The sequence below is a fragment of the Blautia sp. MSJ-36 genome (assembly GCF_018917985.1).
GTDB lineage: Bacteria > Bacillota > Clostridia > Lachnospirales > Lachnospiraceae > Blautia_A.
Genome location: NZ_JAHLPQ010000021.1, coordinates 1 through 54,582, shown reverse-complemented (window position 1 = coordinate 54,582; position 54,582 = coordinate 1). Strand labels below are relative to the sequence as shown.

At 44.6% G+C, this 54,582-nt stretch carries 45 protein-coding genes, 1 tRNA gene, 1 pseudogene and 1 other annotated feature; of the genes and pseudogenes, 41 read left to right on the top strand and 6 right to left on the bottom strand.

Features of this window, described 5'->3' with window-relative positions:
- Window positions 1-177 precede the first annotated feature (177 nt).
- A complete protein-coding gene (aroC, locus tag KQI39_RS13070) occupies window positions 178-1,272 on the bottom strand; it encodes a chorismate synthase (protein ID WP_216418898.1) in 1,095 nt (364 codons plus the stop codon).
- A 226-nt stretch (window positions 1,273-1,498) separates the two neighbouring features.
- Between aroC and KQI39_RS13065 the strand changes: the two genes are divergently transcribed.
- The 4 genes from KQI39_RS13065 to KQI39_RS13050 are packed head-to-tail and all read left to right on the top strand — an operon-like array spanning window position 1,499 to window position 6,169.
- Window positions 1,499-2,440 carry a magnesium transporter CorA family protein gene (locus KQI39_RS13065; RefSeq protein WP_021977694.1) on the top strand — a complete coding sequence of 314 codons (942 nt, stop codon included), beginning with the start codon at window positions 1,499-1,501 and terminating at the stop codon, window positions 2,438-2,440.
- A gap of 30 nt (window positions 2,441-2,470) precedes the next feature.
- Window positions 2,471-3,361, top strand: a complete 891-nt coding sequence (locus KQI39_RS13060; protein ID WP_216418896.1) for a hypothetical protein — start codon at window positions 2,471-2,473, stop codon at window positions 3,359-3,361.
- A 30-nt stretch (window positions 3,362-3,391) separates the two neighbouring features.
- Entirely contained in the window at window positions 3,392-4,828 is a 1,437-nt protein-coding gene (pyk, locus tag KQI39_RS13055; protein ID WP_216418894.1) for a pyruvate kinase, read from the top strand.
- Window positions 4,829-4,879: 51 nt separating this feature from the next.
- The gene (locus KQI39_RS13050; RefSeq protein WP_216418892.1) at window positions 4,880-6,169 is read left to right on the top strand and encodes a diaminopimelate decarboxylase; all 1,290 of its coding nucleotides are present in this window, start codon (window positions 4,880-4,882) and stop codon (window positions 6,167-6,169) included.
- A 118-nt stretch (window positions 6,170-6,287) separates the two neighbouring features.
- On the opposite strand, the gene KQI39_RS13045 is transcribed toward KQI39_RS13050, so the two are convergent.
- Together KQI39_RS13045 and KQI39_RS13040 are read right to left on the bottom strand one after the other, a co-directional pair.
- Window positions 6,288-7,664 carry an MATE family efflux transporter gene (locus tag KQI39_RS13045; protein WP_216418890.1) on the bottom strand — a complete coding sequence of 459 codons (1,377 nt, stop codon included), beginning with the start codon at window positions 7,662-7,664 and terminating at the stop codon, window positions 6,288-6,290.
- A gap of 77 nt (window positions 7,665-7,741) precedes the next feature.
- Window positions 7,742-7,823: transfer RNA gene (locus KQI39_RS13040), tRNA-Leu, on the bottom strand.
- A gap of 221 nt (window positions 7,824-8,044) precedes the next feature.
- On the opposite strand from KQI39_RS13040, the gene ftsH reads away from it, so the two are divergent.
- Window positions 8,045-9,922 carry an ATP-dependent zinc metalloprotease FtsH gene (gene ftsH, locus KQI39_RS13035; protein WP_119248039.1) on the top strand — a complete coding sequence of 626 codons (1,878 nt, stop codon included), beginning with the start codon at window positions 8,045-8,047 and terminating at the stop codon, window positions 9,920-9,922.
- A 60-nt stretch (window positions 9,923-9,982) separates the two neighbouring features.
- Here ftsH and KQI39_RS13030 read toward each other — a convergent pair whose 3' ends face one another.
- Complete coding sequence (locus KQI39_RS13030) at window positions 9,983-10,852, bottom strand: DegV family protein (protein WP_177289865.1); 870 nt, start codon at window positions 10,850-10,852, stop codon at window positions 9,983-9,985.
- A gap of 164 nt (window positions 10,853-11,016) precedes the next feature.
- On the opposite strand from KQI39_RS13030, the gene KQI39_RS13025 reads away from it, so the two are divergent.
- From KQI39_RS13025 to KQI39_RS12980, 10 genes are all read left to right on the top strand, one after another.
- On the top strand, window positions 11,017-11,364 hold the full coding sequence (locus KQI39_RS13025) for a zf-HC2 domain-containing protein (RefSeq protein WP_148447177.1): 348 nt from the start codon (window positions 11,017-11,019) through the stop codon (window positions 11,362-11,364).
- A gap of 2 nt (window positions 11,365-11,366) precedes the next feature.
- Window positions 11,367-14,006, top strand: coding sequence for a DNA polymerase I (gene polA, locus KQI39_RS13020; protein ID WP_216418888.1), 2,640 nt, complete (start codon window positions 11,367-11,369; stop codon window positions 14,004-14,006).
- Entirely contained in the window at window positions 14,007-14,606 is a 600-nt protein-coding gene (gene coaE, locus KQI39_RS13015; RefSeq protein ID WP_021977685.1) for a dephospho-CoA kinase, read from the top strand. It begins immediately after the preceding gene.
- A complete protein-coding gene (locus tag KQI39_RS13010) occupies window positions 14,593-15,390 on the top strand; it encodes an MBL fold metallo-hydrolase (protein WP_022427103.1) in 798 nt (265 codons plus the stop codon). Before coaE ends, KQI39_RS13010 begins: the two co-directional genes overlap by 14 nt.
- A gap of 13 nt (window positions 15,391-15,403) precedes the next feature.
- The gene (locus tag KQI39_RS13005) at window positions 15,404-15,676 is read left to right on the top strand and encodes an ACT domain-containing protein (RefSeq protein WP_021977683.1); all 273 of its coding nucleotides are present in this window, start codon (window positions 15,404-15,406) and stop codon (window positions 15,674-15,676) included.
- 92 nt (window positions 15,677-15,768) lie between these two features.
- Window positions 15,769-17,133, top strand: coding sequence for a PFL family protein (locus KQI39_RS13000; protein WP_148447171.1), 1,365 nt, complete (start codon window positions 15,769-15,771; stop codon window positions 17,131-17,133).
- Window positions 17,134-17,202: 69 nt separating this feature from the next.
- Window positions 17,203-17,453, top strand: a binding site (T-box leader).
- Between the two features lie 135 nt (window positions 17,454-17,588).
- The gene (locus KQI39_RS12995) at window positions 17,589-18,617 is read left to right on the top strand and encodes an ABC transporter substrate-binding protein (RefSeq protein WP_148447169.1); all 1,029 of its coding nucleotides are present in this window, start codon (window positions 17,589-17,591) and stop codon (window positions 18,615-18,617) included.
- Window positions 18,618-18,653: 36 nt separating this feature from the next.
- Window positions 18,654-19,565: an ABC transporter permease gene (locus KQI39_RS12990; RefSeq protein WP_148447253.1), complete on the top strand. Its 912-nt coding sequence runs from the start codon at window positions 18,654-18,656 to the stop codon at window positions 19,563-19,565.
- 3 nt (window positions 19,566-19,568) lie between these two features.
- Complete coding sequence (locus KQI39_RS12985) at window positions 19,569-20,357, top strand: ABC transporter ATP-binding protein (protein ID WP_148447167.1); 789 nt, start codon at window positions 19,569-19,571, stop codon at window positions 20,355-20,357.
- A gap of 201 nt (window positions 20,358-20,558) precedes the next feature.
- Window positions 20,559-21,734, top strand: coding sequence for a pyridoxal phosphate-dependent aminotransferase (locus KQI39_RS12980; protein WP_216418886.1), 1,176 nt, complete (start codon window positions 20,559-20,561; stop codon window positions 21,732-21,734).
- On the opposite strand, the gene KQI39_RS12975 is transcribed toward KQI39_RS12980, so the two are convergent.
- Window positions 21,724-23,001 (bottom strand): tRNA(Met) cytidine acetate ligase, encoded by a 1,278-nt coding sequence (locus KQI39_RS12975; protein ID WP_216418884.1) that lies wholly within the window; start codon window positions 22,999-23,001, stop codon window positions 21,724-21,726. The genes KQI39_RS12980 and KQI39_RS12975 overlap by 11 nt on opposite strands.
- 312 nt (window positions 23,002-23,313) lie before the next feature.
- Between KQI39_RS12975 and pta the strand changes: the two genes are divergently transcribed.
- The 7 genes from pta to KQI39_RS12940 all read left to right on the top strand — a co-directional run bounded on the left by pta (window position 23,314) and on the right by KQI39_RS12940 (window position 30,039).
- The gene (gene pta, locus KQI39_RS12970) at window positions 23,314-24,321 is read left to right on the top strand and encodes a phosphate acetyltransferase (RefSeq protein ID WP_148447162.1); all 1,008 of its coding nucleotides are present in this window, start codon (window positions 23,314-23,316) and stop codon (window positions 24,319-24,321) included.
- A gap of 26 nt (window positions 24,322-24,347) precedes the next feature.
- Entirely contained in the window at window positions 24,348-25,538 is a 1,191-nt protein-coding gene (locus KQI39_RS12965) for an acetate/propionate family kinase (protein WP_148447159.1), read from the top strand.
- Window positions 25,539-25,793: 255 nt separating this feature from the next.
- Entirely contained in the window at window positions 25,794-26,321 is a 528-nt protein-coding gene (locus tag KQI39_RS12960) for a YceD family protein (protein ID WP_092069907.1), read from the top strand.
- Window positions 26,322-26,324: 3 nt separating this feature from the next.
- Window positions 26,325-26,507, top strand: coding sequence for a 50S ribosomal protein L32 (rpmF, locus tag KQI39_RS12955; RefSeq protein WP_015525241.1), 183 nt, complete (start codon window positions 26,325-26,327; stop codon window positions 26,505-26,507).
- A gap of 95 nt (window positions 26,508-26,602) precedes the next feature.
- Window positions 26,603-27,970, top strand: a complete 1,368-nt coding sequence (locus KQI39_RS12950) for an MATE family efflux transporter (RefSeq protein ID WP_216418882.1) — start codon at window positions 26,603-26,605, stop codon at window positions 27,968-27,970.
- Between the two features lie 169 nt (window positions 27,971-28,139).
- A complete protein-coding gene (locus KQI39_RS12945) occupies window positions 28,140-28,316 on the top strand; it encodes a hypothetical protein (protein WP_181989056.1) in 177 nt (58 codons plus the stop codon).
- A 40-nt stretch (window positions 28,317-28,356) separates the two neighbouring features.
- On the top strand, window positions 28,357-30,039 hold the full coding sequence (locus tag KQI39_RS12940) for a sensor histidine kinase (protein ID WP_216418880.1): 1,683 nt from the start codon (window positions 28,357-28,359) through the stop codon (window positions 30,037-30,039).
- Here the strand turns inward: KQI39_RS12940 and KQI39_RS12935 are convergent.
- A complete protein-coding gene (locus KQI39_RS12935) occupies window positions 29,978-30,706 on the bottom strand; it encodes a LytR/AlgR family response regulator transcription factor (RefSeq protein WP_216418878.1) in 729 nt (242 codons plus the stop codon). The genes KQI39_RS12940 and KQI39_RS12935 overlap by 62 nt on opposite strands.
- A 516-nt stretch (window positions 30,707-31,222) precedes the next feature.
- Here KQI39_RS12935 and KQI39_RS12930 point away from each other — a divergent pair.
- The 19 genes and pseudogenes from KQI39_RS12930 to glmS form a co-directional block, all read left to right on the top strand.
- Window positions 31,223-33,055 carry an ABC-F family ATP-binding cassette domain-containing protein gene (locus KQI39_RS12930; RefSeq protein WP_216418876.1) on the top strand — a complete coding sequence of 611 codons (1,833 nt, stop codon included), beginning with the start codon at window positions 31,223-31,225 and terminating at the stop codon, window positions 33,053-33,055.
- A gap of 248 nt (window positions 33,056-33,303) precedes the next feature.
- Entirely contained in the window at window positions 33,304-34,350 is a 1,047-nt protein-coding gene (plsX, locus tag KQI39_RS12925) for a phosphate acyltransferase PlsX (RefSeq protein WP_216418874.1), read from the top strand.
- Between the two features lie 45 nt (window positions 34,351-34,395).
- Window positions 34,396-34,644 (top strand): acyl carrier protein, encoded by a 249-nt coding sequence (locus KQI39_RS12920; RefSeq protein WP_216418872.1) that lies wholly within the window; start codon window positions 34,396-34,398, stop codon window positions 34,642-34,644.
- A complete protein-coding gene (gene rnc, locus KQI39_RS12915; RefSeq protein ID WP_021977667.1) occupies window positions 34,634-35,314 on the top strand; it encodes a ribonuclease III in 681 nt (226 codons plus the stop codon). The genes KQI39_RS12920 and rnc overlap by 11 nt, the downstream gene beginning before the upstream one ends.
- 14 nt (window positions 35,315-35,328) lie before the next feature.
- Window positions 35,329-38,889: a chromosome segregation protein SMC gene (smc, locus tag KQI39_RS12910; protein WP_216418870.1), complete on the top strand. Its 3,561-nt coding sequence runs from the start codon at window positions 35,329-35,331 to the stop codon at window positions 38,887-38,889.
- An 18-nt stretch (window positions 38,890-38,907) separates the two neighbouring features.
- On the top strand, window positions 38,908-39,846 hold the full coding sequence (gene ftsY, locus KQI39_RS12905) for a signal recognition particle-docking protein FtsY (protein WP_118062468.1): 939 nt from the start codon (window positions 38,908-38,910) through the stop codon (window positions 39,844-39,846).
- A gap of 6 nt (window positions 39,847-39,852) precedes the next feature.
- Window positions 39,853-41,064: a threonine ammonia-lyase gene (gene ilvA, locus KQI39_RS12900; RefSeq protein ID WP_148447143.1), complete on the top strand. Its 1,212-nt coding sequence runs from the start codon at window positions 39,853-39,855 to the stop codon at window positions 41,062-41,064.
- A gap of 270 nt (window positions 41,065-41,334) precedes the next feature.
- Window positions 41,335-42,201, top strand: a complete 867-nt coding sequence (locus tag KQI39_RS12895; RefSeq protein WP_216418868.1) for a hypothetical protein — start codon at window positions 41,335-41,337, stop codon at window positions 42,199-42,201.
- Window positions 42,202-42,214: 13 nt separating this feature from the next.
- Complete coding sequence (locus tag KQI39_RS12890) at window positions 42,215-42,538, top strand: hypothetical protein (RefSeq protein ID WP_216418866.1); 324 nt, start codon at window positions 42,215-42,217, stop codon at window positions 42,536-42,538.
- A gap of 15 nt (window positions 42,539-42,553) precedes the next feature.
- On the top strand, window positions 42,554-43,087 hold the full coding sequence (locus KQI39_RS12885; protein ID WP_148447137.1) for a hypothetical protein: 534 nt from the start codon (window positions 42,554-42,556) through the stop codon (window positions 43,085-43,087).
- Between the two features lie 181 nt (window positions 43,088-43,268).
- Window positions 43,269-44,210 (top strand): M48 family metalloprotease, encoded by a 942-nt coding sequence (locus KQI39_RS12880; RefSeq protein WP_216418864.1) that lies wholly within the window; start codon window positions 43,269-43,271, stop codon window positions 44,208-44,210.
- A gap of 85 nt (window positions 44,211-44,295) precedes the next feature.
- Complete coding sequence (locus tag KQI39_RS12875; RefSeq protein WP_173771947.1) at window positions 44,296-45,993, top strand: AAA family ATPase; 1,698 nt, start codon at window positions 44,296-44,298, stop codon at window positions 45,991-45,993.
- A gap of 165 nt (window positions 45,994-46,158) precedes the next feature.
- Window positions 46,159-46,668 carry a hypothetical protein gene (locus tag KQI39_RS12870; RefSeq protein WP_216418862.1) on the top strand — a complete coding sequence of 170 codons (510 nt, stop codon included), beginning with the start codon at window positions 46,159-46,161 and terminating at the stop codon, window positions 46,666-46,668.
- On the top strand, window positions 46,566-47,000 hold the full coding sequence (locus KQI39_RS12865; protein WP_253293179.1) for a transposase: 435 nt from the start codon (window positions 46,566-46,568) through the stop codon (window positions 46,998-47,000). Before KQI39_RS12870 ends, KQI39_RS12865 begins: the two co-directional genes overlap by 103 nt.
- Before the next feature lie 185 nt (window positions 47,001-47,185).
- Window positions 47,186-49,510 (top strand): hypothetical protein, encoded by a 2,325-nt coding sequence (locus KQI39_RS12860; protein ID WP_216418861.1) that lies wholly within the window; start codon window positions 47,186-47,188, stop codon window positions 49,508-49,510.
- The gene (locus KQI39_RS12855) at window positions 49,429-49,986 is read left to right on the top strand and encodes a hypothetical protein (protein WP_216418859.1); all 558 of its coding nucleotides are present in this window, start codon (window positions 49,429-49,431) and stop codon (window positions 49,984-49,986) included. The genes KQI39_RS12860 and KQI39_RS12855 overlap by 82 nt, the downstream gene beginning before the upstream one ends.
- Window positions 49,987-50,190: 204 nt before the next feature.
- Window positions 50,191-51,645 (top strand): sugar transferase, encoded by a 1,455-nt coding sequence (locus tag KQI39_RS12850; protein ID WP_216418857.1) that lies wholly within the window; start codon window positions 50,191-50,193, stop codon window positions 51,643-51,645.
- Between the two features lie 54 nt (window positions 51,646-51,699).
- Window positions 51,700-52,950: a nucleotide sugar dehydrogenase gene (locus KQI39_RS12845; protein ID WP_216418855.1), complete on the top strand. Its 1,251-nt coding sequence runs from the start codon at window positions 51,700-51,702 to the stop codon at window positions 52,948-52,950.
- A gap of 54 nt (window positions 52,951-53,004) precedes the next feature.
- A pseudogene (gene glmS / locus KQI39_RS12840) lies at window positions 53,005-54,408 on the top strand (glutamine--fructose-6-phosphate transaminase (isomerizing)); the annotation flags it as partial.
- Between the last annotated feature and the right edge of the window lie 174 nt (window positions 54,409-54,582).

Genomic DNA, 54,582 nt, shown 5'->3' with positions numbered 1-54,582 from the left:
GAAGGGGCTGCTGTAAATGTGGTGCAGTTGGCAGACTGTCAGTGCGCCTTCCGGGCGCAAGCAGGGAATAGTCCCTTATAGGGACAGAGCAAGCCACCCGCTAAGCGGGTGGTCTTGACTGGAAAAGCATTTGGCATTACGGATGAATCCACGGATCTTTCAGGAATAAGGGCGGTTTTATCTGCGATAGAATTCGTGGATGCGGTCCATGCGTGCGCTCATATTGGCAAAAAGTGCATCGGTGATTGTGAGAGCTGCCATGGCTTCCACAACAACTACGGCACGTGGAACAATAACAGGATCATGGCGTCCTTTGATCTCAAGCTCCAGATTTTCGCCGGAGCTGGTTACGGTGGACTGGGGCTGGCTGATCGATGGTGTTGGTTTGATATGGGCACGGAGGATAATGTCACTGCCGTCACTCATACCGCCCATGATACCGCCTGCATGGTTGGAGGTCTTGGAAATGATGCCGTCTTTCTGGACAAAACCGTCGTTGTCTTCGGAACCGGTAAGGCGTGTTACACCAATGCCGTCGCCGATTTCAACGGCTTTTACAGCACCGATGGACATGATTGCGTGAGCAAGGGTGGCATCTAGTTTATCAAAAACTGTATCGCCAAGACCGGCAGGAACATTTTTGATCCGGCATTCAATAACACCGCCGGCACTGTCCTGGTTATTGAGACACTGTTCGAGATAGGCAGCTGCTTTTTCTGCTGCGTCGGCGTCTGGCATGCAGAGGGCATTGTTTCGGATTTCTTCTTCTGAGAAAGACTGGATTTCCACAGGGCCGATGGATTTTGCGTAAGTGGTAAAGGTAATGCCAAGTTCATTTAAGAGTTTGATGGCAATGGCACCGGCTGCCACACGGCCGGCGGTTTCCCTTCCGGAAGAACGTCCGCCTCCACGGTAATCGCGGAAACCGTATTTCTGGTCAAAAGTAAAGTCTGCATGACCGGGGCGGTAGGAGTATGCAATATTTCCGTAATCCCGGGAACGCTGGTCGGTATTGCGGATCAGAAGAGAAATTGGTGTGCCGGTAGTTTTTCCCTCAAAAACTCCGGAAAGGATCTCAACAAGATCTCCTTCCTTACGGGCAGTTGTGTAGCGGCTCTGACCTGGCTTTCTCCGGTCAAGAAAAACCTGGATATCTTCTTCACAGAGAGAGAGGCCTGCCGGGCAGCCGTCGAGAACCGCACCGATAGCTTTGCCATGAGATTCTCCCCAGGTGGTAACTACGAATTTTTTTCCGAATGATGACTGACTCATTTGTATAACTTCCTTTCGTTGGAATTCTGGAATCATTATATAGGAAGCCGGAAAAAATGTAAAGAACGTGGAAAGCAGAATGAATTTTCATGTAAAGATTCTGTGAAATTATTTAAAAGCTTTTTTAAAAAGAAAATGTATGAATTGACAAAGCTATTTTGACTATTTATAATAAAAAAGAATTTTGCCCTGGCAAAAGAAAAGCAAAAGAAGGGAAGTGGGAATCGTGGTAAGGATTTACAAGACAATAGACGGAGCCATCCACCAGATACAGGAACCGGAGGAAGGCTGCTGGATTGCGCTGACGAATCCGACGGCAACAGAGATTTTTGAATTTTCCGAGAAGTTTGATATAGAGGTTGACGATTTACGATCCCCTTTGGATGAGGAAGAACGGTCACGTATCGAAGTTGAGGATAATTATACACTGATCCTGGTTGACGTTCCTATGATCGAGGAACGTAATGACAAGGACTGGTATGGAACCATACCGCTTGGTATCATTGTGACAGGGTCTATGATCTTTACCATCTGTCTGGAGGACACACCGGTTCTGACCAGATTTATGGAAGGAAGAGTCCGGAGCTTTTTTACCTATATGAAGACCCGTTTTATTTTCCAGATCCTTTACAGAAATGCAAGTATGTACCTGCGTTATCTGCGTATCATCGACAAGAAAAGTGAGCAGGTGGAAGAAAAACTGCATCTTTCCACGAGAAATGAGGAGCTGATTGAGCTTCTGGAGTTGCAGAAATCTCTGACCTACTTTATCACATCCCTCCGGTCCAACGAGGTTGTGCTGGAGAAGCTTCTGAAGATAGACAGTATCAAAAAATATCCGGAAGATACGGATCTTCTGGAAGATGTCATCACTGAGAACAAACAGGCAATCGAAATGGCCAATGTGTACAGCGGAATTCTGAACGGAACCATGGATGCCTTTGCATCTATTATTTCCAATAATATGAATATTGTTATGAAAGTACTGGCAATTATTACCATTGTTATGAGTATCCCGACCATTGTGTTCAGTGCTTACGGAATGAACGTGGCTGGTTCCGGTATGCCGTTATCACAGAGTCCATGGGGCTTTCTGATCATTATCCTGTTTTCTGTGGCAATCAGTGTTGTGGCAGCGATCATTCTTTCCAAGAAGCGGTTTTTCTGATTTTCAAAAGTTTTCTGAAAGGAGATTTTAATGAAATTTATCGACAAACTGGAACGTAAGTTTGGAAGATTCGGAATACCCAATCTGACCGTTTACATCATCGGATGTTATGTGCTGGGATATTTTCTGGCCATGTTTGCTCCGGGAGTTTTGGATATGCTGAGTCTTGATATGTCCATGGTCATGAAAGGACAGATCTGGAGACTGGTGACATGGGTGATTTATCCGCCGTCCAGTGTGGGAGGAACCGGTAATCTTGTGATGTTCCTTCTCGCAATCTTTTTCTTCTATTATCCGATTGGTACTTCTCTGGAACGTACCTGGGGGACTTTCCGGTATACATTGTATATTTTTTCAGGACTTTTATTTACTGTGATCGCGGCAGTGCTTCTGTATGTATTTACAGGTGGCTATGTGATGATGAATGGGATTACCTATTCTCTTGGCGGTGGCATTTTTACCACATATTATATCAGTCTTTCCATTTTCCTTGCCTATGCAGTCACATATCCGGATCTTCAGCTGCTGCTTATGTTTGTGATCCCCATCAAGATGAAATGGATGGCATTTGTATATGGACTGTTTATTGCGTGGGATATCGTATCATATCTTAGAGTTGGACTTTGGGTAGGCGTTGTGCCGATTGTAGCATCACTTTTGAATTTTGTGATCTTTTATTTCAGTACGCGGGATATGAACCGTTACAATCCGAAGGAGATTCACAGGAGACAGCAGTTTAAGAAGGCCATGGCTCCGACCAGAACGGGCTATGGATCAGATGGAATTGCCAAGCATAAATGCGCGATCTGCGGACGTACCGAAAAGGATGATCCAAATCTGGAGTTCCGTTTCTGCTCAAAGTGCAAGGGAAATTATGAATATTGCCAGGATCATTTATTTACGCACAAACATGTACAGTAAAACGTAAAAAAAGAGGGAGGATATTCAATTATGAAAAGAACAAAGATCATCTGTACACTTGGACCTGCCAGCAACAACAGAGAAACTCTGAAGGCTCTTATGGAGAATGGAATGGATATTGCCAGATTCAACTTTTCTCACGGAGATCACGAAGAGCAGAAGGGTCGTGTGGACATGATCAAAGAGCTTCGTGAGGAGCTTGATATGCCTATTGCCATGCTCCTTGACACAAAGGGACCGGAGATCCGTACCAGACTTTTGAAGGACGGACAGAAGGTTAAGCTGGAAGCAGGAAAACAGTTTGTACTTGGAATTGGTGATTTTGAAGGTGATGACAAAAAAGTTGCCATCACATATGAGACACTTTATAAAGACGTGAAACCGGGAAACAAGATTCTTATTGATGATGGTCTGATCGAGCTGGAAGTTAAGGCGATCAAAGGAACCGATATCATCTGTGATATCTTAAACGGTGGTGAGCTGGGAGAGAAAAAAGGCGTAAATGTTCCTTATGTAAAAGTAAATCTTCCGGGTATCACAGAGCAGGATAAGAACGATATCCTTTTTGGTATCGAGCAGAAATTTGATTTCATTGCGGCATCTTTCGTCCGTTCCGCAGAGGTGATCCGTGAGATCCGTAAACTTCTGAATGATAACGGTGGAAAGGATATCGGTATTATTGCGAAGATTGAGAATGCAGAAGGTGTTGAGAACATTGATTCCATCATTGAAACATCGGATGGTATCATGGTTGCCAGAGGAGATCTTGGCGTGGAGATTCCTGCAAGCCAGGTGCCGCACATCCAGAAAGAGATCATCCGTAAATGTAATGAACATTATACACCGGTTATCACAGCAACACAGATGCTGGATTCCATGATCCGTAATCCCCGCCCGACACGTGCGGAGGTAGCGGACGTTGCCAATGCGATCTACGATGGAACCGATGCGATCATGCTTTCCGGTGAGACAGCAGCTGGTAAATATCCGGTTGATGCTCTTCAGATGATGGCGGAGATCGCAGAGATGACAGAACCGCATCTGGATTATAAGGTATTTATTGAACATCGTTCCATGGATGGAAGAGAGAAGATCTCCAGTGCAGTTGCACTTGCAACAGTCCGCACTGCGAAGAATCTGAAGGCAAATGCCATCGTGACACCGACCATGAGTGGAAATACAGCCAGACTGATTTCCAATTTCCGCCCGAAGGTTCCGATCTATGCCATTACACCGAACTCAACCATCCAGCACAAACTTCAGCTGATCTGGGGTGTAACACCTCTGAAAGGATATCAGAGAGATACCACGGACCATATCATGTCTCAGGCTATGAATGTTGTCCGCAGCCGTCATCTGATCCATAAAGGAGACCTTGTTGTATTTACAGCAGGAGACCCTGCGACCAACATGACAAACGGTCATGGTGCAGTGACAAATATGATGCACGTGATCGAGGCAGAATAAGACCGGGGGTTCTTAAGGAACAGCGGTCGGAAAACAGGAGATACAGTTATTATGAAAAAAGTACCATTTGTGACACTTGAGAAACTCAACGAGATTACCGAAAAATATCCGACACCCTTCCATCTTTATGATGAGAAGGGAATCCGTGAGAATGCAAAAGCCCTGAAAGAGGCTTTCGCCTGGAATAAAGGATTCAAGGAGTTTTTTGCGGTAAAAGCAACACCGAACCCGTATCTGATTAATATTCTTCAGGAGTATGGCTGCGGCTGTGACTGCTCCTCCGCCACAGAGCTTATGATGGCAAAAGCAGTGGGCTGCAAAAAAGGCGATATCATGTTCTCTTCCAACGATACACCGGAGAAAGAGTTCAAATATGCAGATGAGATCGGTGGAATCATCAACCTTGATGATATCACACATATTGAGAGCGTAGAGAGAGCTCTCGGAAGAATTCCGGAAGTGATCAGCTGCCGTTATAACCCAGGTGGAGTATTCAAGATCAGTAACGGTATCATGGATAATCCTGGAGATGCAAAATATGGAATGACTACCGAGCAGATCTTTGATGCATTCCGTATCCTGAAATCCAAAGGTGCCAAAGAATTCGGAATCCATGCATTCCTTGCCAGCAACACCGTAACCAACGACTACTATCCGATGCTTGCAAAAGTTATGTTTGAGCTTGCCGTGAAGCTTCAGAAAGAAACAGGTGCACACATTAAATTTATCAACCTTTCCGGTGGTATCGGAATTCCTTATAAACCGGATCAGGAGCCAAACGATATCCGTGTGATCGGTGAGGGTGTCCGCAAGGTTTATGAAGAAGTCCTTGTTCCGGAGGGAATGGGTGATGTTGCGATCTATACAGAGCTTGGCCGTTTCATGATGGGACCGTATGGCTGCCTTGTCACAAAAGCGATCCATGAGAAACATACACACAAGGAGTATATCGGTGTAGATGCCTGCGCAGTAAACCTGATGCGTCCGGCTATGTATGGTGCTTATCATCACATTACGGTTATGGGTAAGGAGAATGAGCCATGTGATCATAAATATGATGTGACAGGTTCCCTCTGTGAGAATAATGATAAATTTGCCATTGACCGTATGCTTCCGAAGATCGATAAAGGAGATCTTCTTGTGATCCATGATGCAGGTGCTCATGGTTTTGCAATGGGTTATAACTACAATGGTAAACTGAAATCTGCAGAGATCCTTCTTCATGAGGACGGCAGCTTTGAGATGATCCGCCGTGCCGAGACACCGAGAGATTATTTTGCAACATTTGACTGCTTCCCTGTTTTTAAGAAACTTCTTCAGGATGAAGACGAACTGAAATAAAATAGCAGAAAGATATAGAAATAGCCTTCCATGCATCTTGGTAATGATGCAGGAAGGCTGTTTTATATTTAAGCGTCTGGTAAGAACTGTAAGATCGCTGGCAGGGTCAAATGCAGGGTTACTGCGTTTTGCTGCCGGAGATTTCTGCCATGGCTTTTTTAAACTCAAAGAAAAACAGGATGGCAGTGAAGGTAACAGCCAGGATATCTGCAACCGGCTCAGCCATATAAACTGCATTTGTTTGATCAGCACGGAAAATATTGGGCAGGATATAGATCAGCGGGATGACCAGGACAAATTTCCGGACAATAGCCACAATGATGGAATCCTTGGCTCTGCCAAGGGAGATAAAGGTCATCTGGCAGGCAATCTGGATACCAAAGATAAACACAACTGCCATATAGATCCGGAGAGCTGTCTTTGTGAAAGCAAGTAATGTACTGTCCGAAGTAAACATTTCGGCAAAGATCTGCGGGAAGATCATAATGATCAGCCACAGGATCACGGAATAAGAAACACTTGTTTTTACAAGAAGCTTAAATGTAGAACGTACACGCTTTTCGTTACGTGCACCGTAGTTGTAACTGATAATAGGCTGTGCACCCTGACCAAGTCCCTGAAGAGGAAGCATGGCAAACTGCATGACGCTGGTGAGGATGGTCATGGCTCCTACGGCAACATCCCCGCCGTATTTTAAGAGTGAGGAGTTGTAGCAGACAGAGATAATGCTTTCACTGAGCTGCATGACAAAGAGAGAAGAGCCAAGAGCCATACAGGGCAGAATGATATCGGCTTTCAGTTTCATGGTGCTTTTCCGAAGCCTCAGGAAAGTTTTTTTTCCAAAAAGGAAAGAGAGAACCCAGATACAGGAAAATGACTGGGAGATTACGGTTGCCAGAGCAGCACCGCGGACCCCCATGTGGAACCCGAAAATAAAAACCGGATCCAGGATAATATTGGAAACTGCACCGATCAGTACGGAGAGCATTCCTGTTTTTGCGAAGCCCTGAGCTGTGATGAAATTATTCATTCCAAGGGTCAGCTGTACAAAGATGGTTCCTACTGCATAGATATTCATGTAGCCTACCGCATAGTCGATGGTGTTTGCGCTGGCGCCGAAGGCAAGGAGAAAACTGCGGTTTCCAAGAAGCAGGATGGCAGTCAGGATCAGGGAGAGGATGATCTGCATGGAAAAACAGTTCCCGAGGGTCTGTTCTGCTTTTTCTGTTTCGTTTTTTCCCATAAAGATGCTGGCTCTGGGAGCACCACCGTTTCCGACAAGAGCAGCAAAGGCAGATACGACCATAATAAGCGGCATACAGACACCTACACCGGTAAGGGCAAGAGCACCCTCTCCGGGAATATGACCAATATAGATACGATCGACGATATTGTAGAGCATATTGATGAGCTGTGCAGCAACTGTGGGAAGTGCAAGCTGCAGAAGCAGCTTTCCGACAGGCTTGGTTCCTAAAAAGCTTTTGTCTTTTTCCATTTTTTGTTCCTTTCGTGATTTTTTTGTATCATATAATAAAGACCTGACAGATCTCTCCGTCAGGTCTTTTATGCGAATGCCGCTGGCCGGACTCGAACCGGCACGGATTGCTCCGCTTGATTTTGAGTCAAGTGCGTCTGCCAATTCCGCCACAGCGGCATAACCGTTTATTATAATAGCACAGCACCAGTTGGTTTGCAAGGATTTTTTAAGAATAAAGGGATTATTTGGAAATATTTTCAATTCTAAAAAGTTTATGAAATCGGAGGCTGGCTCCTTGAAATTGACTGAAAAAAGTGGTAGAGTGTGCTACAAGGCTGTACCACCTGATATAGCACTGTGGATATAGCAATATACTATAAGATAACGGAGGAGACTGCATGAATCTGAATTCCAAGAAACCAGAGAAACGGCCGTTGTATGTATATTACATCATCGCGGTCGTAATTATTATTCTGCTGAATGTTTTTGCTCTTCCTGCCCTTTCTGAGAGAAGTGTAAAGGAAACCGATTACACCACCTTCCTGAAAGCCGTAGACAGAGGAAAAGTATATGAGGCAACCATTGATTCTGATTACATTTATTACACAATGAAAGTAGACGGGAATGATGTCTACTGTAAGACCGTATCGGTAGATGATCAGGATCTTGTATCCCATCTTTATGATGCAGGTGTAAGCATTGAGGGTACTGCACCTCAGAGGCAGTCCCTGCTTTTGTCCCTGATCCTGGGATATGTATTTCCGATTGCCATTTTTGTTCTACTGGGACGCTGGCTCAGCAAGAAGATGATGAGTTCCATGGGCAATGGTGGCCCTGGAGGCATGATGTCCTTTGGTAAAAGTAATGCCAAGGTTTATGTAAAGTCCTCCACAGGAATTAAATTTACAGACGTGGCAGGCGAGGATGAAGCCAAGGAGCTTCTGACGGAGATTGTGGATTTCCTCCATAACCCGGCGAAATACAAAGAGATCGGTGCTTCCATGCCAAAAGGTGCCCTGCTTGTGGGCCCTCCTGGAACCGGTAAAACTCTTCTTGCCAAGGCTGTTGCCGGCGAGGCAGAGGTTCCGTTTTTCTCCATTTCCGGTTCGGAATTTGTGGAGATGTTTGTTGGTATGGGTGCTGCCAAGGTTCGTGATCTTTTTAAACAGGCCAATGAGAAAGCACCATGTATTGTATTTATCGATGAGATTGATACCATCGGTAAGAAACGTGACGGCTCCGGAATGGGCGGCGGAAACGATGAGCGTGAGCAGACACTGAACCAGCTTTTGACGGAGATGGACGGTTTTGACGGCTCCAAGGGTGTTGTGATCCTGGCGGCTACCAACAGACCGGATTCCCTTGACCCGGCACTTCTTCGACCGGGACGTTTTGACAGAAGAATTCCGGTTGAGCTTCCGGATCTGCAGGGACGTGAGGAGATCCTGAAAGTCCATGCCAAGAAGATCAAGATCGCAGACAGTGTCCGTTTTGACGAGATCGCCAAGGCTGCAGTTGGTGCTTCCGGTGCGGAACTTGCCAACATTGTCAATGAGGCGGCTCTCCGTGCAGTCCGTGACGGACGGAAATTTGCCACACAGGCGGATTTTGAAGAGAGTATTGAGGTTGTTATTGCCGGATACCAGAAGAAGAACCGTGTGCTTTCCAACAAGGAGAAACTGATCGTTTCCTATCATGAGGTTGGGCATGCGCTGGTTGCTGCCAAGCAGACGGATTCGGCACCGGTTCATAAGATTACGATCATTCCACGTACTTCTGGTGCATTGGGTTATACTATGCAGGTAGATGAGCAGGAACATTTCCTGATGTCCAAGGAGGAACTGGAGAATAAGATCGCTACCTTTACAGGTGGCCGTGCAGCGGAAGAACTGATTTTCCATTCCATTACCACTGGTGCTTCCAATGATATTGAGCAGGCGACCAAGATTGCCAGAGCGATGATCAGCAGGTATGGTATGAGTGATGATTTTGATATGGTTGCCATGGAAAATGTAAGCAACCAGTATCTTGGAGGAGATGCCAGCCTGACTTGTTCTTTTGAGACGCAGACACTTCTGGATAAGAAGGTTGTGGAGCTTGTGAGACGGGAGCATGAGAAGGCTACGAAGATCCTGACGGATAATATCGGAAAGCTTCATGAGATTGCCAAGTATCTGTATGAGCATGAGACAATTACTGGTGAGGAGTTTATGAAGATTCTGAATGAAAAACCGGATGAGATTGAAGAAATTCAGGAAAATGAAACAAGGCAGTAAGAAGAAAGCGGGGCCCTGGGGCTCCGCTTTTGTTGTAAAAATATAAATTGTTCAGATTGTTTACCAGATTTCCGGATGTACCTTAGAACAGGTGAGAGCCAGGCTTCCCGGGCCGATGTGGCAGGAGACGCTTAATGACAGTGGAAAGATATTGACTTCACCGATGCCCGGGAAGCTGGTGAGGACTTCTTTTCGGAATTCCTCAGCTGCTTCCAGATTGTGGGAGTGGATGACATCCAGGTTGATCTTTTCTCCGAAGCGGTTTGCAATATCATCTTTGATGGCTTTGGTCATGGTGTTTTTGGCCTGGGTCATGGTGCGGGCTTTGGAGAAGGCGTCCAGTTTTTCGCCCTGAATCTGCAGAACCGGTTTCAGGCGAAGCATGGTTCCGATGGCTGCAGCTGCAGGGGTGATGCGTCCACCCTGTTTCAGGTATTTCAGGGTTGCCACGGTGATGTAGATGCTGGAGTCGAAACGGGTTTCTTCCAGCCAGGTTCCGATCTCATCGGCGGAGAGGCCGTTTTTGGCCTGCTGGATGGCTTCGATGGCAGAGTAGCGTAAAGTTCCGGAGATTCTCTGGTTGTTTACCACACGTACATGGCCGTCGTAATCTTCTGCAAGCATGTGGGCAGTCTGCATGGAACTGGAAAGGCCGCTGGACATGGGAATATGTACGATCTCGTCATAGTCTTTGAGAAGTTTGTCCCAGAGGGTAGTGACCGATTCCGGTGTGGGCTGTGAGGTGGAAACCCTGCAACTGGGATTCTGTTCGAGGTGCTGGAAGAACTGTGCCTGGTTCATGTCAATGTCTTCCAGATATTCTTTATCATCTATAAAAAATGGCATTGGAAGCATGTAGATGCCAAGTTCGTTTGCCTGGGCAGGTGACATGCCGCAGTTACTGTCTGTAACAATTGCGATAGATTTCATAATATGGATCCTCCCTGTTCGGATTTTTGACCCGGGCAGATGCTTTGTAAGGGAACTGCCCGGGATACTTCAAGTATACCACAGGAAACCGCCCTTGTCATTCACCGTTTAATTCGCTATAATGATAGCATTAACGTTACGAAGCAGCAAAGAGAGGGAAAAATATGAATTGTCGTATTGCAGAGGGAATGGTTAACAAGTATATCAATCATACGCTGCCGTTAAATGATCTGGAGGATTTTCTGGAACATATAGAGAACTGTTCCTCCTGCTACGATGAGCTTGCCACATATTTCATTGTGCATAAAGCCATGCAGCAGCTGGATGAGAAACAGGAGGATTCCGTTCTGGACTTTAAGGAACTTCTGGAGGAGGATATCCGGAAATCCAGGAGATATATCCGCAGAAGAAAAATCCGCAGAGCAATTGCGGCAGCAGCTTTCTGCGTTCTGATCGCAGCACTGGTGATCTTTCTCATTTTCGTGATTCTGGAACTGAAGGAGGGAATTTGATTTTGAGTGAAAAAATATTACTGATTGACGGACACAGCATTCTGAACCGGGCGTTTTATGGACTTCCGGATCTTACCAATGCAGAAGGACGCCATACAGGAGCGGTATATGGATTTCTGAACATTATGTTCAGGATCATGGAGGAAGAGAAACCGGAGTACCTTACCGTTGCTTTTGACCTGAGTGCACCGACGTTCCGACATAAGCGCTATGAAGCTTATAAAGGCACCCGGAAACCTATGCCGGAGGAGCTTCGGGAACAGGTTCCTCTGATCAAGGAGATGCTTTCTGCCATGGGGATCAACATGATGTTTATGGAAGGCTATGAGGCAGATGATCTTCTTGGAACGGTTGCCAGAAGAAGTGAAGCGAAGGGCATGGATGTGACTATTCTTTCCGGAGACCGGGATCTTCTTCAGCTTGCCACAGATAAGGTACTGATCCGGCTGCCGAAGACTGTCCGGGGGAAGACCACCATTGAGGATTATCATACCGCGGAAGTGATTGAGAAATATCAGGTAACGCCGCCACAGATCATAGAACTGAAAGCTCTGATGGGGGACAGTTCCGATAATATCCCGGGAATTCCGGGCGTTGGAGAAAAAACCGCAACCAAGATGATCGTGCAGTTCGGTTCCATTGAGAATGCCCATGAACATCTGGAAGAAGTAAAGCCCAATAAGGCAAAAGAATCTCTCCGTGAACATTATGATATGGCACAGCTTTCCAAAGAACTCGCAACTATCAACACAGACAGTCCCCTGGAATTCTCCTACGAAAAAGCGAAAGTGGAGAATCCCTATACTCCAGAAGCCTATGAACTGTGCAAGCGACTGGAATTTAAGAACATGCTGAACCGTTTTGAACCGGTTACTGCAGCGGATTCCTCCATGGAACTGGAATTTTTTACCTGTAATGATCTTTCCGGTGTGGAGGCCCTGTTTGAGAAAGCAGCCAGGAAGGAGCAGGTGGGTATTTCTGTTCTTGCAGACCCGGATCAGGTGTATACCGTGGGACTGGTCCTGGATGAAAAAGAAATCTATCAGATTCCGGTGGGAGGACTTCTTACCGGAGACTACCTTTGCGGAAAGCTGAAAACCTTGGCGGACAGAACGCTGCTCTGTGCCATGGACATCAAAGCAGTACTTAAACATGTTCCTCTGGAAAATCCGGAGAAAGTTTTTGACGCAGGGGTTGCGGCGTATCTTCTGAATCCTCTGAAGTCTGCCTATACCCATGACGATATCGCCAGAGAATATCTGAACGGCATGATGCTCCCGGCAAAAGAAGACCTTCTTGGGAAAACTTCCCTGAAAAAAGCCTGGGAAGAAGAGATGGAAGGCCTTGGAAACTATGCCTGCTATCAGGCGTTTGTGCCATGCATGGCCCGGGGGGTTCTCCTTGAAAAACTGGACGAAACAGGCATGCGTAAGGTTTATGATGAGATCGAACTTCCTCTTGTCTTTACTCTGGATTCCATGGAAAAATGGGGAATTTCCGTTAAAGGGGAAGAACTTAAAAGTTACGGCGAAAAACTCAAAGTCCGTATCCAGGAGCTGGAAAAAACCATCTGGCAGGAAGCAGGGGAGGAATTTAATATCAATTCCCCGAAACAGCTGGGCGTGATTCTTTTTGAAAAAATGGGACTTCCCGGCGGAAAGAAGACCAAGACCGGTTACTCCACAGCAGCGGATATCCTGGATAAACTGGCGCCGGATCATGCCATTGTAAAAGATATTCTGGAGTATCGTCAGTTGACCAAACTGAAATCTACTTATGCAGACGGACTTGGAAATGTGATCGGAGAAGATGGACGAATTCGCTCCACTTTCAACCAGACTATCACTGCAACCGGACGTATCAGCAGCACAGATCCGAATCTTCAGAATATTCCGGTACGTATGGAACTGGGAAGACTGATCCGTAAGGTTTTTGTGCCGGAGGAAGGATTTGTATTTTTAGATGCGGATTATTCCCAGATCGAGCTTCGTGTGCTGGCCCATATGTCCGGGGATGAAAAACTGATCCAGGCTTACCGGGAAGCAGAGGATATTCACCGTCTTACCGCATCCCAGGTATTCCATGTGCCTCTTGATGAGGTGACACCGCTTCAGAGACGAAATGCCAAGGCTGTAAACTTCGGAATCGTGTATGGAATCAGTTCTTTCGGACTGAGCCAGGATTTAAGTATCACCAGAAAAGAGGCAGCAGCCTACATCGAAAAATATTTCGAAACCTACCCGAAGATCAAGGGATTTCTGGATGGTCTGGTAAAAGACGGAAAAGAACACGGTTACGTAACGACCATGTTTGGCAGAAGAAGACCTGTGCCGGAACTGAAATCCAGCAATTTCATGCAGCGTTCTTTCGGAGAGCGTGTGGCTATGAATTCCCCGATCCAGGGAACAGCGGCGGACATTATCAAGATCGCCATGAACCATGTTTATGAACGAATGAAAAAAGAAGGCCTGCACTCAAGACTGGTGCTTCAGGTACACGATGAGCTTCTGATCGAGACAAAGAAGGAAGAAATCGAGATCGTTTCCCGCATTCTGGAAGAAGAGATGAAGGGAGCCGCAGATCTTGCAGTGGAACTTGAAGTGGATATGCACCAGGGCGACAGCTGGTATGAGGCGAAATAAATGAGAGTGATCGGAGTAACCGGCGGAGTAGGTGCCGGAAAAAGTACAGTACTTGGAATCCTGGAAGAAGAGTTTCAGGCATATGTGATTCAGGCAGACCAGCTTGGCCATATTTTGATGGAACCGGGAGAAGAATGTTACGATGCGGTGATCGCATTGTTTGGAAAAGAAATCATAAAAAAAGATAAAACTATTGACCGGAGAAGGATTTCTGATGTAGTATTCACAGATAAGGATATGCTTTTGAAATTAAACGGGATCATTCACCCGGCTGTAAAACAGAGAATCCTCCGTCTTCTTGGAGAACAGAAGGAAGCGGGAAGAGGAATCTGCGTTGTGGAGGCTGCTCTTTTTCTGGAAGAAAATTATCAAGAATTCTGTGATGAAGTCTGGTATGTGTATACAGAAGAAGAGATCCGGATCCAGCGCCTGATGGAAAGCCGCGGCTATTCCAGGGAGAAATCTCTTGGCATTATCCGAAACCAGGTATCCGACCAGGTTTTCAGAGAACATACGGATTATGTAATCGAAAACAATGGAGATCTTTCGGATACCCGGAGACAGATCAGAGAAGGGATAGAGAGAAATGAGACTTTGTAGTATTGCCAGCGGAAGCAGTGGCAACTGTATCTATGTGGGCTCTGAGGAGGCACATGTCCTGGTAGATGTGGGGATCAGCGGGAAGAGCATCGAAAAAGGCCTGAATTCCCTGGATCTTACCGGGAAAGACGTGGACGGAATCCTGATCACCCATGAACATTCCGACCATATCAAGGGCCTGGGAGTGATTTCCAGAAAATACGGAATTCCCATCTACACCACAGGCGGGACTGCAGACGCCATGCTTCGGATGAAATCCCTTGGAAAAATGCCGGAGGGGCTGATCCACGAGATCCGGGAAGATGAGCCGTTTGAGATTAAAGACCTGACAGTAAATCCTTTTACCATTCCTCACGATGCGGCACAGCCGGTAGGTTACCGCCTGGAATGCGGAGAACATTCTGTGGGTATTGCCACAGACCTTGGAAAATATAACGATTACATTGTAAAAAATCTGGAGAATCTGGATGCGGTGCTTTTGGAAGCCAACCACGACATCCGCATGCTCCAGGTTGGAAAATACCCTTATTATCTGAAACAGAGAATCTTAGGAGACAGAGGCCATCTCTCCAATGAGAATGCAGGCCGCCTGCTTTGTAGGATCCTCCATGATAATCTGAAAGCTGTTTTTCTCGGCCATTTAAGCAGGGAGAACAACTACGAGGAACTTGCCTATGAGACGGTGTGCTCGGAGGTAACACTTGGTGACAACCCGTACCGTTCCAGGGATTTTAAGATCCAGGTAGCGAAGAGGGATCACATATCAGAAATAATCACAGTGTAGAAAGGAAAAAACGATGAAGAAGACAATTATCACAGTAGTAGGAAATGACACAGTAGGAATTATCGCAAAGGTTTGTACATACCTTGCAGAGAATCAGGTTAATATTCTGGATATTTCTCAGACCATCGTTCAGGGGTACTTCAACATGATGATGATCGCAGACACAGCAAAATGTGAAAAAGACGGCGGCACACTTGCAAAAGAGCTTGAGAATCTTGGCAAAGAGATCGGCGTAGTGATTCACTGCCAGCATGAAGATATTTTTAACATGATGCATCGAGTATAATTAAATAACGGATATACTGTTGTTTGATTATGAGCAAGTAGCGAAGCGGATGCTTTTATCCGCATTATACCAATCATCAGGGAGAAAATAAAATGATCAATATTTTTGAAGTAAACGAGACAAATAAAATGATCGAACAGGAGAATCTGGATGTGCGTACCATTACCATGGGTATCAGCCTTTTAGACTGTATCGATCCTGACCTGGATGCACTGAATCAGAAAATATATGAGAAGATCACCACAAAAGCCAGAAACCTGGTAGCTACCGGTGATGAGATTGCAACCGAGTACGGAATCCCGGTTGTAAATAAACGAATTTCCGTAACACCGATCGCTCTGGTTGGTGGAGCCGCATGTAAGAAACCGGAAGATTTTGTGACCATCGCAAGAACACTGGATAAATGTGCCAAGGAAGTTGGAGTGAACTTTATCGGCGGATATTCCGCACTGGTAAGCAAGGGAATGACTCCGGCAGAGGAACTTCTCATCCGCTCCATCCCGCAGGCAATGGCAGAGACAGAGCGTGTCTGCAGTTCTGTAAACGTTGGTTCCACCAAGACCGGTATTAACATGGATGCCGTAAAACTGATGGGCGAGATCGTCCTTGCAACCGCAGAGGCAACCAAAGAGCAGGATTCCCTTGGCTGTGCCAAACTTGTGGTATTCTGCAACGCGCCGGATGACAACCCGTTTATGGCAGGTGCTTTCCACGGTGTTACAGAGGCTGACTGCATCATCAATGTAGGTGTCAGCGGCCCTGGCGTTGTCAAGAAAGCCCTGGAGCAGGTTCGCGGAGAAGATTTCGGAACTCTCTGCGAGATGATCAAGCGTACCGCATTTAAGGTAACACGAGTGGGACAGCTGGTTGCACGTGAGGCATCCAAACGTCTGGATGTGCCGTTTGGTATTGTGGATCTTTCCCTTGCACCAACACCGGCCATCGGTGATTCCGTAGCAGAGATTCTGGAGGAAATCGGTCTTGAGAGAGCCGGTGCACCTGGAACAACTGCAGCACTTGCGCTTCTCAATGACCAGGTGAAAAAAGGCGGAGTTATGGCAGCAGCAGCTGTGGGCGGATTAAGCGGTGCCTTTATTCCGGTCAGCGAGGATCAGGGAATGATCGATGCGGTAAATGAGGGAGCGCTTACGCTGGAGAAACTGGAAGCCATGACCTGCGTATGCTCTGTTGGACTGGATATGATCGCAGTTCCGGGAGATACCAAAGCTACCACACTGGCAGGTATCATTGCCGATGAGTCTGCCATCGGTATGGTAAACCAGAAGACAACCGCAGTACGTCTGATTCCGGTAATCGGCAAAGGTGTAGGCGAGACTGTTGAATTCGGAGGCCTTCTTGGTTATGCTCCGATCATGCCTGTAAATTCCTTCTCCTGCGATGCATTTGTACAGAGAGGCGGAAGAATTCCGGCACCGATTCACAGTTTTAAAAATTAATTCTGAAATTAATTTCATTTCGGGGTTGACAGACTCACGTTGATGTGCTAAAGTAAACACAACTTAAAAAACAAACCAGTGAGAAAGAGAAGTAAACATTTCAGGAAGCTTCACAGAGAGCGGTGATGGTGGAAATCCGCAGGGGACCAGATGTTGAATGGACTTTCGAGGGCGGCCCGAACTATTTATCTGTACAGTAGGCGCCGACGGGAACCGAACCCGTTATCAATGAGGAGTGTATGTTAGTACACCGGAAAGTGGACAATTCGTCAATTTGAGTGGTACCGCGATAATAAAGAACTTTTATTACCGTCTCAAGCATAATATAAGCTTGAGACGGTTTTTGTGTTACAGGAAAAAAGAGATTCTGTTGCATAAAAAGTTGTTCCGGAAAAGCAGGCCGCAGGGTGTACAAAAAGTAATCATAAGCGGAAATAAGAAGGGAGAACAAAATTATGAAAAAAAGAATGTTAGTAATCGCAGCAGCAGTAGCAGCAACAAGTATGATGGTGGCCAGCCCGGTTATGGCAGAGGATTTTAAAGTAGGCATCTGCAATTATGTAGATGATGCTTCCCTGAACCAGATCGTAGATAATATCCAGTCCCGTCTGGAAGAGATCGGCAAAGAAAAAGGCATCACATTTGATGTATCTTATGATAACTGCAATGCAGATGCCAGCGTTATGGAACAGATCATCTCCGATTTCCAGGCAGATAATGTTGACCTGATGGTAGGTGTGGCTACACCGGTGGCAATGCGTATGCAGTCTGCTACAGAGGGAAGTGATACACCGGTTGTTTTCTCAGCAGTATCGGATCCGGTTGGCTCCGGCCTTGTAGATTCTCTGGATGCACCTGGTGCAAATATCACAGGAACCAGTGATTACCTGGATACTTCTTCTATCATGAAACTGATCCAGGCGCAGAACCCGGATGTAAAGAAAATCGGTCTTCTTTATGATGTAGGACAGGATTCCTCCACAACAGCAATCCAGGAAGCAAAAGATTACCTGGATGAGCAGGGAATCGAATATGTAGAACGTACCGGAACCACTACCGATGAAGTTCAGCTTGCGGCAGATGCACTGATCGCAGATGGTGTGGATGCAGTATTTACACCTACTGATAACACCATCATGACAGCAGAACTTTCTATTTATGAGAAATTTATTGAGGCAGGAATTCCACACTACACAGGTGCTGACTCCTTTGCATTAAATGGTGCCTTTGTAGGATATGGCGTTGATTATGCAAACCTTGGACAGAAAACAGCCGATATGATCGCAGATATCCTGGTGGATAACGCAGATCCGGCCAAAACCGCTGTGGAAACATTCGATAATGGTACTGCAACAGTTAATACAGAAACCTGCAAAGAACTTGGTCTTGATTTTGATACCGTAAAGAAAGCATTTGAGCCTCTCTGTACACAGGTAAATGAGATCACAACTGCAGAAAGCTTCGACGAAGTAGAAACAAAATAAATCCAATTGGAGGAAATCACTGTGACGATTGCAACTATGCTCTCCCTCGGGGAGACTGCCCTGAAGCTTGGACTGATCTGTTCCCTGACAGTTCTTGCCCTGTTCCTTAGTTATTCCATGCTGAATGTCTGCGACCTTTCTACAGACGGCTGCTTTACTTTCGGAGCCGCTGTAGGAGCCGTAGTAGCTGTAAGCGGACATCCGTTTCTGTCCATTGTGGCAGCTATGGCAGCTGGTGTTACATCGGGATTTGTAACAGCTATCCTGCAGACAAAGCTGGGAGTAGACAGCCTGCTTGCAGGTATCATTGTAAATACGGCCTTATATTCCGTAAATATTGCGGTCATGGGAGGCTCTTCTCTCATTAATATGAACCGGACAACCACGGTATTTACCATGATGAAGGATGCACTTGCAGGTACACCTTTAAAAGGCAGAGAAGATATTATCATTGCAGCCATCGCAGTGATCCTTGTGATCGTATTTCTGGTATTTTTCCTGAGAACAAGACTTGGTCTTGCAATCCGGGCAACCGGAAATAATTCCGATATGGTAAAATCTTCCTCCATCAATCCGGTCTTTACAACTGTGATTGGCCTTTGTGTGGCAAATGCATTTACCGCACTTTCCGGATGCCTTCTGTCCCAGTCACAGAAATCCGTAGATATCAACATCGGACAGGGTATGGTCACCATCGCACTGGCATCTCTGCTGATCGGAGGTACTCTTCTTGGTCATGGAGGAATTTTTGTAAGGGCGGTAGGAATGGTGCTTGGTTCCTTTATCTTCCGCCTTGTGTACACCATTGCACTTCGTTTCAATATGCCGGCGTTTATGCTGAAACTGGTATCTTCTGTGATCGTTGTTCTTGCAATTTCCGGTCCATATCTTAAGAAACAGTGGCCGCAGATCCGAAGAAGAATGACTCATACAAAAGGAGGCAGATGATCCATGTTAAAAATCAGCCATATTTCAAAAACATTTAATCCGGGAACCGTAAACGAAAAAAAGGCAATCGAAGATCTTTCCCTGGAACTGAAAAAAGGCGACTTTGCTACGATCATCGGTTCCAATGGTGCGGGAAAATCAACACTTTTCAACGCAATTTGTGGTGATTTCCTCACAGATGCAGGAGCGATTGAGCTGGACGGCAGAGACATTACATTTATGCCACAGCATGCACGTGCAAAAGAAATCGGCCGTCTTTATCAGGATCCGATGCGTGGAACTGCGCCGGGCATGACAATCGAAGAGAATCTTGCACTTGCAGCTGGCAAAGGCGGATGGCTTTCTCATACAACCCGACAGGAAAAAGAACGTTTCCGTGAAGAACTGAAGAAACTGGACATTGGCCTGGAAGAGCGGATGAGTCATCCGGTAGGACTTCTTTCCGGCGGACAGAGACAGGCCTTGACACTTCTGATGGCAACGATGAATCCGCCGAAATTACTTCTTCTGGACGAGCATACCGCAGCGCTTGACCCGGGAACTGCTGAGAAAGTTCTGAATCTCACAAAACGGATCGTGGAAGAACATCAGCTGACCTGTCTGATGATCACGCACAATATGCAGTCTGCAATTGATCTTGGAAACCGTATTTTGATGATGGATTCCGGTAATATCGTGCTGGATATCGGAGGCGAAGAAAAGAAGAACATGACCGTGGACGGCCTTCTCGAGAAATTTAAGACAGGAGCCGGAAAGGCCCTGGATAATGACCGTATTCTTTTGTCGGAATGATAAATGATAAGTAGAAGGACCATCACTGTTTGAATCAGGTGGTGGTTCTTTTTTTGTGGAAAATTCTTGAGTATATCACGTTACCGTGGTAAAATGAATGAAATCGCTTTGTGATTTTGCTTTTGAGCATGTCGCAGAGCAGAATGCGAATGTCCATAGACACGGACACTTGTAATTTATTATGGAAGAGGGACGAATGATATGCAGTTTTCAAAAAGACTGGACCGATTTGGAGATGAAATTTTTGCAGCTCTGAACAACCGGCGCATGGAGCTGGAAGCTCAGGGCATGAAGATCTATAACATGAGTGTGGGAACCCCGGATTTTAAAACTCCGGAATACATCAAAAAAGCCGTAGCGGAAGCGGCCATGGATGACAACAACTGGAAGTACAGCCTCCGGGATCTGCCGGAGCTTCTGGAAGCAGTCTGTACTTATTATAAAAAACGTTTTGACGTGGAACTGACACCGGATATGGTAATGACCGTTTATGGAAGCCAGGAAGGAATGGGACATCTTGGCATGGCTCTCTGTGACGAGGGAGATACCGTCCTTCTTCCGGACCCGTGCTATCCGGTATTTGCAGCAGGAAGCCTGATGGCCGGAGCGGTTCCTTACTACTATCCACTGGTTGCGGAACATGACTTTCTCCCCTATGTAAAGGGAATCCCGGAAGAAGTGGCGAAGAAGGCTAAATACATGGTAGTATCCCTTCCGTCCAATCCGGTAGGAAGTATAGCCACACCAGGACTTTACGAAGAAATCGTGGAATTCGCGAAAAAATATGATATTCTCATTATTCATGATAATGCATACAGCGATATTATCTTTGACGGAGCATTTGGCGGAAGCTTCCTTGCAACACCAGGAGCAAAAGAGATCGGCGTAGAGTTCTTCAGTCTTTCTAAATCCTTCAATGTTACCGGAGCAAGGCTCAGCTTCCTGGTAGGCCGGCCTGACGTGATCGCAGCACTTCGCAAGCTGAGAAGCCAGATCGATTTTGGCATGTTCCTGCCACTTCAGAAAGCAGCTGTTGCAGCACTTGAGGGACCACTGGACAGCGTAAAAGAACAGTGCCAGATGTACCAGGAGAGAAGAGATGCACTCTGCCAGGGACTTCGTGACATTGGCTGGGAACTTCCAAATGGAAAAGGTACCATGTTCGTCTGGGCAAAGCTCCCCGGCGGCCGCACGGACAGTATGGCTTTCTGCATGGAGCTGATGGAAAAAGCAGGCGTTATCGTAACTCCGGGAGCAAGTTTCGGACCACACGGAGAAGGATACGTACGTTTCGCCCTGGTACTTCCACCGGAGAAGATCTGGGAAGCAGTGGAAGCCATTGGGAAAAGTGAGATTACCGTTACGGTTACAAAATAATCCGCGGTGGTTTCTGGAATTCATGAACAAAAGGCTGACCTGTTTTCCGGCAGAGAAGTATTTCATAAAGATTCGAAGCTTCGCAGGTTTGATTAAAAATCCCCAATCCGTCTTTATCAAGGATGGAAGAGGCATCTGCAGCTTTGGTAAGCATAGGGATGGAAGCGCTTTTCTTGATCCGACCAAGAAGCGGTGCACTGTCTTTTTGGAAACCGAGTACCCGGGCATAGGGAATATGTCCGGGTGCTTTTTCTTTCAGATCCAGAAAGATCCGGACAAGACCGCGGCAGATGGCAGACCGTGTGATATCTCTGGTTTTCAGAAGATCCGCAAACTGGGAAAAACTTTCGTACTGGTTCCGGTATTTTAAGATCCGGCGGATCAGAGCGTCAGAAAGATCCGGATACTGACGTAAGGTTTCTTCCGTTTCCAGAAAAAGCTTATAATGAAGAGGAAGATCCAGAACTGTTTCCAGAAGCCAGCATTTCTTTTCCAGTGCGGAGGAAAAAACTGGAAATGCCGCAGCCGGAATAAAACGGGAAAAATCCATGGCACCCTTTTCAGCGGAAAGAAGTTCCCGGATACCGGAAGCAGATGGGAAAAAATCTCCGGAAACATCCGAGAGATCCGCATCGTGATATCCGCTTCCCTTTCGAAGAAGTGCATGGGGACGGATGGAGCTGTGTTGGTGCAGCAGGGCTTTGCAGTACTCAATGCCAAGAATATTGTTGGGAGAAGAAAGGATGGAATCCATCTGCTCTGAAAAAATAAAATGTCCGTCACCGGAAGACACATCAGAGATGGCAGATTTTGCAACATAACTTGTCAGCGCATGGCTTCTTGCCAGGGGAAAACTCATTCCGGCACGGAGGTTTTTCTGGAGAAAATCTCTGTATGCAGGAGGCTCCGCCACAAGAATGCGGGCTGTTTCCATAAGGATCTCCGTATCGCCGCATTCACTGCCAAAACAAAGTTCATCCACAATCCCAAGTCCGTCCAGAAGGCTTACACCGCCTGCGGCAAAGCCCTCCGCACTGGCAGTGGAAACCTGGACGGGAAGTTCCAGGACGAGATCGGCACCTCCAAGAAGAGCCATCTCCGCCCGGAGATGTTTTGGCATGAGAGCAGGAGCTCCTCTCTGTACAAAATCTCCGCTCATGGCGACGATTACATAATCAGCACCAAGAGATTCCCTGGCATAACGGATCTGATATTCATGCCCCCTGTGAAATGGATTGTATTCTGCAATAATTCCAACAACTTTCATATAAAAAACCTGCCATTTCCAAAAAGTTAAATTCTACGCAAAGCATTACCAGGATATGGACCGTATATACCTGCCCGGCACTGCGTTTTTCCATAATGAAACTATTCTAACATAAGCATCACAAAAAGTTAAGCCATACATAATCTGCTTTGCATTCAGGCCCGTAAATTGCATCTCAAAAAATACGCCATACATCCATTTTCTGACAATGAAAAGCTTGAAATACAAAGTGTAAGGGGGTATAATAAACACAGTGTAGTGCCCGAACAGACACTAGCGTTTTTGTTACATCAAGAAAGGAGCCATTTAATCATGGGATTTGTTGAACTGCTTAAAAAAAGAGCAAAAGAAAGCGTAAAAACAATTGTACTGCCAGAGACAGAGGATATGAGAACTCTTGAGGCAACTGACAAGATTCTGAAAGAGGGAGTTGCCAAGATCATCCTCATCGGTAATGAGGAAGAGATCAACAAGAAAGCTGCAGAGGGCGGCTTTGATATTTCCGGCGCACAGATCGTAGATCCGGAGACATCCGACAGAACTCAGGCATACATTGATAAATTCGTAGAACTGAGAGCAAAAAAAGGAATGACACCTGAGAAAGCGAAAGAGATCCTTCATACTCAGTACCCATACTATGGCGTAATGATGGTTAAGATGGGTGATGCAGACGGTATGGTATCCGGTGCATGCCACTCTACAGCAGATACACTTCGTCCATGCCTTCAGATCCTGAAGACAAAACCGGGAACCAAGCTTGTATCCGCATTCTTCCTGATCGTAGTTCCGGATTGCGAGTATGGCGCAAACGGTGCATTCGTATTTGCTGATTCTGGTCTGAACCAGAACCCGACACCGGATGAACTTTCCGCAATCGCAGCATCTTCCGCTGAGTCCTTCAAACTTCTTGTTCAGGAGGAGCCAATCGTAGCTATGCTTTCCCACTCCACCAAGGGAAGTGCAAAACATCCTGACGTAGATAAAGTCGTAGAGGCTACCAGAATCGCAAAAGAGGAGCATCCGGAGCTTAAACTTGACGGAGAGTTCCAGCTTGATGCAGCTATCGTTCCAAGCGTAGGCGCATCCAAAGCACCAGGAAGCGAAGTAGCTGGTAAAGCGAACGTACTGGTATTCCCAGACCTTGATGCAGGTAACATCGGATACAAACTTGCTCAGCGTCTTGGTAAAGCTGAAGCATACGGACCTGTTACACAGGGTATCGCGAAACCTGTAAATGACCTGTCCCGTGGATGCTCTGCAGACGATATCGTAGGTGTTGTAGCAATCACAGCAGTACAGTGCCAGGCAGAGGATAAATAATTATAAATAATCAGGAGAGTAAAATCATGAACGTATTGGTTATCAACTGTGGAAGTTCTTCATTAAAATATCAGTTAATCGATTCCGAGACAGAGAATGTCCTTGCAAAAGGTCTCTGCGAGAGAATCGGTATCGACGGAAGACTGGTATATCAGAAAGCCGGATGTGACAAAGAGATCACAGAGGCAGCTATGCCAACACATAAAGAGGCAATCCAGATGGTACTGGATGCACTTACCAATGACAAGACAGGCGCAATCGGAAGCCTGAAAGAGGTTAACGCAATCGGACACCGTGTCGTACACGGCGGCGAGAAATTCGCTTCTTCCGCAGTGATCACAGATGAGATGATCAAAGCAGTAGAAGAGTGCAACGACCTTGCACCGCTTCACAACCCGGCAAACCTGATCGGTATCCGTGTATGTGCAGAGCTTATGCCAGGTGTACCGCAGGTAGGTGTATTTGATACCGCTTTCCATCAGACAATGCCTGCAAAAGCATATCTCTATGGACTTCCGCTTGAATTCTACAAGAAATATAAAGTAAGAAGATACGGTTTCCATGGAACATCCCACAGCTTCGTATCCAAGAGAGCTGTTGAGTTCCTTGGCCTTGACAAAGACAACTCCAAAGTTATCGTTTGCCACCTTGGAAACGGATCTTCCATCAGCGCTGTTGTAAACGGAAAATGTGTAGACACCACAATGGGTCTTACACCACTGGAAGGTGTTGTTATGGGAACACGTTCCGGTAACATCGACCCGGCTATCATGGAGTTCATCGCTAAGAAAGAGAACCTTGACATCGAGGGCGTTATGAACGTACTCAACAAGAAATCCGGTCTTCTTGGACTTTCCGGCGGACTTTCCAGCGACTTCCGTGACCTTAACGAGGCAGCTGAGGGTGGAAACGAAGATGCAGCAAACGCAATCGACGTTCTCTGCTACGGCATCGCTAAATTCGTAGGCGGATATGTTGCAGCAATGAACGGTGTTGACGCAATCGTCTTCACAGCAGGTATCGGTGAGAACGCAATCCCGGTACGTGAGAAAGTTGTAAGCTATCTTGGATACCTTGGCGTAACACTTGACAAAGACGCAAACGGACATCGTGGCGAGGAGATCGTAATCTCCACACCAGATTCCAAAGTTAAAGTTGCAGTTATCCCGACAAACGAGGAGCTTGCAATCTGCCGTGAGACTGTAGCACTGGTATAATCAGCCGCTTCAGTACTGACACAGATGGTATAAAACCGTTCGGGCATAGCCGGAAATCAGGCAGAATATTATTGCGAACCAGCAGTATACATTCGGGGGCGGACAGGTAACAGTCCACCCCCGAAATTTGCCCCTGAATTTCCGATTAAGCCAACAGTAACAAAAAATTAAAAAAATGTAATATTTTCCCGAAAATAACGTTGACAAATCACAAGACCATATGTATAATGGATTGAGTGTGGATAGGAGAGACTTATGCAGATTCATTTATTAGACATTTCTTCCTGTGATGGCAAGACGATCCAGGAGTCAGTTGTTCCTGAACTGGAGAAGATTGATTTTCAGATGGGAAGTTTTCCGGTACTTGCGAAAGAACCGGTAGAGCTTACAATCACCAATACTGGTGACAAGGTTCTTGAACTTACAGGAACCGGTAAGATTACAGTGGGAATCCCCTGTGACCGCTGTCTCGAGACAGTAGCCGTAGAGATACCTCTGGAATTTAAGAAGAAGCTCGACATGAAGCTTTCTGACGAAGAACGTGTCAATGATCTGGATGAAAGCAGCTATCTCACAGGTATGAACCTGGATGTGGACCGGTTGGTCTATCTTGAGGTATTGATATGCTGGCCTTTGAAGGTCTTATGTAAAGAAGACTGTAAAGGTATCTGCAGCCGCTGCGGGAAGAACCTGAACGAAGGTCCCTGCGGATGCAAGGAGGAGCCTAAGGATCCCCGCATGGCAGCTATCAGTGATATATTCAGTAAATTTAAGGAGGTGTAACCTATGTCCATTTGTCCTAAGAACAAATCTTCCAAAGCTAGACGTGACAAGAGAAGAGCGAACTGGAAAATGAGCGCTATGAACCTTGTTAAATGTAGCAAATGTGGAGCACTTATGATGCCACACAGAGTTTGCAAAGCTTGCGGAAGCTACAATAAGAAGGAAATCATCAAAGTTGAGGACTAATTTTAATTAGACAGTCAATATATGATGCAGAAAAGAGTCTGGTATGCTGAGATAAGTATACCGGCTTTTTTTATACTCTGAGGGGAAATAAAAATATGAAAGAGAACAAAAATCAGAAAAATACCGCCGTAAACCAGATCACAGAGGGCGTGATCTGGAAACAGCTTCTGTTTTTCTTTTTTCCGATCTTGTTTGGAACTCTGTTCCAGCAGATTTATAATACCGCCGATACGGTTGTGGTAGGCCGTTTTGTGGGAAAAGAAGCGCTGGCTGCAGTCGGTGGTTCGTCCAGCATGATTGTGAATCTGATTGTAGGATTTTTTGTGGGCCTATGTTCTGGTGCGGCTGTGGTAATCTCTCAGTTCTACGGCGCAAAAGACCACAAAAATCTCAAAAAAGCGCTTCACACATCCATGATTTTCTGTCTGGCAGCCAGCATAATTGTGGGAACAGCAGGATTTATTTTGGCAGAGCCGATTCTTTACCTGATGAAAACACCGGCAGAAGTAATTTCGGATTCTGTACTGTACCTGCATATCTATTTTGCGGGAACTTTTTTTAATCTGGTTTACAACATGGTATCCAGTATCTTAAGAGCAGTAGGAGACTCCAAAAGACCCCTTTATGTGCTGATCATCACCTGCCTTTTGAATATTCTTCTGGATGTTGTGTTTGTTGTAATCTTCCATATGGGAGTTCTTGGCGTTGCACTTGCAACAGTCAGCTGTCAGGCAGTCAGTGCCATTCTTGTAACCTGGTTTTTGATGCGGGCAGAAGATATTTACCGTCTGGAATTCCATGAGATCCGTTTTGATCTCCGGTCTCTTGGAGCAGTTTTAAGGATCGGACTTCCGGCAGGACTGGAATCTGTAATGTATAATATCGCCAATCTTACCATTCAGATCTTTGTCAATGAGCTGGGCACGGATACTGTGGCAGCCTGGGGAACTCTGGGAAAAATTGACGCGGTATTCTGGATGGTCTGCAATGCCTTTGCTATCTCAATTACCACCTTTGTGGGACAGAACTACGGTGCCGGAAAATACCACCGCATGCGAAAAAGCGTCCGTGTCTGTATGGCAATGGCATATATTACCGCATTTATTGTAAGTGGTGCAATTGTTCTGTTTGCGGGATCAATTTACCGCCTATTTACCACAGATCAGACGGTGGTGGAAATCGGAGTCCATATGATCCGGTTCCTGATTCCGTCCTATGCTCTTTATGTTGTGATTGGAATTTTATCCGGCGCCCTGCGTGGTGCCGGAAGAGTTCTGATCCCCATGATTCTGACATGCGGAGGCGTCTGCATGATCCGGATTATCTGGCTGTTTGCCTTTGTAAAATCCCATCCCGGAATTAACAGCATTATGCTCAGCTATCCGGTGTCCTGGGTAATTACTGCGGTGCTGTTTGTCATTTACTATTTCCGGCGTTTTCCCGGTATACAAAAAAAGAAATAACCATATAAAAAGGGTGCTGATTCTGCGTGATAGCAGTGATTGGCACCTTTGTTTTTCTCGAAAAATGTCGATTTATTACGAATTGATTTCATTGCCTGAAAAGAGAAAAAGCGGTATTCTGGACGCATATAGATGGATATTTAAAACAGCACAAAAGGGGATGAATCACATGCACAATCTGCGAAAAACAATAAGATATGGGATTTTATCAATACTTGGAGTGATTGTTATGGGGATCTGCATGAGGTACGCCATAAAAACGGTAATGGCAGCAATCACAGCCCTGACGGTGGGAATCCGAAACCGATCCGGAAAGCGGGGTGGCAGCCATAGAGAAGAAAAATAAGCTGTGGACTCTTATTTTCGGAATTACAGTGATTTTATCCATGGCGGCATTTTTTCTGATGTACCGCATGAACAATGAATATACGGCCAGAGGAGAGCAGCCCATTCAGGGAATTCTCTGTCTGGATGAGGAAAAAGCAGCGGGGAAACTGCATTATCTGGCCAGAGAATGGCAGTATTTTCCGGGGAAACTTCTTACTCCAGATATGTTGAAAGAAAACACCGGATATTACAGCCGATATATTTCCATTGGAGAATACGGAGGAATGGAACTGGGTGACAAAAATGCCTCTCCCTATGGCTGCGGAACCTATCGGATGATTCTGATTCTGCCGAAAAAAGAACAGACATGGGCCCTTTCTCTTACGGAGGTCCTTTCCGCATACCGGATTTATATCAACGGAGAACTGGCAGGAGAAGTGGGAGATCCGGATGAAAAAACTTATAAAGAGCAGATTATGAACCGTGTTTTTACATTTCAGGGATCTGAAATGGCGGAAATTGTTATAGCAGTGGCAGACAAAAACCATGTCAAATCCGGAATTCAGTATATTCCGGTGTTCGGGTCCCCGGTTCAGATCAATATGCAGAGAGGATTGCGGGTACTTGGGAGCGGATTTGCCATGGCATTTTGTATTTGCGTCATGTTTGGAGTGCTTACAGTACATATTCGCACCAGGACATATCTGTCTCTTATGATTGAGGTCTGGATTGTGGTAGCTTTTCTTCTGGAAATTTTTGCGGATATTCTTCCCTCAGCAGGAATTTTCTATGAAGCATCCTGGATCAGCGAAGCTGTCAAATGGGTTGCGGCGTTTTATATGTTGGTAAATACTTTCGGGGAAACTGACTGCGGATATGGGAAAATTGTTCTGGTGGGAACAACGGTTTACGCCTGTTCCCTTGTAGCAGATCGGATCTGGCCTCTTTACGAACCTATCATCGGAGGCCGGTTTCCGGAGACCGGAGGGATGGTACTGGCCATTGCGTTTGCCTGCGTGCTGTGGAGAGATCTTTCAGAAGCGTACAAAATCCGTCTCACCTATGAGATATACAGCAAACAGACAGAACTGCGTCTGCTTGCTCAGAAAAAACATTACGAAAAACTGAAAGCGCAGATGGATGAAACCAGCCGTGTCCGTCATGATATGCGGCAACATCTCCGGGTGCTGGCTGCACTTCTGGAACAGAAACAGTATGAGGAAATGCAGACGTATCTTTGCCGGTATACAAGGGAGTTTCAGGAGAGGCTTACATATCAGACCTACTGTAAAAATCAGGTAACCGATGCAATTCTTCATTATTATGAGGAGATCTGCCGGGAAAAAAGAATCTCTTTTCAGTGCCAGGTGGAGGCACCGGAGAATACAGGAATCGAAGATACCGACTTCTGCCGGCTTTTTGGAAATCTGCTGGAAAACGCAGTTGAGGCAGCTGAAAGGTGCCCGGATGGCAGCCCGAGATTTATCCGGGTACAGATCCGGGCCAGAAATAATAAACTGCTGATCGAAGAAGAAAATAGTTGTACAGGTTCTCTTCGAAGAGGCAGGGACGGAATTTTCTCCGGAAAACATTCCGGACAGGGAATCGGAACCACATCCATCTCGGAGATTGCGGCACGTTATGGTGGTCTTGCAGACTTTCAGGACCATAATGGGATTTTTAAGGCAGAGATTTTCCTTCGCCTGACGAAAAAAGATACTGAAGATAAGCTTTTCGGATAGCGGCAGAACCACGTTTCCGGATCTGGACAGTTTCTCCGTTATCCAGAAGGAATCCGTCGTCGGTGGCTTCCTGGATGCGGTCCATATTTACCATACATCCACGGTAACAGGAGAGAAAATTGTGGCAGTCACGGATCTGATCCTCAAATTTATGGAATGTAAGGTAAGAACGCAGCGGGCCGGCATCTGTATGCAGGCAGACGGCATTGCGGAATGTATCTGCATACAGAATGCTGTGCAGCGGCACACGCACAGGAACACGGTCAGAAATAATTTCGATATATCGTGCATGAAGAGCCTCTTTCAGACGAAAAGAATCCAGAATCTGACACAGTTTTTCCGGCTGAAAAGGTTTCAGAAGATAGTAGGCGGCATTTACGTCGTAGCTTTCCACCGCAAATTCACTGCTGGTAGTCACAAAAACAAGAATGCAGTCATCAGACTGATTTCGGATTCTTCTGGCTGCTTCCATGCCGGTAATGCCATCCATATAGATATCCAGAAACAGGATCTGGAAATTTCCGGGCCGGTAATCGTCAAAGAAAGCCTCCGCACTGGAAAAGTACCGGATTTCCGTGGGAATCTGTCTGTTTTCAAAATAAGAAGTAATAATGCGTTTCAGCTGTTCTGCGTCCGATGCAATGTCATCAATAATAGCAATATTCAAAATCTGTAACCTCCGGAGAAATAAGTGTAAAGGTAGTATAGCATAACTTTTCGGAATGTCCAGAGGCAGTTTACGATTTTACATAAGTTTTACGGGGGAGATTTTGTAGAGAAATGTCGTAAGATCTCATATTCTCTCAAAATCATTAGTAAATTCTGGAAAAAGAGTGCAAGATATCATGGAAAACGTCATTTCGTCACAGGTTGGTTGTCATTTGCCGGGAAATTTTTTACAATGATGTCATCCAAAAAGAAAGGCGGTAGATATACGGAAAGTAAAAAAGAAACCTGGCGACATGAGAAACTGTCAACAAAAATCCAGACAAAACCCTTAAAAAAACCCTTACAACAACGGCTGTATTTCAGAGCATGAAACGCAGCCGTTTTCCCCGTTCCCAAAATACATGCTTCTTGACGGAAAGCAGGAAATTCGTTATTATTCGTTGTAGAGTGAAAAAGCCAATGCGGATATCTTTATCTGCAGGAACTTACGAAAAAAGAAAATGGAGAAACACACATGAACATTCTTAATATAGAACATATCCACAAGATTTTTGGAGACAAGGTAATTTTTGACGATATTTCCTGCGGCATTGATCAGGGAGAAAAGATCGGAATCATCGGTGTCAACGGAACAGGAAAAACCACCCTACTCCGGGTCATTGCAGGAGAAGAAGAACCGGATGAAGGCCAGGTGATCACCCAGAACGGAATTCGTATCAGCTGGCTTCCCCAGACTCCGGAATTTCCACAGCATATGACCATTCTGGACTATGTGGCAGAGGGCAAATGGCAGAAAGACTGGAGTACGGAGAGCGAGGCACGCCGTATGCTGAACACGCTTGGAATTACAGACCAGAACAGCAATATGGATAATCTTTCCGGCGGTGAAAAAAAGAGAGTGGCACTGGCCAGAATGCTTTTAAATCCGGCAGACATCCTGATCCTGGATGAGCCTACCAACCACCTGGACGGGGAGATGGTTACCTGGCTGGAAGACTTTCTTCGGAATTTTCGTGGAACTGTGATCATGGTTACCCATGACCGATACTTCCTGGACCGTGTGGCCAACCGTATCCTGGAGATCAGCCACGGAAAATTATATTCCTATGCAGGAGATTACTCCAGGTTTCTGGAATTGAAAGCCCAGAGAGAAGAGATGGAGCTTGCCAGCGACCGTAAACGCCGCAGTGTCCTTCGGATGGAACTGGAATGGGCGGCAAGAGGCTGCCGGGCCAGAAGTACCAAGCAGAGGGCAAGGCTTGACCGTCTGGAAGCACTGAAAGCAGGAAAAACTCCGGTAAAAGATCAGAATGTAGAGATGGACTCCGTGGAAACCCGTATGGGCAAAAAGACCGTAGAGTTCCATCACGTGAGTAAAGCCATAGAAGGCCGCCTTCTGATCAATGATTTTGATTATATTGTTCTAAGAGATCAGCGCCTTGGAATCATCGGCCCCAACGGCTGTGGAAAATCCACCCTCCTTAAGATGGTAGAAGGACTGGTTGCTCCGGATTCCGGAGAAATTCAGATCGGCGAAACCATCCGCATCGGATATCTCGCCCAGAACGTTCCGGATATGGATGGAAGACAGCGAGTGATCGATTATATCCGTGAAGTGGCAGAATATGTTCCGACGAAAGAAGGAAGAATCACCGCTTCCCAGATGCTGGAGAGATTTCTTTTTGACCCGGCCATGCAGTACACACCTGTAGAAAAACTTTCCGGAGGAGAGAAGAGAAGACTGTACCTTCTGAAAGTCCTGATGGAGGCACCGAACGTCCTGCTCCTGGATGAGCCAGGAAATGATCTGGATATCCCTACTATGACTATCCTGGAAGATTATCTGGATTCTTTTTCCGGTATTGTGATTACCGTATCTCATGACCGTTATTTCCTTGACAATGTGGTAAACCGCATTATGGCATTTGAGGGGGATGGACAGCTGGTACAGTATGAAGGGGGATACACCGATTATCTGGAAGCGAAAGCCAGAAAAGGCCAGACACTGGAAACACGTTCGGATATGGCAGGCAGCAGCCAGGACGAGATGCCGGAACCGGAAAAAAAGAAATCCTCAGCAGATACCTGGAAACAGAACCGGAAACAGAAGCTGAAATTTACCTATAAAGAACAGAAAGAATTTGAAACCATCGATGATGACATTGCGGCACTGGAGGAACGTCTGGAACAGATCGACAAAGAAATGGCAGTCAATGCCACCAACGCCGGAAAACTCCGGGAACTTTCCGAAGAACAGCAGGAAACCCAGCAGAAGCTGGATGAAAAAATGGATCGTTGGGTGTATTTAAACGACCTTGCGGAACAGATCGAGGCGCAGAAAGAATAAGATATATCAGCAGAGAGCTTATAGCATTTCGGGGAATGCCGCTATAAGCTCTCTGTTTTCAACTGTTTTATTTTCAGGGTTTGCGCGAAACGTATTGACTTCCCGGGCAGAATTTTAGTATCATAAGTAACGGTACATTTGTTTTGGTACTCTGCAGTGAAAATCCTTGTACCGCTGGGTCTGAGGATTTTCACTACAGTGTATCATATGCATTCCGAAAAGGTTTTCGGACAGAGAAAGGACAACATATGTCAGAAATGGTAAAAGTCGTTGTAGACGCAATGGGCGGTGACAATGCCCCGGTAGAGCCGGTGAAGGCAGCCGTAGAAGCCGTAAAAGAGAAACATAACATTCAGGTTATCCTCACAGGACAGGAAGATGTGATAAAGGCAGAACTTCAGAAATACCAGGATTACCCGAAAGACAGAATCCGTGTGGTACACGCTTCCCAGGTGATTGAGACCGCAGAGCCTCCGGTAATGGCAATCCAGAAAAAGAAAGATTCCTCCATTGTAGTAGGTTTAAATCTTGTAAAAAAACAGGAGGCAGATGCCTTCGTATCATCCGGAAGCACCGGAGCAGTTCTGGTAGGCGGACAGGTGATTGTAGGCAGGATCAAAGGCATCCAGAGACCGCCTCTTGCCCCGCTGATCCCGACAGCCAAAGGAGTTTCCCTTCTGATCGACTGCGGCGCCAACGTAGATGCCAGACCGAACCATCTGGTACAGTTTGCACAGATGGGTTCCATTTATATGGAGAACGTAGTGGGAGTTAAGAAACCAAGAGTAGCCATCGTAAATAACGGTGCAGAGGAAGAAAAAGGCAATGCCCTGGTTAAGGCCACTTTCCCTCTCTTAAAAGCATGCAAAGATATCAATTTCATCGGAAGCATTGAGGCAAGAGATATCCCGGCAGGATACGCAGATGTGGTTGTCTGTGAAGCATTTGTGGGAAATGTGATCCTCAAGCTTTATGAAGGCGTGGGAGCCACTATGGTATCCATGATCAAAAAAGGCATGATGACAAGCCTTAGAAGCAAAGTAGGAGCCCTGATGGTGAAACCGGCTCTCAAGGAAACCCTGAAAGCCTTTGACGCCAGCGAATACGGCGGAGCTCCGCTTCTTGGACTGAAAGGCCTGGTAGTAAAGAGCCACGGAAGCGCAAAGAGCGTGGAAATCCGTCATGCCATCTTCCAGTGCGAGCAGTTTAAGGAAGAAAAGATCAACGAAAAGATCGAAGAATTTATTGCGGCCGAACAGAAAGCACAGGCAGAAGCAAAAGCCCAAGAGAAATAAAAACAGAACAGAAATTATTACAGACAGAACAGGAGGCGAACAGTCGTGGAACTGGAAATACTGAAAACAATCATAGAAAAAACTCTGGGAAGAACCGTAGATCTCCTTACGGAAAAAACGACCTTTGTGGATGACTTGGGCATGGATTCCCTGGATTTTTTCCAGATGCTTATTGATCTGGAAGAAACCTACGATATCCACATAGATGCAGAGGATGCAGAAGAGATTGTAACCATTTCCGATGCAGTGGAGACTCTTCGCCGCGCAACGAAGGGAAAAAGAAATGGAAAATAATTTAAAAAAACTGGAACAGACCATCGGATATCAGTTTACCGCAAAATCTTTGCTGGAACAGGCAATGACACACAGCTCCTATGCCAATGAGAAACATCTTGGAAAACTTGGCTGCAACGAGCGTCTGGAATTCCTGGGTGACGCAGTGCTGGAACTGATCAGCAGTGACTTTCTGTACAAAAAATTCCGCAACAACCAGGAGGGAGAACTTACTAAAAAGCGTGCCAGCATGGTATGCGAAAAGAGCCTTGCCTACTGTGCAAGAGAATTCGGCCTTCCGGAGTTTATTCTTCTTGGAAGAGGCGAGGAAATGATGGGTGGCCGGAAACGTGACTCCATCGTATCCGATGCGCTGGAATCCCTTATTGGAGCCATGTATCTGGATGGTGGTTTTGAACCGGCCCAGACATTTGTTCTGAAATTTATCCTCAATGATCTGGAAGATAAGAGAATTTTTTATGACAGCAAGACCGTACTGCAGGAGATGGTACAGGAAGGCGGAAACCATCCGGTGGAATACCGTCTTCTGAAAGAAGAAGGACCGGATCACAGCAAGAGCTTTACCGTAGAAGCCCTGATCAACGGAGAAAGTATGGGAACCGGAACCGGACATACCAAGAAAGCGGCAGAGCAGGCCGCAGCTCTTGAGGCGATCCGCAGGATCAAATAAACAGCAGGTGTCCAATGTATCTGAAAAATATAGAGGTGCAGGGATTCAAATCCTTTGCACAGAAAATCAATTTTGAATTTCATAACGGAATCACTGGCATTGTAGGCCCAAACGGCAGTGGAAAAAGCAACGTCGGCGATGCAGTCCGCTGGGTTCTGGGAGAGCAGAGTGCCAAGCAGTTGCGAGGCGGAAATATGCAGGACGTTATTTTTTCCGGAACAGAACTCCGGAAGCCCTTAAGCTTTGCATCCGTGGCCATCACTCTGGATAACAGTGACCACAAACTTCCGGTGGATTTTGAGGAAGTAACTGTAACCAGAAGGCTGTACCGCTCCGGAGAAAGTGAATACCGCATCAACGGAAGTTCCTGCCGTCTGAAAGACATCAATGAGATGTTTTATGATACCGGTATCGGAAAAGAAGGCTACTCCATCATCGGCCAGGGTCAGATCGACAAGATCTTAAGCGGCAAGCCGGAAGACCGCCGTGAGCTTTTTGACGAGGCAGCAGGAATCGTCAAGTTCAAAAGGCGAAAAAACACCACTCTGAAAAAACTGGAAGAAGAGCAGCAGAACCTGGTCCGTGTCACCGATATTTTAAGCGAGCTGACTAAACAGCTGGAACCTCTGGAACGTCAGTCTGAAACTGCAAAGATTTATCTGGCAAAAAGAGAAAGCCTAAAAGAGCTGGATGTGAACATGTTCCTTCTGGAATATGAACACACCGGCAATCTGATCAAAGAGCTGGAAGAAAAGACCAGAATCGCGGAAAACCAGTTACAGGAGGCAAAAGACGCCCACAGCCGCACAAAAGAGGAGTATGAGCGCCTGGAAAAATCTCTGGAAGAGCTAAATCAGCGTATGGACACTCTCCGGGAAGAAAGCCGGGACCGTGCCATCCGTAAGCAGCAGCTTTCTGGTGAGATCAATGTCCTTCATGAACAGATCCTTGCAGGCGAGCAGAACGACAGCCATTACCGCAGCCGTCTTCTGGCTATCCAGGAAGACACGGAGAAAAAATCCGCAGACAGAGAGGAACTGGAAGAGCAGAGAGCAGACCTGCAGGCAAAGCTCCGCGAGATCAGCAAAGAGCTCTCCGACGAGCAGGAAAAGCTGGATAACATCCAGAGCAACATTGAAGAATGTACCCAGGCAGTAGAAGATGGAAAAAACGAAATTATCGAAATCCTCAACTCCCGTGCAAACACCAAAGGTAAGGCCCAGCGTTTTGATGCCATGATGGAACAGCTGGATATCCGGAAAGCCGGGATCAGCCAGAGAATACTTTCCCTGAAAACCCAGGAAGAAGAACAGCAGTCGGCCATCACTCAGGCAAAAAAAGAGTACGATACCATCACCGAAGCCATTCAGGCGATTCAGGAAGAAGGCAGCAATCTCACAAAAGAGATCAAGGCTATTCAGGAAACTCTGAAGCAGCAGAATCAGGAACTGGAAGAAAGCCAGAGAGCCTACCATAGAGAGGCTTCCCGTCTGGAATCTTTAAAGAACATCACGGAACGTTACGACGGTTACGGAAACAGCATCCGCCGTGTCATGGAGCAGAAAGACCATGTGCCGGGCATCCGGGGTGTTGTGGCAGATATCATCCATGTGGAAAAAAACTACGAGATCGCCATTGAGACAGCACTTGGCGGAAGCATCCAGAACATTGTCACAGACAATGAGCAGACAGCCAAGGAGATGATCGAATTCCTGAAGAAAAACCGGTACGGACGTGCTACCTTCCTTCCCTTAAACAGTATTTCCCAGAGAGGCGAATTCGCCCAGAGGGGAGCCTTAAATGAAGAGGGAGCCATCGGTCTTGCAAGTGGTCTGGTAAGTGCAGACAAAGAATATGCGGGACTGATCGGTTATCTTCTTGGAAAAGTACTGGTTGTGGACAATATTGACCACGCCATTGCCATTGCCAGAAAATACCGTCACAGTATCCGAATGGTAACTCTGGAGGGTGAGTCTTTAAGCCCGGGCGGTTCCATGACTGGTGGAGCTTTTAAGAATAACAGCAATCTTCTCGGCCGCCGCCGTGAGATCGAAGAACTGGAAAAGAAAGTGAAAGAACTTGCGGTCAGATACAACGAAATCCGTCAGTCCATGGAGGATAACCGCAGGAAACGAAATGAAATGCGGGATACCGTAAATTCTCTGCAGCAGAAATTTCAGGAGCAGTCCATCGGGCAGAATACAGCCAGAATGAACATCGAGCAGCTGGAGAAAAAAGCAGAAGAAATCCGGGGCGGTTATGTAAGAATCCAGCGGGAAGAGGAAGAAATCCGCCGCCAGACAAGAGAAATGCAGGCAGATAACGCCCAGATCACCCAGGAACTGGAAACTTCCAAAAAGGACGAGGAAGAGCTGGAAACCTTCATCGAAACCCGCCAGAAGGAACTGGAAGACTGGAAAAAGGATGAGGCACAAACCCTGGAAACTCTGGAAAAGATCCGTCTGGACGCATCCGCATCCCAGCAGAAAGAAAGCTTCATAAAGGAGAACCTGAAACGTCTGAAAGAAGAGATCGATGTTCTTTTAAAAGAAAAAGAAGAAATTCTGGATTCCCTGGAAAAAGGCAGCCAGGAAACAGCAGAAAAAAGAAAAACGATCAAAAATGTCCAGGCTGAAATCGAAAGTTTTGCTGCAAAAGAAGAAGCATCCGAAAAACAGCTTGAAAAACTGCAGCAGGAAAAAGAAGAAAGCACGAAGAGCCATAAAGAGTTCTTTGAAAAGCGGGATGAATTATCCAATCAGATCAGCCTTCTGGACAAAGAATGTTTCCGTCTGAAAACTCAGGCAGAAAAGATCGAAGAAAACCGGGAAGCCCGTATTTCCTACATGTGGGAGGAATACGAGATCACCCCGAATAATGCGCTGCAGTACCGAAAAGAAGAATTCAGTGACCGCCATGTGATGAAACAGCAGATCCACAAATTAAAGGACGAGATCCGCGCCCTTGGTTCTGTCAACGTCAATGCCATTGAAGATTACAAGGAACTTCTGGAACGTCATACCTTCTTAAGCGGCCAGTACAACGATCTTCTGGAAGCGGAAAAAACGCTGGAACAGATCATTCAGGAGCTGGATGAGGGAATGCGGAAACAGTTCACCGAAAAATTCGGAGAGATCCAGAAGGAATTTGACAAAGCCTTTAAAGAGCTGTTTGGCGGAGGCCGGGGAACTCTGGAACTTGCGGAAGACGAGGACATTCTGGAGGCAGGAATCAAAATTATTTCCCAGCCACCTGGAAAAAAACTCCAGAACATGATGCAGCTTTCCGGTGGAGAGAAGGCACTGACAGCCATCGCCCTTCTTTTTGCCATCCAGAACCTGAAACCATCACCGTTCTGTCTTCTGGATGAGATCGAGGCAGCTCTGGATGATTCCAACGTAGGCCGTTTTGCAGGATATTTACAGAAGTTGACGAAGAACACACAATTTATTATAATAACACATAGACGTGGTACCATGAATGCGGCAGACCGCCTTTATGGAATTACCATGCAGGAAAAAGGGGTATCAACGCTGGTATCAGTAGATCTGGTAGAGAACCAGCTTACCCGGTAGCAGAGGGGATGAAGCAGTATGGCAGAAGAAAAAAAGGGATTTTTTAAACGTCTGGTAAGCGGACTTACCAAAACGCGAGACAATATCGTTGCCGGATTTGATTCCATTTTCAGCGGTTTTTCCAGTATTGATGATGATTTTTATGAAGAGCTGGAAGAAATTCTGATCATGGGAGACATCGGCATCAACGCAACCACCTCCATTCTGGAACATCTGAAGGAACAGGTGGCCGAGCAGCATATCAAGGAGCCTTCCCAGTGCAAGCAGCTTCTGATCGACAGCATCAAGAAGCAGATGCAGGTGGAAAGCACAGAATATGAATTCGAGAACCGGAAATCCGTAATCCTGGTGATCGGTGTCAACGGAGTCGGTAAAACTACCTCCGTAGGTAAACTTGCCGGTAAACTGAAGGATCAGGGAAAGAAAGTAATCCTTGGCGCGGCAGATACGTTCCGTGCGGCAGCAGGAGAACAGCTGACACAGTGGGCCAACCGTGCAGGTGTTGAGATCATCGGCGGACAGGATGGTGCAGACCCGGCATCGGTTGTATACGATGCGGTGGCAGCAGCCAAGGCCAGAAATGCAGATGTACTGATCTGTGACACAGCAGGAAGACTTCACAATAAGAAGAATCTTATGGAAGAGCTTCGCAAAATTTACCGTATTCTGGAACGTGAGTACCCGGAAGCCTATCTGGAAACCCTGGTCGTCCTTGATGGAACCACCGGCCAGAACGCACTGTCCCAGGCAAGACAGTTTGCCGAGGTAGCCAATGTTACCGGAATCATTCTTACCAAACTTGATGGTACAGCCAAAGGTGGAATCGCCGTAGCGATCCAGTCCGAGCTTGACATACCAGTAAAATACATCGGAGTAGGCGAGAGCATCGATGACCTGCAGAAATTCGACGCAGACGCATTTGTAAACGCCCTCTTTGACGTAGAAGAAAGGAGCTAAATACAAATGCTTACATTAGAAAGCTTTGAGGAAGCGGCAGCAAAAGTAAAAGAAGTCACACAGGAAACAAAGCTGATATACAGCAGTTATTTCTCAGATATGACAGGAAACAAGGTTTACCTGAAACCGGAGAACATGCAGCGTACCGGTGCCTACAAAGTACGTGGCGCATACTATAAGATCAGCACACTTTCCGATGAAGAAAGAAACAAAGGCTTGATCACCGCATCCGCAGGAAACCACGCACAGGGTGTTGCCTATGCCGCACATAAATACGGAGTAAAAGCAGTCATCGTCATGCCGACCACCACACCACTGATCAAGGTAGAGCGTACCAAGAGCTATGGCGCAGAAGTTATCCTTCACGGTGACGTATACGATGAGGCCTGTGCACACGCACTTGCACTTGCAGAAGAAAAAGGTTACACCTTCATTCATCCGTTTGATGACCCGGCAGTAGCAACCGGACAGGGAACCATTGCCATGGAGATCGTACAGGAACTTCCGCTGGTAGATTATATCCTCGTCCCGATCGGCGGCGGCGGACTTGCAACTGGTGTTTCCACCCTTGCAAAACTCCTCAACCCACATATCAAGGTCATCGGCGTGGAGCCTGCAGGAGCAGCCTGCATGAAGGCATCCCTGGAAAAAGGTGAGGTCGTAACCCTTCCTCACGTAAACACCATCGCCGACGGTACCGCAGTACAGACCCCTGGAAAAAATATCTTCCCGTACATCCAGGAGAACCTGGACGATATCATCACCATCGATGATGACGAACTGATCGTAGCCTTCCTGGATATGGTAGAGAACCACAAGATGATTGTAGAGAACTCCGGCCTCCTTACCGTAGCAGCTCTCCGCCACCTGGATGTGAAGAAAAAGAAAATCGTTTCCATCTTAAGCGGTGGAAACATGGACGTAATCACCATGTCCTCTGTTGTACAGCACGGCCTCATCCAGAGAGACCGAATCTTCACAGTATCCGTCCTCATCCCGGACAAGCCAGGCGAACTCGTAAGAGTAGCCAGCGTCATCGCCGAGAACCAGGGCAACGTCATCAAGCTGGATCACAACCAGTTCGTAAGCACCAACCGAAACGCAGCCGTGGAACTTCGAATCACCATGGAAGCATTCGGAACAGATCATAAGAATCAGATTGTTGCAGCACTTGAGAAGGCTGGATGCAAGCCTAGGGTTGTGCGGGCGATACTGTAAGAGATAAGTAGTAACTAAATAAAATATTGATTTGACCGGACTGTTTAAAATAACAATATTAACAGTCCGGTTTTGTAAAATATTAATTGAAAAATCTGAGGAAAAGGGGAAGCAAATGATAAGTAAATGGAAAAAGAAGCTTCGCAGAGCCTCTGACCGTAAATGTCAAAAGGGGATTATACTCAGAAGAAGAAAAAATAAACGTAGAAGAAATTTGAAAGCACTAAAGGGTGCGGAATTCCTGCAGAGGGAAAAGTTAAGGACGTATTTATGGCAAGTGGTTTAGCTGCACATATGGATTTGAATATGGATGCAGGAATATTAATGAATTGGCATAATATTAAACGATTTAAGCTGATCAGTGGATACCATTATTCACAGATTTCGGATATTACAGCAACCAAGTTGGCAGAATATATAATTGAATGTATGAATACACAGGGATATACGTTGAATGGAAAGGGAAAAAATATTCTTGGAACTTTGTTTGGTGAGGTGCTGGATAACTGTGAAATACACGGTGGGGAACAGACTACATGGTTTGCATTGGGGCATTATCAGCAAAATGTCCAGGTAGATAGCTATGGAGAAGTTCAGCTTGTTATTTTTGACTTTGGTAATACAATATATGAACAATTGAAAGAAAAGACGACTTCATCGAAAACAAGAGAGAAGCTTGAATTTCTTTCCAAAGAGCATGAGAAGTTTTATAATAAAAACTGGACAGAAGAAATGCTCTATACACTGTTTTCACTTCAAGAAGGAATTAGTCGGCTAAAAGATGATAAAGTAGAAGGAAATCGACGGAGGGGAACAGGAACAGTTCGTTTGATTAATAATTTCCAGTTAATTGGTCAGACAAATGAAAATAAAACTCCTTTGATGTCGATTACATCCGGGCATACACATATTTGTTTTGATGGAACTTATAAATTGAAATCTCAAATGGTTGAGGATAAAGAACTTGGAAATGAACAACGGAGAATAATAGCATTTAATGAAAAAAATGATATTTTCCAACCGCCGGATGGCAGGTATGTAAAGTATATAAATACATTTTTCCCCGGAACAGTAATTTCATTGAAATTTTATTTTGACAGAGAATATTTGACACAAATTATGGAAAACAAGCGGTAGGAGGTATTACGTAGTGGAAAAAATAAATTTATTAAATTTTAGAAGTAATGGCTCTAAGATTTTTTCTGGACGCGATAAAGGGATTGATGCGAGAAAAAAATTGAAATTAAATGAACTGGATTCGCAAGAACAGAAAATTGAAGTAATTGTGCCTAAGGATACATGGTCAATAAATTCTTCTTTTTTTGGTGGATTATTTGAAAGTAGTATAATAAATTTGAAGGAAGATGGATTTCGAAAAAAATATATATTTAAATTTGATGATGGAGCTGCCTTGTCTGAGGAATTGCAACATAATATTGATGAAGGAATTTATGAATCTCTAAAGAATATTTAAGAGAGGTGATGCATAGTGACACAAAATACGGCAGCGGTTATTCAGGCAATTACAAGTATAGTTAATCTTATTTTTGTTGGTGGGATTTTTATTTTTGAAAGAAGAACTAGTAAAAAAAATGTTAACGATGAAAAGAAAGAATTTTGGTATAGACAAACTTTGCTAAGCCGTGGTTTGGATCTTACAGGGGAATGCTTTGATACAATGGAACAACTTTTACGATCATCAGAAGAATTTATAAATGAGTGTACACCTGAAAATGAAAAGAAAATAAAAGAAATAATAGGTAAAATACAGCGCCAAATATATATATTACGAAATGGTGTCGTAAGTTATGCTAAATTATTTGATACAACTCTTTTTAAACAATTAAAAGAAGAAGCAGAGCGGCTAGAAGATGGTATTACACAGGGAATAGAAAGTTGTTATTTGGCTGCTGGGAATAATACGAAAATTGCTAACAAAAGCATAGAAACAGAACTTTCAAATCTTCAAAAGCATAGGTATACGATTGTTTCGAAGTTGTATGATTATGATACAAAAGCATAAATGAGGAAAATAAATTAAGAAAGAGAGAAAAAGCCTTGGAGACACAGTTACTCTAGGGCTTTTATAGATTAATATAGTGGAAAAGACAAAAATTAAAATAAACAAAGCCGAAATCGAATTACTAGAATACATCCCGGATTTCTACTCCATAGCAGAATTCACCAACCCACTGCTATCTGAAATGAGACCAGGGATCAAGACATGGGTATCCGAAGACGTATTTGAAAAAATGCAGGTCTCCGTCTGGATCGTAAATGATATCAGAGTAAATGCATTCGCAAAGAGATACGAAGGAAAAAACTATATAGTACTGACAATAGGACTCTGTGTCGCTTTCTGGAAAGAGGTCGAAGAATTCATCGGTAATAAAAATTTCGGAAAAGTATTTCACCTGTCAGAAGAAAAAGAAGACAGCTATAAAAAAGAGCTATATCGGTTCATGTTGAATTTTATCATTGCCCATGAATTCGGACATATTGCCCATGGACATGTTTTGACAAATTCGGAAGACAATTTCATAGAAGAATTATATGCAGACGAGGCAACAAATAAAGATAACTGGCTTACACAGTTGAGGGAATATGACGCAGATTATTATGCAGCAATGCTGAATACAGCCATTACACTTGGATATTGGAAAGAAGACTGGAAGGTATTAAGTGCAACCTTTGATCTTTTGTTTTTATCTTTTTATTTATGCTTCGATGTCTTTGCAAAAAACTCCAACAGAGATTTCTCAAATTATCAGGAAAAAGATATAGAATCATATGATCATCCATACCCCGGCATCCGGATGTATTACTGCAGTCTTGCGATCTGTGATTTACTTATAAGAGTTAAAGGCGATAACGAGCTTACCCGGGAACTTATCAGCAGCGGATTCGATGCGATGATTTCCTACGAAAAACGGGCCCTTGGAAAAGAAAAATACCGGGACAGCTACTTTTCCATTGCAGGAACCAAAAAAGGCGCTATGCATACTCGGGCACTGGTAAATGGTTGGAATGAACTGGTAGATGAATATAACCGATATTCGTATGTTACAATTTATAAAAATGACAATGTCGAATCCCTGTCATATTTCCTCGGAGAAGACGGAGAGTTTCTTCGCCAGGGAGTATAACTTTACGTGAAAAAGGTTTCATGATATCATATTTGTAGTAAATAATGATATTGTGAAACCATTTTTTGTTTTGGGAGGTGCTTCAATGCCAGAAAAAAAGAAACTTCCAGTAGGAATAGATAATTTCGAAAAAATAATCAAAAACAACTTCTATTATGTCGATAAAACAGAAATGATTCACAGTCTAATCCAAAACTGGAGCGAAGTAAACCTTATCACCCGCCCACGGCGTTTTGGAAAAACTCTGAACATGAATATGCTTCAGACCTTTTTTGAAATCGGGACAGATCCCAAAATATTTGAAGGCCTGAAGATCTCCGAAGACAGAGAATTCTGCGAAAAATATATGGGACATTTTCCCGTAATTTCCATCAGTTTAAAGAACGTTGAAGGAATGAACTTTGAGAGCGCCTGTGCGGCAATGAAATATGCGATCGGTGCAGAAGCCTTAAGATTTTCTTTTCTGGAAAAAAGCCCTGAGTTATCAGAAACAGATAAAAAAATGTATAAAGCCCTGACAATGGTTTCTGACACCGGTGATTTTCAAATGTCATACTCAGCAATGGAAAAATCACTGTTAACCTTATCTTCCTTACTTTGCAGACATTATGGAAAAAAAGTCATTCTTCTGATTGATGAATACGATGTACCCCTGGATAAAGCTTTTCAGAATGGCTACTATGAGGAAATGGTATCTCTGATCCGAAACATGTTTGGTAATGTATTAAAAACAAATTCGAATCTTTACTTTGCCGTATTAACTGGCTGTCTGAGAATTGCCAAAGAAAGTATATTTACAGGCCTGAACAATTTTGAAGTATTATCGGTACTGGATGTGCAGTACGACGAATACTTTGGCTTTACCGATACAGAAGTACAGGATATGTTAAATTATTACGATTTATCCGGACACTATACAGAAGTCAAAGAATGGTACGACGGTTATCAGTTTGGAAACACAGAAGTATACTGCCCGTGGGACGTAATCTGTTACTGCAAAAAATTATATGCAGATCCAAACGCCAAACCGGAAGATTACTGGTCCAATACCAGTGGAAACGCAATTGTACGAAGATTTATCAACAGAGCAGACAGTCAGACAAAAAACGACATCGAAAGACTGATCGCAGGAGAGACTGTAACAAAGGAAATCCACCAGGAACTGACATATAATGAGCTGGACAGCAGCATCGAGAATCTGTGGAGTGTGCTTTTTACCACCGGCTATCTGACTCAGAAAGGAAAAACAGCAGAAAATCAGTTCCGTCTGAAGATCCCCAATCTGGAAGTAAAAAATCTCTTCATAAAGCAGATCAGAGAGTGGTTCCGGCAGACCTCAAGGCAGGATGGCGACACCCTGAATCAGTTTTGTAATGCTTTTTCAGAACAGAATCCGGAAAAAATAGAAGAGCTTTTTGGAAACTATCTGTGGAATACAATAAGCATCCGTGATACAGCCACTGCGAAGAAAGAAAACTTTTATCACGGAATGCTTTTAGGACTTCTCGGATACAAAGATAACTGGATCATCCGGTCAAACGCAGAATCCGGCACCGGCTACAGTGACATTCTGATAGAAATACCAGAAAGCCGGACCGGCATTGTCATTGAGGTAAAGTATGCCGAAAATGGAAAAATGAAGGACGCCTGCACAGAAGCGTTGCGGCAGATCGAGGAGCGGAAATATGCTGCAAAATTGGAGGACGATGGCATGCGGTCGATTATTAAGTATGGGATTGCTTGTTATAAGAAGGATTGTAGGGTGGTGATAGGTACTTCATAATGCAGAAGATAAAAATTAAAATATGAACTATATTAGGGCCGAAAAAACTGTTGGATGAAAAAGGTAGCCTCAGAGACCAAACCATTCTGAGACTACCTTTTATATTACTAAAAACTTGACGTAAAACAAGTAAAATCATATAATAAAACAAAAAGGAGGTCATGCATGAGTACCCGTATCATTCACGAAAAACAAGACCTGAAATATCTTCAATGGTCACAGATCCGATCCTCATCCGGAACAGCAGGTTCTTTTCTGAAAGCAACAGACGACTTACAAAAACCAAAGAAATACTATAAATTATCTAATTATGATGGTATAAATGGAATAATAGGACACGAATGTGTAAATGAACTAATTACAGACAGACTTCTGAATATTCTGGGAATAGAGCACCTTCATTACGATTTGATTCATGCAGAAATAACCGTAAATGATAAAAATATAGATACGTACTTATGCATGTCCGAAGATTTCAAGAAAATAGGAGAAAACAAAGCAGCACTGGATACATTCTATGAAGCAGAACATCTGGCTCATGAAACACCAATGGAATTCTGTATACGCAATGGATGGGAAAAAATCGTAATAAGCAGAGGATTAAGGTGGCAAAACTCCATGAAAAGGTTTCTAATCAAAGAAAAGACTTCCTGCATAAGCAGTCAAGGCAGATAGCCAATGCTTATGATTGTGTATGTATAGAAGACTTGGATATGAAAGCAATGTCACGGTCGCTGAATTTTGGAAAATCTGTTTCAGATAACGGCTGGGGAATGTTCGCAACATTTTTAAAATACAAATTGGAGGAACAGGGGAAAAAGCTTGTAAGGGTAGATAGATTTTTTGCAAGCAGCCAAACCTGTTCTGTTTGTGTTTACAAGAATGTTAAAACGAAAAATCTTGCGTTAAGAGAGTGGGATTGTCCGCAGTGTGGAACCCACCACGACAGAGATGTAAATGCGGCTATAAATATCAGAAATGAAGGAATGCGATTAGTAAATGCATGACCGCAATGCAATAACCTAATACAAACCGTGGGACACACGGGGATAGCTCGCTTATGCTTAGCACAGAGGTGCTATCGAACGAGAACCAAACTTGCCGAGGTTGGGAAGCCCCCACCTCTATAGGTGGGGGAGGATGTCACCTGAACCTGTATCTGAATATGGATCATAGCTCAGAAGATGAAAACATGAACGTAACCCTGTTCCGGGACGCAATCTGGAATCAGGTCATCCGTAACGATTTTCAGCAGTATAACAATCTGCCGGTAAAAAGAGAAGCTTTTGTCCAGCAGATGGTCAGTGACATGATGGCACATGAGCGATATACCTATTCCCTGAAAGCCACCGATGATTTTGAGGCCATTTCCGCACTGGAAAGCAGCGGAATTATCATACCCTATCAGGAAAACCGGAAAAACTGGATGATGAGTCATGATGTATACGAAGAGATTGTAACCAATCACATCTTTACCGAACGCCTGGAACAGGACACCTGTTCCGAAAAAACATTTTTCGCAGATCTGGGGAATTCCCTTCGCAGCAGAAAATCATACCGGATCTGGCTGGAAAGCCGACTGTCGGACGGGGAGGATTGGATTCTTCAGTTTCTGCTGGACCTTTATGACGATGAAGAACTGGGGCAGGAGTGGAAAGACGAGACACTGATCGCATTAATGAACTCTGAAAGTGAAGAAGGATATTTTATTCGGGATACTTTGTTAAGCAAGTCCGGTCCGGAACTTTTTACGAGGATGATGTTTTTGCTGAATACGGCCTGCAGAGGCAGCATAGATCCGGAAATGCTTAAGCTGATTAACAACGGCCAGAAAGGGATACAAATTAATCAGTACCGGTATACAAGACCAAGAGGCACAGTATGGGAAACTCTTCTGAAATATACATATGAGAATCTGGATAGGATTGACTGGTCGGAAAAAAATCAGCAGATAGTAACGGCGGCATTGTATACATGGACGCAGGCAGTACATGAGGGCGAAGCAACAAGAGCAGCCGGGCTGATTGCCTTGTATCTGCGGAAAAAGATCTATGTGGCGTCAAAATACAAATATGATTTGGAAAATAATGATGTCTATAAAAAGCTGGACAATATTATACTGAATGCGGCGAAGGAAATAAAAGAAGAACTGGATGAACTTTTTACGGAAGTGATTCAGACAAATGCACTGGATCACAGATCGGAATATTATCCGTTACAGGGGAATCTGTCAGCAGAAGAGTTTAACAGCAGAATATCCACACTCTACAATAGTATTGATCAAACAACAAAAGCTATGGAAAACTGGAATCCAACCGATCAATATATATACTATCATATAGATCTGAGACGATATCTGGAAAACCAGGAAACGGAAATTGTAGAGAAAAATGGACGGGAATATCTGAGATTAAAACCCCAGATGCCAGAGGAACTGACCGAGCTGAGGAAAAATACAGAAAAAAAGAGAGAAGAATTTTATCAGGATCAACATATAGAGCTGGACGTGTGGGCCCATGCCCGCTATCAGGGAAAAAAGGAGAATTACCAGAACTATACGAAATATGAAGAACAGCCCGAGACAGCATATACAGAGATGATGGAAATTCTGGAAGGTAAGAATAATACAGAAGGGATATGGGATCTGTCTACTGCAATGTACACATGTGAGGTACTTTTGCGTGATTTCCGGGAAAAACTTTCCGAAGAAGCGATTACCTGCTGTGCGGAAATTGTACGGATGACAGTAAAGCAATGGCTTCTGTCAAAAGAAAATTATCTGTTAAGTGGCGCAATTGATGCAGTACTTCCGGAACTGACCAGACAGGTCTCCTGTGAAAATCTGTCTGCAGACTGGGACAATCCCATGTTTTTACTTGTAGGGCTTCTGCTGGATCGCCGGGAAAAACTGAAAATGCTTCCGCCCTGCATTGCAGATCTTCTCTGGAAACAGGATCGTCATGCAGCACTGAAAGTTCTGTACGCTTATGCGGATCTGTCTCCGTCTTATCGGAGAAAAAAACGGCGGCATGGAGAAAACGGAAAATTAAAAACGTTTCTTGATGAAAATACGGCCTGTATCGAACAGATTTTCAACAGAGAAATAACAGATATCAATGAGATCAACACAGATTCTCTGGAATTTCGATGTTTACTGCCTCTCTATGAATTGTTAAACAAAGAGGAGGAAGAAAATTTTTCATTCATTATAAATACAGGAGAGAACATCTGGGAAAAAATCTTCGATAAAGCCGATGAGAAAGAAAGCAGGCCTTACACCGGGGAGCGTGGCCATTCCTATGTAAAATGGCTGGCAGATTATACGCTGGCTTTGACACCGGACAGACAGAAGAAACTGTTACAGAGCATGCGGCCTCATATTTCCATGGAAGATACCTTTGCAACCTGGATCTGGGAAAAATGGTTGCCTGTGAAGTGGAAAAGCCCAGATATCAAGCGTTCTGGAATATCTGGAACCTTCTTCAGCCGGATATTTTCAGAAAATGTGATGAGGTAGAAGAACTGGAAAAAAGGGGAGATGTATTGTATTTTGGAGACAGAAAGACATTTGAAAAGTTAGTAAAAAGCTATCTTCTGGCATCCGAGATATGGGCAGACAATCTGACATCCTGGGATTCTCTGAAACATGAAAATGCGAATTTCTACAGAAGGGCAGCAGCGAGAATTGGTTACCATCCCATTGTTCTGTATTCGATAGCGTATGTACTGAATTCTGTAGGAAAAGATACATTTTTTAGAGAAGGTGTGGAATGGCTGAGTTTTATTATAAAAAATAATCCTCATCTGAAAAAAGTGGAATTGCCGGTGAATACGCAGTATTTTATAGAAGAATATATGAGTGAGCTGGTAAAGAGGGAAAAAGTTACGCTGCGGAGAGAGGAACACAGACGGAAACAGGTGCTGGTTGTTTTGGACTTTCTTGTGGAGATGGGGTCTGAGGTTGGGTTTGGGTTGAGGGAGGATGTGGTGTGAAACATTCCTCCTCCTGCCCATGAGGCATATTCTGTAAAAAACAGGCACCTTACTTCATTGACACATCCAACAATGGATAGTATGATAAAACATAAACAAAATGTCCATATTTCGATGTAAAAAGACACAAAACAACACAATAATAGTACAGATTACATCAAATCCGGATAGAAACAACACATACTTGGAGGAAAGAGGAAAAAGATGTACGAAAAGAAATCCCATGGGTGGTATAAACATAAGGATTTTATATTGCTGGATCTCATATGCCTGTTTTTAGCATATATATTTGCATATTATATTCGAGTTCACGATTATATCAATTTTATCAGTAATGAAACTTACCGCAATACGCTGGTGTTCATTCTCGGTACCAATCTCATCGTAATTATGGTGTTTGAAATCTACACAGGAGTTCTCAGAAGAGGCTATTACCGTGAGTTTAATGTCCTGGTCAAGCAGATCATTGTAGTGGAGCTTGCAGCAGGTCTTTATCTGTTTACGGTAGACAGCGGAAGACACTTTTCAAGGGCGGTCCTGTATCTTACCGGTATTATCTTCGGTATTTTATCCTATGCAGTCAGAATCTTCTGGAAAAAACATCTCGTACATATGATGGCAGAAAGAGGAGAGCATTCTCTTTACATTGTAACTTCCTCAGATATTGCCAAGTCTGTGGTGGAGTCTGTTCGCGAGCATAATTATAACCGCTATGACATTAATGGGATTATTATTACAGATGGTGACATGACCGGAAAAGAGATCTCCGGAATCCCGGTAGTGGCATCTGTTGAAAATGCCTCTGCCTTTATCTGCCAGCATTGGGTAGATGAAGTTTTGATCAATGTAAGTGAAGAGTATACATATCCCCAGAAACTGTACGAGGAGCTCCTGGAAATGGGAATCGTTGTCCATGTCAATCTGTCCAGAATCCGTAAAACTCCGGGACAGAAACAGCTCGTGGAGAGAATCGGCGATTACACCGTAATCACTACAAGCATGAACTATGCCACAGACCGTCAGGCCATGGTTAAAAGACTTCTGGATATTGCCGGTGGTCTTGTAGGATGCCTGTTAACTGGTATTATCTTTATTTTTGTGGGACCTGCGATCTACATCAGTTCCCCGGGACCGATTTTCTTCTCCCAGACCAGAATCGGTAAAAATGGAAAACCGTTTAAGATGTACAAGTTCCGAAGCATGTATATGGATGCGGAGGCAAGAAAAGCGGAGCTGATGTCTCAGAATAAGATGAGCGACGGCCGTATGTTCAAGATTGATTTTGACCCTCGTGTTATTGGTAATAAAGTTCTTCCGGATGGCCGGAAGAAGACTGGTATCGGTGAATTTATCCGGAAGACTTCTTTGGATGAGTTTCCGCAGTTCTGGAATGTACTGAATGGATCTATGAGTCTAGTGGGTACCAGACCGATTTTACCGGATGAGCTGGAGCAGTATGAGCTGCATCATAGGGCTAGGCTTGCTATTAAGCCGGGGATTACCGGGATGTGGCAGGTTAGTGGCCGGAGTGATATTACGGATTTTGAGGAGATTGTTAGGTTGGATACGGAGTATATTTCGGAGTGGAATATTGGGTTGGATATTAAGATCTTGCTTAAGACGGTTTTGGCGGTTATTAAGAGGGATGGGAGTTGTTGATGCACTTTGCATTGGCATCAAGAATACATAAGTTATTTTGGAGGAACAAAAGAAATGACAAAAGATTACAAAATTGCAGTAGCAGGAACTGGTTATGTGGGATTGTCAATTGCGACATTGCTTTCCCAGCATCACCAGGTGACTGCAGTGGATATTGTGCCTGAAAAAGTAGAGCTGATCAACAACCGGAAATCTCCGATTCAGGATGAATACATTGAAAAATATCTTTCTGAGAAAGAATTAAACCTGACCGCAACACTGGATGCAGAAGCTGCATACAGTGTTGCGGATTTTGTTGTGATTGCGGCTCCTACCAATTATGACAGCCGTACACAGCATTTTGATACTTCTGCTGTAGAAGCAGTAATCAAACTGGTTATGAAATATAATCCAAATGCGATTATGGTTATCAAATCTACCATCCCGGTAGGCTATACGGCATCTGTTCGTAAGAAGTTTGATTCTGCAAACATTATTTTCAGCCCTGAATTTTTACGTGAGTCAAAAGCACTTTACGATAATCTGTATCCAAGCCGTATTATTGTAGGTACAGATTTAGAGGATGATCGCCTTGTAAAAGCAGCTCATGAATTTGCGGCACTTTTACAGGAAGGTGCAATTAAAGAAGAGATTGATACTCTGTTCATGGGATTTACAGAGGCTGAGGCTGTGAAGCTGTTTGCCAATACATATCTGGCACTTCGAGTTGCTTATTTCAATGAGCTGGATACCTATGCAGAGAGTAAGGGTCTGAATACACAGCAGATTATTGCCGGTGTTTGCCTTGATCCTCGTATTGGTAGTCATTATAATAACCCTTCTTTCGGATATGGCGGATATTGTCTGCCGAAAGATACCAAGCAGCTGCTGGCAAATTATGCCGATGTTCCGGAGAATTTGATTGAGGCCATTGTTGAGAGTAATCGTACACGAAAAGATTTTATTGCGGACCGTGTTCTGAAACTGGCTGGTTATTATGATTATGATGGGGATAACGAGTATGATGAGAAGCAGGAGAAGCCTGTGACTATCGGCGTATATCGTCTGACTATGAAGAGTAATAGTGATAATTTCCGCCAGAGTTCGATTCAGGGGGTTATGAAGAGAATTAAAGCGAAAGGTGCTACGGTTGTGATTTATGAGCCGACACTGAAAGATGGAGAGACGTTCTTTGGCAGTGTTGTGGTGAATGATTTGCAGAAGTTTAAGGATATGAGTCAGGCGATTATTGCCAATCGGTATGATGGGTGTTTGGATGATGTGAAGGGGAAGGTTTATACGAGGGATATTTTCCAGAGAGACTAATGAATACTATGAAAAATATACTGCAGATTTTAAAAATGGAGGGACAACATGGGGCCTGTAGATGCCATTGCAAAGACAATGGTACGTATTCGAGGCTCTTATGCACTTGAATTGATGTTTAAGGATTTTCCTGGGGAAATTTGGGTTGCTAGAAAAGATAGTCCAATGATTATTGGTATTGCAGACGGTGAAACTTATGTTGCTTCGGATGTACCTGCAATTTTAAAGTATACCAGAAATGTATATTATATTGGCAATCTTGAATTTGCTAAGTTGACATCAGGTGAAGCGCATTTTTACAATCTCGATGGTGATGAAATTGAAAAAAAGACAACAGAGATTAAATGGGACGCAGAAGCAGCAGAAAAATCAGGTTTTGAACATTTTATGCTGAAGGAGATCTATGAGCAACCAAAAGCAATTCAGGACACATTAAATTCTGTAATTAAAGAAAATATTATTGATTTGTCTACTATAGAAATTACAGATGAAGAAATTAAAAGATTTAATGAAATTTATATTGTTGCTTGTGGATCTGCATGGCATGTTGGTATGGCTGCACAGTATGTAATAGAAGATATAACAGGTATTTCTGTAAGAGTGGAATTGGCATCAGAGTTTCGATATCGTAGTATGCCTTTAAATCAGAATGCACTTGTAATTGTGATTAGTCAGTCTGGAGAAACCGCAGATACTTTAGCTGCGTTAAGAATGGCAAAGGAAAAAAAGATAACCACAATGGCAATTGTTAATGTAGTTGGTAGCAGTATTGCACGCGAAGCCGATAAAGTATTTTATACTCTTGCAGGACCAGAGATTTCTGTTGCAACGACGAAAGCATACAGTGCACAGCTTGCAGCTATGTATTGCCTTGCTGTTCAGTTTGCAAAAGTTAGAGAGAAAATTACTGATGAGCAGTACAGTTACTATATCTCAGAATTATTGACAATTCCGGATAAAATGATAAAAATATTGAATGATAAAGAACGAATTCAGTGGTTTGCTGCTAAGTATGCGAATGCACATGATGCATTTTTTGTCGGTCGAGGAATTGATTATGCTGTTTGCCTGGAGGGAAGTTTAAAATTGAAAGAGATTTCCTACATCCACTCTGAAGCATATGCGGCAGGAGAATTGAAACATGGAACGATTAGCTTGATCGAAGATGGAACTCTTGTAATAGGTGTGCTAACACAGAATAAATTGTATGAAAAGACAATTTCAAATATGTTGGAATGCAAGAGCCGAGGAGCATATTTGATGGGACTTACGACTTATGGAAATTATGAGATTGAGGATCAGGTGAATTTTACGGTGTATGTGCCGAAAGTGGATGAGCACTTCGTTGGAAGCTTGGCTGTGGTTCCGCTGCAGTTGATGGGATACTATGTTAGTGTTGCGAAGGGATTGGATGTGGATAAGCCAAGGAATTTGGCGAAGAGTGTGACAGTGGAGTGAAATCACATTGGATCAGATAACTTTAAAATTTCAAAGAACCACTAGGGGTCAGGTACCAATGTGGTAAACATAGCGTCAACTTAAGAGAAAATCAGTCTTAGAGAAGCAACAGATTTTAAAGAGAAATAGGAAAAGAAGAAGCAGGGAAGAAAAATAAGCGTAGGAAACCAGGGC

Excerpts from the sequence above, each read along its gene's own strand:
- KQI39_RS13025 (WP_148447177.1), top strand. The coding sequence starts at position 11,017 with ATGAATTGTCGTATTGCAGAGGGAATGGTTAACAAGTATATCAATCAT.
- KQI39_RS12945 (WP_181989056.1), top strand. The coding sequence starts at position 28,140 with ATGCACAATCTGCGAAAAACAATAAGATATGGGATTTTATCAATACTT.
- coaE (WP_021977685.1), top strand. The coding sequence starts at position 14,007 with ATGAGAGTGATCGGAGTAACCGGCGGAGTAGGTGCCGGAAAAAGTACA.
- KQI39_RS12845 (WP_216418855.1), top strand. The coding sequence starts at position 51,700 with ATGACAAAAGATTACAAAATTGCAGTAGCAGGAACTGGTTATGTGGGA.
- aroC (WP_216418898.1), bottom strand. The coding sequence starts at position 1,272 with ATGAGTCAGTCATCATTCGGAAAAAAATTCGTAGTTACCACCTGGGGA.
- KQI39_RS12880 (WP_216418864.1), top strand. The coding sequence starts at position 43,269 with ATGAGACCAGGGATCAAGACATGGGTATCCGAAGACGTATTTGAAAAA.
- KQI39_RS13045 (WP_216418890.1), bottom strand. The coding sequence starts at position 7,664 with ATGGAAAAAGACAAAAGCTTTTTAGGAACCAAGCCTGTCGGAAAGCTG.
- KQI39_RS12995 (WP_148447169.1), top strand. The coding sequence starts at position 17,589 with ATGAAAAAAAGAATGTTAGTAATCGCAGCAGCAGTAGCAGCAACAAGT.
- smc (WP_216418870.1), top strand. The coding sequence starts at position 35,329 with ATGTATCTGAAAAATATAGAGGTGCAGGGATTCAAATCCTTTGCACAG.
- KQI39_RS12850 (WP_216418857.1), top strand. The coding sequence starts at position 50,191 with ATGTACGAAAAGAAATCCCATGGGTGGTATAAACATAAGGATTTTATA.
- KQI39_RS13060 (WP_216418896.1), top strand. The coding sequence starts at position 2,471 with ATGAAATTTATCGACAAACTGGAACGTAAGTTTGGAAGATTCGGAATA.
- KQI39_RS13030 (WP_177289865.1), bottom strand. The coding sequence starts at position 10,852 with ATGAAATCTATCGCAATTGTTACAGACAGTAACTGCGGCATGTCACCT.
- ftsH (WP_119248039.1), top strand. The coding sequence starts at position 8,045 with ATGAATCTGAATTCCAAGAAACCAGAGAAACGGCCGTTGTATGTATAT.
- KQI39_RS13000 (WP_148447171.1), top strand. The coding sequence starts at position 15,769 with ATGATCAATATTTTTGAAGTAAACGAGACAAATAAAATGATCGAACAG.
- KQI39_RS12930 (WP_216418876.1), top strand. The coding sequence starts at position 31,223 with ATGAACATTCTTAATATAGAACATATCCACAAGATTTTTGGAGACAAG.
- KQI39_RS12960 (WP_092069907.1), top strand. The coding sequence starts at position 25,794 with ATGCAGATTCATTTATTAGACATTTCTTCCTGTGATGGCAAGACGATC.
- KQI39_RS12990 (WP_148447253.1), top strand. The coding sequence starts at position 18,654 with ATGCTCTCCCTCGGGGAGACTGCCCTGAAGCTTGGACTGATCTGTTCC.
- rnc (WP_021977667.1), top strand. The coding sequence starts at position 34,634 with ATGGAAAATAATTTAAAAAAACTGGAACAGACCATCGGATATCAGTTT.
- KQI39_RS13005 (WP_021977683.1), top strand. The coding sequence starts at position 15,404 with ATGAAGAAGACAATTATCACAGTAGTAGGAAATGACACAGTAGGAATT.
- ilvA (WP_148447143.1), top strand. The coding sequence starts at position 39,853 with ATGCTTACATTAGAAAGCTTTGAGGAAGCGGCAGCAAAAGTAAAAGAA.
- pta (WP_148447162.1), top strand. The coding sequence starts at position 23,314 with ATGGGATTTGTTGAACTGCTTAAAAAAAGAGCAAAAGAAAGCGTAAAA.
- pyk (WP_216418894.1), top strand. The coding sequence starts at position 3,392 with ATGAAAAGAACAAAGATCATCTGTACACTTGGACCTGCCAGCAACAAC.
- KQI39_RS12860 (WP_216418861.1), top strand. The coding sequence starts at position 47,186 with ATGAACGTAACCCTGTTCCGGGACGCAATCTGGAATCAGGTCATCCGT.
- KQI39_RS13010 (WP_022427103.1), top strand. The coding sequence starts at position 14,593 with ATGAGACTTTGTAGTATTGCCAGCGGAAGCAGTGGCAACTGTATCTAT.
- KQI39_RS12980 (WP_216418886.1), top strand. The coding sequence starts at position 20,559 with ATGCAGTTTTCAAAAAGACTGGACCGATTTGGAGATGAAATTTTTGCA.
- rpmF (WP_015525241.1), top strand. The coding sequence starts at position 26,325 with ATGTCCATTTGTCCTAAGAACAAATCTTCCAAAGCTAGACGTGACAAG.
- KQI39_RS12940 (WP_216418880.1), top strand. The coding sequence starts at position 28,357 with ATGGCGGCATTTTTTCTGATGTACCGCATGAACAATGAATATACGGCC.
- KQI39_RS12895 (WP_216418868.1), top strand. The coding sequence starts at position 41,335 with ATGGCAAGTGGTTTAGCTGCACATATGGATTTGAATATGGATGCAGGA.
- KQI39_RS12865 (WP_253293179.1), top strand. The coding sequence starts at position 46,566 with ATGGGAAAAAATCGTAATAAGCAGAGGATTAAGGTGGCAAAACTCCAT.
- KQI39_RS12985 (WP_148447167.1), top strand. The coding sequence starts at position 19,569 with ATGTTAAAAATCAGCCATATTTCAAAAACATTTAATCCGGGAACCGTA.
- KQI39_RS13050 (WP_216418892.1), top strand. The coding sequence starts at position 4,880 with ATGAAAAAAGTACCATTTGTGACACTTGAGAAACTCAACGAGATTACC.
- KQI39_RS12965 (WP_148447159.1), top strand. The coding sequence starts at position 24,348 with ATGAACGTATTGGTTATCAACTGTGGAAGTTCTTCATTAAAATATCAG.
- ftsY (WP_118062468.1), top strand. The coding sequence starts at position 38,908 with ATGGCAGAAGAAAAAAAGGGATTTTTTAAACGTCTGGTAAGCGGACTT.
- plsX (WP_216418874.1), top strand. The coding sequence starts at position 33,304 with ATGTCAGAAATGGTAAAAGTCGTTGTAGACGCAATGGGCGGTGACAAT.
- KQI39_RS12975 (WP_216418884.1), bottom strand. The coding sequence starts at position 23,001 with ATGAAAGTTGTTGGAATTATTGCAGAATACAATCCATTTCACAGGGGG.
- KQI39_RS12870 (WP_216418862.1), top strand. The coding sequence starts at position 46,159 with ATGAGTACCCGTATCATTCACGAAAAACAAGACCTGAAATATCTTCAA.
- KQI39_RS12950 (WP_216418882.1), top strand. The coding sequence starts at position 26,603 with ATGAAAGAGAACAAAAATCAGAAAAATACCGCCGTAAACCAGATCACA.
- KQI39_RS12875 (WP_173771947.1), top strand. The coding sequence starts at position 44,296 with ATGCCAGAAAAAAAGAAACTTCCAGTAGGAATAGATAATTTCGAAAAA.